The organism is Pedobacter sp. UBA5917, from assembly GCF_002432345.1.
Taxonomy (GTDB): Bacteria; Bacteroidota; Bacteroidia; order Sphingobacteriales; family Sphingobacteriaceae; genus Pedobacter.
This window is the reverse complement of record NZ_DJDT01000285.1, coordinates 1-51,899: the sequence shown is the minus strand read 5'-3', so window position 1 is coordinate 51,899 and position 51,899 is coordinate 1. Positions and strand designations below refer to the sequence as shown.

46 protein-coding genes and 1 tRNA gene are annotated in these 51,899 nt (G+C 40.4%); 11 read left to right on the top strand and 36 right to left on the bottom strand.

Annotation, left to right across the window (positions count from 1 at the left end; all coding sequences use genetic code 11):
* Window positions 1–90 precede the first annotated feature (90 nt).
* The 4 genes from B2V92_RS19890 to B2V92_RS19875 all read right to left on the bottom strand — a co-directional run bounded on the left by B2V92_RS19890 (window position 91) and on the right by B2V92_RS19875 (window position 4,352).
* The gene (locus tag B2V92_RS19890; RefSeq protein WP_293311509.1) at window positions 91–1,584 is read right to left on the bottom strand and encodes a M56 family metallopeptidase; all 1,494 of its coding nucleotides are present in this window, start codon (window positions 1,582–1,584) and stop codon (window positions 91–93) included.
* 5 nt (window positions 1,585–1,589) lie between these two features.
* Window positions 1,590–1,952, bottom strand: a complete 363-nt coding sequence (locus tag B2V92_RS19885) for a BlaI/MecI/CopY family transcriptional regulator (protein ID WP_025146770.1) — start codon at window positions 1,950–1,952, stop codon at window positions 1,590–1,592.
* A 444-nt stretch (window positions 1,953–2,396) separates the two neighbouring features.
* Complete coding sequence (locus B2V92_RS19880; RefSeq protein ID WP_293311506.1) at window positions 2,397–2,897, bottom strand: hypothetical protein; 501 nt, start codon at window positions 2,895–2,897, stop codon at window positions 2,397–2,399.
* A 72-nt stretch (window positions 2,898–2,969) separates the two neighbouring features.
* Window positions 2,970–4,352: a dicarboxylate/amino acid:cation symporter gene (locus B2V92_RS19875; protein WP_293311504.1), complete on the bottom strand. Its 1,383-nt coding sequence runs from the start codon at window positions 4,350–4,352 to the stop codon at window positions 2,970–2,972.
* Between the two features lie 303 nt (window positions 4,353–4,655).
* Here B2V92_RS19875 and B2V92_RS19870 point away from each other — a divergent pair, with 303 nt between their 5' ends.
* From B2V92_RS19870 to B2V92_RS19860, 3 genes are read left to right on the top strand one after another with little or no spacing between them, the layout of a single operon-like run.
* A complete protein-coding gene (locus B2V92_RS19870) occupies window positions 4,656–5,153 on the top strand; it encodes an RNA polymerase sigma factor (protein ID WP_029275756.1) in 498 nt (165 codons plus the stop codon).
* Complete coding sequence (locus tag B2V92_RS19865) at window positions 5,140–5,739, top strand: hypothetical protein (protein WP_293311497.1); 600 nt, start codon at window positions 5,140–5,142, stop codon at window positions 5,737–5,739. The genes B2V92_RS19870 and B2V92_RS19865 overlap by 14 nt, the downstream gene beginning before the upstream one ends.
* Window positions 5,740–5,775: 36 nt before the next feature.
* The gene (locus tag B2V92_RS19860) at window positions 5,776–6,342 is read left to right on the top strand and encodes a DUF922 domain-containing protein (protein ID WP_293311495.1); all 567 of its coding nucleotides are present in this window, start codon (window positions 5,776–5,778) and stop codon (window positions 6,340–6,342) included.
* On the opposite strand, the gene B2V92_RS19855 is transcribed toward B2V92_RS19860, so the two are convergent.
* The 9 genes from B2V92_RS19855 to B2V92_RS19815 all read right to left on the bottom strand — a co-directional run bounded on the left by B2V92_RS19855 (window position 6,331) and on the right by B2V92_RS19815 (window position 18,126).
* Window positions 6,331–6,702 (bottom strand): diacylglycerol kinase family protein, encoded by a 372-nt coding sequence (locus B2V92_RS19855; protein ID WP_293311493.1) that lies wholly within the window; start codon window positions 6,700–6,702, stop codon window positions 6,331–6,333. The two genes, B2V92_RS19860 and B2V92_RS19855, sit on opposite strands and share 12 nt — an antisense overlap.
* 246 nt (window positions 6,703–6,948) lie before the next feature.
* On the bottom strand, window positions 6,949–7,566 hold the full coding sequence (locus B2V92_RS19850; RefSeq protein WP_293311491.1) for a hypothetical protein: 618 nt from the start codon (window positions 7,564–7,566) through the stop codon (window positions 6,949–6,951).
* A gap of 62 nt (window positions 7,567–7,628) precedes the next feature.
* On the bottom strand, window positions 7,629–9,539 hold the full coding sequence (locus tag B2V92_RS19845) for a beta-N-acetylhexosaminidase (protein ID WP_293311489.1): 1,911 nt from the start codon (window positions 9,537–9,539) through the stop codon (window positions 7,629–7,631).
* 610 nt (window positions 9,540–10,149) lie between these two features.
* Window positions 10,150–11,076 (bottom strand): hydroxypyruvate isomerase family protein, encoded by a 927-nt coding sequence (locus B2V92_RS19840; RefSeq protein ID WP_293311487.1) that lies wholly within the window; start codon window positions 11,074–11,076, stop codon window positions 10,150–10,152.
* Window positions 11,077–11,094: 18 nt separating this feature from the next.
* Entirely contained in the window at window positions 11,095–12,090 is a 996-nt protein-coding gene (locus B2V92_RS19835; RefSeq protein ID WP_293311485.1) for an FAD:protein FMN transferase, read from the bottom strand.
* Between the two features lie 9 nt (window positions 12,091–12,099).
* On the bottom strand, window positions 12,100–13,419 hold the full coding sequence (locus B2V92_RS19830; RefSeq protein WP_293311483.1) for a Gfo/Idh/MocA family oxidoreductase: 1,320 nt from the start codon (window positions 13,417–13,419) through the stop codon (window positions 12,100–12,102).
* 32 nt (window positions 13,420–13,451) lie between these two features.
* On the bottom strand, window positions 13,452–14,411 hold the full coding sequence (locus tag B2V92_RS19825) for a formylglycine-generating enzyme family protein (protein ID WP_293311481.1): 960 nt from the start codon (window positions 14,409–14,411) through the stop codon (window positions 13,452–13,454).
* A 166-nt stretch (window positions 14,412–14,577) separates the two neighbouring features.
* Window positions 14,578–15,855, bottom strand: coding sequence for a DUF5103 domain-containing protein (locus B2V92_RS19820; RefSeq protein ID WP_293311479.1), 1,278 nt, complete (start codon window positions 15,853–15,855; stop codon window positions 14,578–14,580).
* 363 nt (window positions 15,856–16,218) lie between these two features.
* Entirely contained in the window at window positions 16,219–18,126 is a 1,908-nt protein-coding gene (locus tag B2V92_RS19815; protein ID WP_293311477.1) for an ABC-F family ATP-binding cassette domain-containing protein, read from the bottom strand.
* A gap of 151 nt (window positions 18,127–18,277) precedes the next feature.
* Between B2V92_RS19815 and nudK the strand changes: the two genes are divergently transcribed.
* From nudK to B2V92_RS19795, 4 genes are all read left to right on the top strand, one after another.
* Window positions 18,278–18,868: a GDP-mannose pyrophosphatase NudK gene (gene nudK, locus B2V92_RS19810; protein WP_293311475.1), complete on the top strand. Its 591-nt coding sequence runs from the start codon at window positions 18,278–18,280 to the stop codon at window positions 18,866–18,868.
* Between the two features lie 87 nt (window positions 18,869–18,955).
* Window positions 18,956–19,366 carry an Rrf2 family transcriptional regulator gene (locus B2V92_RS19805; protein WP_293311473.1) on the top strand — a complete coding sequence of 137 codons (411 nt, stop codon included), beginning with the start codon at window positions 18,956–18,958 and terminating at the stop codon, window positions 19,364–19,366.
* A gap of 75 nt (window positions 19,367–19,441) precedes the next feature.
* On the top strand, window positions 19,442–20,092 hold the full coding sequence (locus B2V92_RS19800; protein ID WP_293311471.1) for an NAD(P)-dependent oxidoreductase: 651 nt from the start codon (window positions 19,442–19,444) through the stop codon (window positions 20,090–20,092).
* Window positions 20,093–20,470: 378 nt separating this feature from the next.
* On the top strand, window positions 20,471–21,499 hold the full coding sequence (locus tag B2V92_RS19795) for a quinone-dependent dihydroorotate dehydrogenase (protein WP_293311469.1): 1,029 nt from the start codon (window positions 20,471–20,473) through the stop codon (window positions 21,497–21,499).
* 23 nt (window positions 21,500–21,522) lie between these two features.
* Here B2V92_RS19795 and B2V92_RS19790 read toward each other — a convergent pair whose 3' ends face one another.
* The 8 genes from B2V92_RS19790 to B2V92_RS19755 all read right to left on the bottom strand — a co-directional run bounded on the left by B2V92_RS19790 (window position 21,523) and on the right by B2V92_RS19755 (window position 27,439).
* Entirely contained in the window at window positions 21,523–21,885 is a 363-nt protein-coding gene (locus B2V92_RS19790) for a hypothetical protein (RefSeq protein ID WP_293311467.1), read from the bottom strand.
* A 173-nt stretch (window positions 21,886–22,058) separates the two neighbouring features.
* Window positions 22,059–23,375, bottom strand: coding sequence for a hypothetical protein (locus B2V92_RS19785; RefSeq protein WP_293311465.1), 1,317 nt, complete (start codon window positions 23,373–23,375; stop codon window positions 22,059–22,061).
* A 170-nt stretch (window positions 23,376–23,545) separates the two neighbouring features.
* The gene (locus B2V92_RS19780) at window positions 23,546–24,676 is read right to left on the bottom strand and encodes an MBL fold metallo-hydrolase (RefSeq protein ID WP_293311463.1); all 1,131 of its coding nucleotides are present in this window, start codon (window positions 24,674–24,676) and stop codon (window positions 23,546–23,548) included.
* A gap of 12 nt (window positions 24,677–24,688) precedes the next feature.
* A complete protein-coding gene (locus B2V92_RS19775) occupies window positions 24,689–25,336 on the bottom strand; it encodes an NAD-dependent epimerase/dehydratase family protein (RefSeq protein WP_293311461.1) in 648 nt (215 codons plus the stop codon).
* A gap of 99 nt (window positions 25,337–25,435) precedes the next feature.
* Entirely contained in the window at window positions 25,436–26,101 is a 666-nt protein-coding gene (locus B2V92_RS19770; protein WP_293311459.1) for a DNA alkylation repair protein, read from the bottom strand.
* Between the two features lie 253 nt (window positions 26,102–26,354).
* Entirely contained in the window at window positions 26,355–26,525 is a 171-nt protein-coding gene (locus B2V92_RS19765; RefSeq protein ID WP_029275070.1) for a hypothetical protein, read from the bottom strand.
* 34 nt (window positions 26,526–26,559) lie between these two features.
* Window positions 26,560–26,633: transfer RNA gene (locus B2V92_RS19760), tRNA-Cys, on the bottom strand.
* 59 nt (window positions 26,634–26,692) lie between these two features.
* Window positions 26,693–27,439 carry a TrmH family RNA methyltransferase gene (locus B2V92_RS19755; protein WP_293311449.1) on the bottom strand — a complete coding sequence of 249 codons (747 nt, stop codon included), beginning with the start codon at window positions 27,437–27,439 and terminating at the stop codon, window positions 26,693–26,695.
* Window positions 27,440–27,447: 8 nt separating this feature from the next.
* Here B2V92_RS19755 and B2V92_RS19750 point away from each other — a divergent pair, with 8 nt between their 5' ends.
* Entirely contained in the window at window positions 27,448–29,850 is a 2,403-nt protein-coding gene (locus B2V92_RS19750; protein ID WP_293311447.1) for a BamA/TamA family outer membrane protein, read from the top strand.
* Here the strand turns inward: B2V92_RS19750 and B2V92_RS19745 are convergent, their stop codons facing one another.
* From B2V92_RS19745 to B2V92_RS19720, 6 genes are all read right to left on the bottom strand, one after another.
* Window positions 29,851–30,417, bottom strand: coding sequence for a 2'-5' RNA ligase family protein (locus B2V92_RS19745; protein ID WP_293311445.1), 567 nt, complete (start codon window positions 30,415–30,417; stop codon window positions 29,851–29,853).
* Window positions 30,418–30,899: 482 nt separating this feature from the next.
* Window positions 30,900–31,430 carry a hypothetical protein gene (locus tag B2V92_RS19740; protein ID WP_293311443.1) on the bottom strand — a complete coding sequence of 177 codons (531 nt, stop codon included), beginning with the start codon at window positions 31,428–31,430 and terminating at the stop codon, window positions 30,900–30,902.
* A complete protein-coding gene (locus B2V92_RS19735; RefSeq protein ID WP_293311441.1) occupies window positions 31,427–33,691 on the bottom strand; it encodes a patatin-like phospholipase family protein in 2,265 nt (754 codons plus the stop codon). Before B2V92_RS19735 ends, B2V92_RS19740 begins: the two co-directional genes overlap by 4 nt.
* A gap of 83 nt (window positions 33,692–33,774) precedes the next feature.
* Entirely contained in the window at window positions 33,775–34,248 is a 474-nt protein-coding gene (locus B2V92_RS19730) for a TspO/MBR family protein (RefSeq protein ID WP_293311440.1), read from the bottom strand.
* Between the two features lie 42 nt (window positions 34,249–34,290).
* Window positions 34,291–35,640, bottom strand: coding sequence for a M28 family metallopeptidase (locus B2V92_RS19725; RefSeq protein WP_293311439.1), 1,350 nt, complete (start codon window positions 35,638–35,640; stop codon window positions 34,291–34,293).
* A 143-nt stretch (window positions 35,641–35,783) separates the two neighbouring features.
* Window positions 35,784–36,404 carry a hypothetical protein gene (locus tag B2V92_RS19720; protein WP_293311438.1) on the bottom strand — a complete coding sequence of 207 codons (621 nt, stop codon included), beginning with the start codon at window positions 36,402–36,404 and terminating at the stop codon, window positions 35,784–35,786.
* Window positions 36,405–36,654: 250 nt separating this feature from the next.
* On the opposite strand from B2V92_RS19720, the gene B2V92_RS19715 reads away from it, so the two are divergent.
* Together B2V92_RS19715 and B2V92_RS19710 are read left to right on the top strand one after the other, a co-directional pair.
* Window positions 36,655–37,350, top strand: a complete 696-nt coding sequence (locus tag B2V92_RS19715; RefSeq protein ID WP_293311437.1) for a LytR/AlgR family response regulator transcription factor — start codon at window positions 36,655–36,657, stop codon at window positions 37,348–37,350.
* A gap of 2 nt (window positions 37,351–37,352) precedes the next feature.
* A complete protein-coding gene (locus B2V92_RS19710) occupies window positions 37,353–38,123 on the top strand; it encodes a response regulator (RefSeq protein WP_293311436.1) in 771 nt (256 codons plus the stop codon).
* 41 nt (window positions 38,124–38,164) lie between these two features.
* On the opposite strand, the gene B2V92_RS19705 is transcribed toward B2V92_RS19710, so the two are convergent.
* Window positions 38,165–39,001: an alpha/beta fold hydrolase gene (locus B2V92_RS19705; RefSeq protein ID WP_293311435.1), complete on the bottom strand. Its 837-nt coding sequence runs from the start codon at window positions 38,999–39,001 to the stop codon at window positions 38,165–38,167.
* 691 nt (window positions 39,002–39,692) lie between these two features.
* On the opposite strand from B2V92_RS19705, the gene B2V92_RS19700 reads away from it, so the two are divergent.
* On the top strand, window positions 39,693–41,771 hold the full coding sequence (locus B2V92_RS19700) for a hypothetical protein (RefSeq protein WP_293311434.1): 2,079 nt from the start codon (window positions 39,693–39,695) through the stop codon (window positions 41,769–41,771).
* Between the two features lie 191 nt (window positions 41,772–41,962).
* Here B2V92_RS19700 and B2V92_RS19695 read toward each other — a convergent pair whose 3' ends face one another.
* From B2V92_RS19695 to B2V92_RS19660, 8 genes are all read right to left on the bottom strand, one after another.
* Window positions 41,963–42,472 carry a hypothetical protein gene (locus tag B2V92_RS19695; protein ID WP_293311433.1) on the bottom strand — a complete coding sequence of 170 codons (510 nt, stop codon included), beginning with the start codon at window positions 42,470–42,472 and terminating at the stop codon, window positions 41,963–41,965.
* Window positions 42,465–43,733 carry a condensation domain-containing protein gene (locus tag B2V92_RS19690; protein ID WP_293311432.1) on the bottom strand — a complete coding sequence of 423 codons (1,269 nt, stop codon included), beginning with the start codon at window positions 43,731–43,733 and terminating at the stop codon, window positions 42,465–42,467. Before B2V92_RS19690 ends, B2V92_RS19695 begins: the two co-directional genes overlap by 8 nt.
* On the bottom strand, window positions 43,730–45,019 hold the full coding sequence (locus B2V92_RS19685; RefSeq protein WP_293311431.1) for a condensation domain-containing protein: 1,290 nt from the start codon (window positions 45,017–45,019) through the stop codon (window positions 43,730–43,732). Before B2V92_RS19685 ends, B2V92_RS19690 begins: the two co-directional genes overlap by 4 nt.
* Before the next feature lie 325 nt (window positions 45,020–45,344).
* Window positions 45,345–46,559 (bottom strand): glycosyltransferase, encoded by a 1,215-nt coding sequence (locus B2V92_RS19680; protein ID WP_293311430.1) that lies wholly within the window; start codon window positions 46,557–46,559, stop codon window positions 45,345–45,347.
* Between the two features lie 10 nt (window positions 46,560–46,569).
* The gene (locus tag B2V92_RS19675) at window positions 46,570–47,769 is read right to left on the bottom strand and encodes a glycosyltransferase (protein ID WP_293311429.1); all 1,200 of its coding nucleotides are present in this window, start codon (window positions 47,767–47,769) and stop codon (window positions 46,570–46,572) included.
* A gap of 12 nt (window positions 47,770–47,781) precedes the next feature.
* Window positions 47,782–48,546 (bottom strand): alpha/beta fold hydrolase, encoded by a 765-nt coding sequence (locus tag B2V92_RS19670; protein WP_293311428.1) that lies wholly within the window; start codon window positions 48,544–48,546, stop codon window positions 47,782–47,784.
* On the bottom strand, window positions 48,534–48,833 hold the full coding sequence (locus tag B2V92_RS19665; protein ID WP_293311427.1) for an acyl carrier protein: 300 nt from the start codon (window positions 48,831–48,833) through the stop codon (window positions 48,534–48,536). The genes B2V92_RS19670 and B2V92_RS19665 overlap by 13 nt, the downstream gene beginning before the upstream one ends.
* Window positions 48,821–51,899: acyltransferase domain-containing protein (locus tag B2V92_RS19660; protein ID WP_293311426.1), on the bottom strand; the 3,079-nt coding region annotated here is incomplete at its 5' end. The genes B2V92_RS19660 and B2V92_RS19665, both read right to left, overlap by 13 nt.

Below are 51,899 nucleotides of genomic sequence, written 5' to 3'. Positions count from 1 at the left end.
GCGAGGAGGTACGACGAAGCAAATTATTGCGAGAAAGATTGCTTCGTCGGCTGAAAAAGCCTTCTCGCAATGACGACAACTATTAGAAAATTACGGCTTCGTACTAATCTGGATAGCCTGTGTATTCCGGTCAATTTTCATATCAGAAATTTTATTCGGGTTCAGTTTATCCAAATCTTCTTTCGTGATTTTATTTCCGTTTAAAAAGTAGGATGTATTTTCTTTAAGTACGATATCACTTACTCTTCGCTGATTTCCATTTTTCGCATCCGAAATAGTAGCTGTTGATTTCACCAAAAACATAAAACCTACACCTTTTTTCTTCGGAGTTGGCAGTTCCTGGAAATCACCATCATTATTGGTTGATACTTTTACATCAATATTCTTATGGTCTGATTTTACCGTATCAACAAAGCTAAAATGCTGTACAAAAGTTTTGCCTTTAAAATCGCCATCAGTTTTAAAGCTCATTATCCTCACTTTTTTCCCCGCGCCTTTTAATACTTCTTCTATCGATTTACGGGAAGAATCTACCCCGTCGCTTATACTTTTAATAATAAAAGTCATTTTGGTAACGGTATCCGGTGTTTTAAGGGTATCGATAAATATTTTTGCTTTTGTTTTGGGCTTTAGAACTGTTTTGGGCTTTACCTGTACCGCTACAATTTTTTCGGGCAGCACATCATTCACCATTTTGGTTAAAGGGGCCAAATGCGTTTTTATTTCCTTTTTATCGATGGTAAATGCAAGGGTAACACAAAGCAGTACAGGTAGTACAAATAAATATCGTGTTAGGTTTACTTTGGATGAACGTTTGGCATTCATCATCCTGATCCGTTTTTTAAGGTCGTTCAGGTTAAAATTATTTACAATGGCCACCGATGGCTGTAAAGTGCCCACATCGAGCAAACTGTATTGGTAAGCTTTTTTATCGATACCCTTTTTCAGGATCTTGGCGTCGGTAATAAACTCAATATTTTCGCGCACAGCTTTTTTCATCAGCCAAACGCCCGGGTTAAACCAATAAAAAATCACACAGATTTCGGCAAGGATAATATCCAGCGTATGCCACTCTTCTACATGCACTTTTTCGTGTTCGAGGATATTGTTCAGATCCTGTTTTTTATGTAATTGCGGATTGATATAAATGGTTTGCCAAAAACTAAAAGGACTTACCTTTTCATTTAAAATCCTCACTTTATAATCGGCCACACGATCGGGTGAAGAGTTTTTATGCATCCTGTACAGCGAAATAAACTGCACCAATAATCTTAAGGCCATTAGTAATACGCCTAAATAAAAAAGTACGGTGAGTACCTGCCAGAATAAAGGAACAGCATCCGGTTGTACCAAACTGCTTACGCGCTGGTTTAATCGGGGAACAAAAGCCGGAATAGCCTGTCCACCTGTAAAAAAATCGGTAAGGTTGATAAACGGGTATGCAGATGAAAATACGATCCCAAACAACAAAAACATCCTGTTGAGGGTATAAAACGTTAACCTGCGCAGCACCAGATAATAGGTTGCCGAAAACAGGATCAGCACCAGGTTAATCTTTAATAGGATGATAAAGAAATGTGGCATGGCATTTACTTTTCAGGGTTCTCAATCAAATTAATAATTTCCTTTAGCTCTTCGGCACTGATTTTTTTATCCTTTGCGAAAAAAGCGACCAGTTCTTTGTACGAACTTTGGAAATAATTATTTACGAAACCGCTCATAAAGCGCTTTTTATACTCTGTTTCTTTAACCTTGGCGCTATAGCGGTTGGCATTGGCAAAACGTTCGCTTACCAGATAACCTTTGCGCTCTAAATTTTTAACGGTTGATGCAAGTGTGGTATATGGTGGTTTCGGCTCAGGAAGTACATCCATAAAATCTTTTATAAAACCCTTGCCAATCTGCCAAACAGCCAGCATAGCCTCTTCTTCCTGTAATGTTAACTTTTCCATTATTACGAATATATCGTAAATATACGAAAAGATCCTAAAAACAAAAGCACTAACGAGTTATGATTTATCTGATAGTAAAAGGTTAATTGGTTAACTGTTTAAATCGGTTAACTGTCGCCAATGCAAAGTTCGTCATTGCGAACCGAAGCGTGGGATTATACGGGCGGTGTGAAGTAATCTTTGTAGTTCGTTGGCTCACTTGTTATTGGTTAATTTATCTGGTTAATTCTACAAATTGGTTAACTGATATAAAACTACCTGCTTCTACTCCGCTCAGGGTGATAATTCAATAAAAAGGTCGTCATCTCGACTGGAACGTAGTGAAATGGAGAGATCTATGATAGATTTCTCGACTGCGCTAAACTCCACTCGAAATGACGACCCTGGGTATTGTGTTTTTCTTTCTCTACTTCCGACTAAGGACTAAAGACTGAGGACTAAGAACTATTTCCCGCTTCTCCGCTCTGCCTGGTTCAACGTTTCTTCGATCACTTTTCTCATTTGTACGGCTGCATCCAGTAATTTAGGGTTACCATCGAAATCGCCATAAACGATTACGTGTTTAGATTTCTTTTTATAATTAAACTGGATATCGTAACGCGGTACAGCCATTGATTTTGGACTTTTCTTCCCAATGGTATCAGGAAAATTCCAAAGTCCGATTTCGTTGGCTTTAGCGTGCATGTACAGGATATCATCACTCTTTAGAAAAATCTTTTTCTTTATGGTAGAATCTGCTTTAGTTACATACTGATATTCGCCCGTGGCCGAGTTGTAACTGTTTTCTAAGGTATCTTTTACCCCCCATTTATATTGCATGGATACAAATTCGTTTTTCCTGAATGGAGCATTCTGGATAATCGGCTTGTAATAGATATAACAATAGATAATCATCGGAACAATGATGCTTAGGGCTAAGAATATTTTTTTTCCTCTACTTGACACTTTTATATTGAATTAATGAATTTTGAATTATTGAATGAACGAATGATTGAATGTTAAACAGGACTAAAGACTCTAGACTTCAGACTCCTTAAGTTCCCCTTCCCATTTACTTACCACTGCGGTAGCAATACTGTTTCCAACCACATTGGTTGCAGAACGGCCCATATCCAATAACGGATCGATACCGATCAACAAAGCCAAACCTGCTTCAGGAATATTGAAACTTGCAATGGTTCCGGCGATTACCACCAAAGAAGCCCTTGGTACACCCGCAATACCTTTACTGGTTAACATCAGGATTAAAAGCATCGAAATTTGTTGTTCAAAGCCCAAATGTATGCCATAAGCCTGTGCAATAAATAATGATGCAAAAGTCATGTACATCATCGAACCATCGAGGTTAAACGAATAACCTAATGGAAGCACAAAACTTACAATTTTATCTTTACAGCCAAAACGCTCTAACAGCATCATCGTTTTTGGATATGCAGCTTCGCTACTTGCGGTACTAAAGGCCAAAATTGCAGGTTCTTTCATATCATTTACCAAACGGAAAATGCGTTTTTTCAACACCAAAAAGCCTAAAAAGATCAATACCATCCATAAAATACCCAGACCAAGGTAAAACTCACCGATAAATATAGCATAGGTATGCAGTACATTGAGCCCCTGTTTAGCGATAATTGCTGTCATGGCTCCAAAAACGGCCAATGGAGCAAAATTCATCACATAACCGGTCATTTTTAAGATTACATGGGCAATGGCATCAAATGCCTTGATCACTACTTTACCTAAATCGCCGATTGCGGCTGTTGCCACACCAAAGAACAATGAAAATATTACAATCTGTAAAATTTCATTATTTGCCATTGATTCGGCAATACTTTTCGGAAAAACGTGCGCAATAAAATCTTTAACACTCATTGCAGTTTTCTGTATACCGGTATTCACCAACTGATCGGGCAGTGATAATTTCATGTGCCTTCCAGGTTCGAACAGGTTTACAAGGATCATTCCCAATACCAGCGACATTAACGACATGGCCAAAAACCAGCCCAGTGTTTTACCGCCGATACGGCCTACGGCTTTAATATCGCCAACTTTTGCTACACCAACCACCAAAGTGGTAAATACCAATGGGGCAACAATCATTTTAATCAGGCGCAGGAAAATATCGCTCAACAGCGTAAAATACTCCAGTTTTTTCTCCCTGATGTCTTCGTTTTCCTTTTTGATTTTGGCAGTAGCCTTTCTTTCTGCTTTTAGCTGTGTGTAAGCTATGCCAGTGGTATCGGTTGATTTGGCTATGCTTACCTCGATACTTTTAACTTTCGCATCTGCGTTGAGTATTTTCTGGTTATAAACATCGATTGAGTTTACATTTAGAATGTAGCCCAGTGCAATACCCGCAATCAGCGCTATGAAAATAAAAAGCGTGAGTTTGTTTTTCTTCATGAATATAAAAAGTTTGTGGTACTCTTAATTTGGTAAAACTACGATATTTACGGCTTGTAACAAATTTTGATCAGGGCTCGCATCAAAAAATACTTCAATATTGTTGGGTTAAACCATCCGGCAAAGCAAAAATAATTTAACCACAGATAAAAAGGATGCACACAGATGGGAAAATCCATGTTTATCTGTGCCCATCAACGGTTATTTTTTTTAACTTAATCATATAAAAATATATTATTTTTGGACCCTCGGTGTAACAAATCCGGGTACATCACCATCTAAAACGCAACTATAAATCCCTAAATGGAACAAAAAGACAAGTTATTTAAAGAGATTTTTGATTCAAATTCCAAAAAGATATTCCATTTATGTTATGGTTATACCGGCGATACCGATGCTGCAAATGATCTTTTACAGGAAACTTTTTTAAAGGTTTGGCAAAATCTGGACAAATTCAGGAACAAGTCTTTAATTTCTACATGGATTTATAGAATTGCGGTAAATACCTGTTTAACTTACCTGAGATCGGAAAAGAGACAGGCTAAAGATGAATTAACGGACAATATTATAGAAAATAAAATAGAGGAATTTTCAGAGAAAAATGAACAGGTTGCCCTACTTTATAAATGTATATCGAAGCTTGAAGAAAACGACCGTTTGATTATTACCATGGTGCTTGATGAGTTGCCATACCACGAAATTGCCGATATCTCAGGGATAAGCGAAGGCAATTTAAGGGTAAAAATTCACCGAATTAAACAAAAATTAACAGAATTATATAGCCAGTATGCAAGCGTTTGATCAATTACAGGAGTTGTGGCAAAACCACGAGGTAGACGTTAAGGTTTCTGCCGATGAAATGCTACAGCAGGCGAAGAAAGAAGTAAATGGCATCAAGCTAAAATCGGCTTTGAACATTTTAGGGATGCTGGCGTCTTTTATTGCCATTGCGGCCTTATGGATATTTTTCCACTTCGAATCATGGACTACCCATGTGGGCATCAGCATCACCATTATTGCCATTGGTGTATATACCCTGATCCTTTACCGCGATTACAGGTTGATTTCGAAAACCGACTTTACCGCGCACCCGCACGAATACCTGAACAACTTAAAAATCTATCAGTTAAACCGTTACAGATTATACAATTCGCTGTATTGGTTTTATATGATCGCACTTTCGCTTGGTATTATATTTTATTTTGTCGAAATCCTTTCCCACTTTAATACCATTCAAAAAGTTTTGGCAGTGGGCTTAACTGCCCTATGGATGTTATTCTGCTCTACGGTTTTAAGAAAGGCAGTAATGAGCAGGGAAAAAGAAAGGATTTCTTTACTGATCGAGAAATTTGAACGCATTAGCGGACAGATTTCTACCCCCGAGTAATTTTAGGCACGGTTTTTTCGTTGTAAAAATCAACACATGAAGAGACTGATTATACCTTTATTATTTTTGCTGGCATTGCCCTGTACTTTTGCCTTTAAACAAGACCTAAGCCAACCGGTACAACTGGATTGGGAAACACATTTTAAAGGCAAGGCAGATATGCGTTCGCCATTTTTTGCCTTAACAGCGATGACATGGAAGTACAGTTACGAAAGCACTGTTTACCGTAACCGCGTGGCCATTAAACTTAAAAATGAAGTTACCATCGACAAAACCAGATCCTGGGTAAAGTGGGACAAAATTAAGGATCCTGAAATAAGGGCCAGTTTGCTGCACCACGAGCAGGGACATGCCAACATCCAATATATTTTGCTTTTAGAGGCCGAAAGGGTATTAAAAAACCGAAATTATTCGGTAAGCAATTACAAAGCTCAAATTTCGGAGCTTGCCAACCAGATCAGCAGTTTTTTTGATACGATGCAGCGCAATTACGATGATGAAACCGAACATGGCAGCAATCATAAAATGCAGGCACGCTGGGATGAAATTATCCAGGATAAGATGGACGAATCAAGGGCTGCACTGGCCGAGCTACAGAAATAATTTTGGGATAAATACAATGGCTCCAACCGCTACCGCCAGAAAAGCAGCAACCAAAACCGCAGCCGCGGCAAGGTCTTTTACCACCTTAATTTTTGGATGATACTCTGGTGAAACTACATCGGCCAGTTTTTCGATCGCAGAATTAAGGATTTCGGCCACAAAAACCGCAGAAATTACGGATAAGATGGCAATCCACTCATAAGCCGAAATTTTGAGGTAGAAAGATAAACCAATGGCAACAATGGCTGCAAATAAATGAACCCTCCCGTTATGATCATTGATAAAAAAGAGTTTTAAGCCATTAAATGCATATTTAAAGCTCTTGATGCGATCGATAATTGAGAATTTCTGGTTATCCATTGTTTTAGTTAAACTATAAAGATCCTTCGACTACGCTCAGGATGACAACTCTAATAAAAAATCGTCATCTCGACTGAAACGCAGTGAAATGGAGAGATCTATCTCGAGACAGATCTCTCGACTACGTTGCACTCCGCTCGAAATGACGGCTATTGAAATGGAAGTGTTACTCCGCCATACGCTCTACGCTTAGCGCCATAAGCCTTTCAGCTTTAGGCTTTGGTCTTTCACCTTAAACCTTCCACTTTACTTCCCTTTCTTCTCTTCAGGTTTCACCTCACTCGCAGAAAAACTATTCCCGCTTAACCTATATTGCAGTGTTCTGTTAATCGTTTTAGTGCTATCAGCCGGATCTTTTATAGGGAAAGAACGGAAAAGATCGCCATTTTTGATAAAAAATTTGTCGTTGCCTGTATAACCTTTCTTCTGGCCTGCGCTTAAAGATGGAAAACCTATTTTATTAAAATCTCCACCCGCGTATTCGAAAACATTAAGGTCTGAAATATTCTTTTTACTTAACAATTGAATATACAGTTCCGGATTCCCATCGTTATCAAGATCCATATTCCAGGCATCGGTAATAATGCCTTTGCGGTCTACTGCGGCCGATCTGTAATTATTGCGGATAGAATCAGACATCAAAATCTGGTATCCGCCGATTGAGTCTACTCCTTTTCCCCAGCTTACAATTTCGAAATTTAATCCGGGTTTTATTTCTATATCCTTATAAAAACGGAAAGGGTTCTTTTCTACTTTGGCGGCTTCGGCTTTAATTTCTTTGGGTTTTTCTTCGGTGCATGCAAAACAGAACAGCACCCCTGTAATTAACAAAAGGTGCTGTAATGCGTATTTCTGTAGTTTCATTCTATTTGGGTTCATTTTGGTTGCCCCAAATTAATTATTTTAGTGTACCAAAGCAACAGTTTTTATTTCTTTGCGTCGGTTTTAACTTCTGGGGCCCCGTTGTTTAAAACAGTTTCGGTAACTACGCTTCTTCTACCGCTTGGTGCAATTACAATGGTTTTTAATATCCTTTTTTCGCCCTGTGGAACGGTGATTTTAACTGGCGAGGTATATAAAAACGCATTTTCTGACGGACGTGCCAAATCAATGGTATAATAAATTTTTGATCCGGTAACAGGTGCTTTTAAATCGATGGTAAAATCGCCACCGGTTAAAGGTTTATCGCTTTGCCCGATTGGTGTAGGTACCCAGAAATTAATACCCGCTTTATCTAAACGCGCCAAATGGTTTGGCAAGCGCTGCTCCGAAAAGTTCTTTAAATCTTTACGTTCAACCGGCGACCATGCAATTTCGGCCAGCGCCAATAAACGCGGAAAGGCATGATTTTCGGCTTTAGCAGTAGTTTTAATATACTCCGACCACATATTTGCCTGTACACCTTTAATGTATTTACGTTCGTCGGCAGTTAATACTTTCGGAATCGGATCGTAAGCGTATATTTTTTGATAAGGAGCAAATCCGCCAATGGTTACCGGCTCATCAGGAGAGTTAGATTGTTTATGGTCGATGTATAAACCCATTGATCCAGGGGTCATAATTACATCGTGTTTTTGTTGTGCGGCAGCAATACCACCATCTTCGCCCCTCCAACTCATTACAGTTGCATTTGGTGCCAGGCCACCTTCTAAAATCTCATCCCAGCCGATAATAGAGCGTCCTTTGCCATTTACATGTTTTTCGATCGTCTGGATAAAATAACTCTGTAATTCGTGCTCATCTTTCAGGCCTTTTTCTTTCATCAGATTCTGGCAAAAAGTAGATTCTTTCCAATAGGTTTTTGGTGCCTCATCGCCACCGATGTGGATGTATTTTGATGGAAAAATAGCAATTACCTCATCGAGGATATTGTTCAGCATGGTAAAGGTATTTTCTGATGGCACAAAAATATCATCAAAAACACCCCAGGTTTGCTGTACTTGCTTGCCTTTTCTGCTACCGGCCCATGGCGTTTTATCGCTTACAAACGTATCGCGATCAGGGAAACAGCTCAATTCAGGGTAAGCAGCAATTGCAGCAGAGGCGTGACCCGGTAATTCGATCTCCGGAATTACAGTAATGTATTTTTCAGCAGCGTATCTTACAATTTCTTTAGCCTCATCCTGAGTATAAAAACCTTTAACCGGTGTAAGGTAATTGCCATTGCCAGGGTAGTTACCAATGATACTACCGTTACGCGAAGAACCTATCTCAGTAAGTTTAGGGTATTTTTTAATCTCCAATCTCCATCCCTGATCATCTGTTAAGTGCCAGTGGAAGGTATTGATTTTATAATAAGCCAGCTGATCGATGTATTTTTTGATAAAAGATATCGGGAAGAAATGGCGGCAAACATCCAGCATGGTTCCGCGATAGCTAAAACGAGGATAATCGTTAATGTTAACTGCAGGGATGGTAATTTTATCGGCAACTTTATCCGGCATCATCTGCATGGCCGATTGTACTGCGTAAAAAAGCCCTGCTCCTTTTCCCGTTAAAACGATCTGTGTAGGGGTAACTTTAATGGTATAACCTTCGGCGGGTAATTTATCTGCTCCAACAGATGTTAATACGATTGCTTTTTGGTTAGGTTGTGGCGTTTTGGTTTCCCTTAAGGCAAAACCTGCCTTGGTTACGATAAAAGCGTTTAATAAATCAGTCATCTTTGCGCCGTCGATGCTCTGATTTATCAAAACCGTTGTTTTATCCAAAATGAAATTTCCGTTTGCCCTTGTAATGGCTACAGGTGCAGGTATGATCCCCAGATTGGGATCGCTCTGCGCAAATGCACTTGCACTGATTAATACTCCAATAAAAATCGATAATGCTTTGTTCATGTTTAATTTTTGGTTTAAAATAGGATATATCTGATTAATTGATCCAAGATAGAGATTATGGGCAGATCCCTAATCTCACATTCTTGTTACAATCCAAATCAACCGTTTGACTGGGTAGCACAATGCGGATAAATGTGTAAATTCTTTTTAGGTATTATTTAAGGTTGTTTTTAACCACAGATAAAAAGGATGAACACAGATGATTTTTTTTGGAAATCAGGTACAGTAGCATTTGGGTTAGTACAGTCCCGCTCCCGCTTCTGCCAATTTGAAGAAAATCGGCATCTCGCTTTGATCGGGTTTAGGTGGCACAACCTGTTCGATTATTTGGGGTTGCAAGGTGCAGAAGAAAATTGGGCATTTTGCAGTTAAACCCCAAATAGTAGCAGAAACCCGGATGTTTAAACCTGATTGAAATGAAAAGCCCGCAAGCGAGGTACGAGTGCGGACTTGTAATGAAAAGCAGGACGAACAATAAAAAGAGCTACTGTTATTGCTTTCCAAAAAAAGAGAGTAGAGAGGAAGTTTTGTGAATAGATCTCTCCGCTCCGCGATGCTCCGGTCGAGATGACGGCATTTATTTGAGCTTTAGAACGGAGTTTTTTATAAGCTACAAAAAATTATCTTCAGCTCTATAAGCCGAAATAACAGCCAGTTCGCCTTCCTTTCCGCTTTTTGAATTGCCATGTTCCATGCCCATAACCCCTTTGTAACCTTTGGCATGCAGGTGTTTAAACAAGTTTTTATAATTGATTTCTCCTGTTGTTGGTTCTTTTCGACCAGGGTTATCACCAATCTGGATATAGGCAATTTCATCCCAGCAGCGGTCGATGGTTTTAATCAGATCACCTTCTGTGCGCTGCATGTGGTAAATATCGTAAAGGATTTTGCACGATGGACTTTTAACAGCCTTGCAAACCGCGTAGGTTTCGTTCGTTTTCTGTAAGAAAAGTTCTGGTGTATCGCTCAAAGTTTCGAGCACCATAATTAATCCATGTGGTTCAAAAATCTCGGCACCGGCGCGCATCGCATCAATTACGTTTGCAAACTGATTACCATAGGGTAAGTTCCGTTCGTAAAAACCCGGAACCACGGTTAACCATTTGGCATTGCAGCGTTTTGCTGCTTCTACCGACTTTTTACAGGTTTCGATAAATTTATCTTTAAACTCCTTTTTGCCGGTGGTTAATGAGGTTTTCCAGTTATCGCCTCCATCTACCACGAAAACGCCCATGCGCATACCCAGTTTGGCCAATAAGTTTCCTATTTTTTCCTGTTCTTCAACCGATCGGCCGAGGTAACCGTTATCTTCGATAGATCGGAAACCTTTATCGTACATAAACTGGATCTGATCCAGAAAGCTTTTGCCGGCATGGTTTTCGAACATACCCTGGTGAGGTGCATAATCGAGGTTAAAAGTTTTATCGCTTAGCACCTTATTTTGTTTTTCGGCGGCAAAAGTATTGGTAAATCCTGCTCCTGTGGTAATGGCACCGGCAGTAAGCAGGCTATTTCTTATAAATTCACTTCTTTTCATAGGTTCGGTTTTAACGGATTAATGTTTAATCAGTTTTTTAAATCCGGTGGTTAAGGTGTCGGCTACCTTGCCATCTTTTTGGTGGTACACAAAATAAGCCTCCAGGTTTTTCCTGCTTTCTACAAAGGCAATAGCATCTTTAAGGTGCATCGCCATCAGGGCATTATCGTATCCATCGGCTGTAATCGCATCATTTGCATAAACCGTAACGCTGATCATTTCATTGTCTAAGGGGTATCCGGTTTTAGGGTCGATGAGGTGCGAAATCTTCTTCTTTCCGCTCTGGTGGAATTTTCTGTAATTGCCTGAGGTAGTAATGGCGCCCGAATTGATCGCGGCAATGTGCCTGATTACCGGAGTTCCGTCTTTATCCGGACCTTCGATACCGATTTTCATTGCTTCTCCATTGGGTTTCGGACCAGAAATCCTGATTTCGCCACCCAGTTCGGCTACATATTGTTTGATTCCTTTTTGCTCGAGATAAGCAGCAATCAGATCAACACTGTAACCTTGTGCAATTCCGTTTAAATCAATATGTACACAGGGTTTTGATTTGGTGAGCAAGCCATCCTTTAATTTAAGGTATTTCATGCCCACACAATTGAGGATCGATTTAATAATAGCGGGATCGGGTTCTGATTTAGCCTCTTTAGGGCCAAAGCCCCAGGCTTGCACCAGGGGAGCTACAGTAATATCGAAAATACCTTTTGTATCTGCATTGATCTCAAAACTTCTTTTCAGAACATCATTGATCATGCGATCGGTTCTGATTTCCTTTTCGGCCGTATTGAATTGATTTATCAATGTGCCTTTTTTGTAAAGCGACATCGATAAATCAATTTCGTTTAATAAACTGTCTATGCCCTGTTTGGTGGCCAAACTATCGGTGGCATAGTACATTATAGCGTAATCGGTTCCCTGTGCGTAACCATTGATTTTATATTGCCTCATTTCTTTTTTGAAAGAAAAGGCCAAAATCAGGGGTAAAAGGAAAAGCAAAAATCTATAACGCATCAGCTAAAATTAAAGCACTTTTGCCTGCCCTGGCATAGCAACAGGGTATAAACCTTTCTCATCGGGCATTAACCTTGGGTTGGCATCCCATGCAAAACGCTCAGGTAATAAACTGTTATTGGCAGCTAATGCCTCATCCCACTTAATGGTTTGACCAGAGTAGGTGGCATAACGGCCAATAATGGCAGAAAATGTACTGGTTGCTGCATAATCTACGTTACTGAATTTATATTCACCTTTCGAAACCGCATCGAATAATTCGTCGTGTTCGGTTTGGTATGGATTGGCATTTCCTTTGGTATTGTGGTTATAAAGTTCTTTGCCCTTATAATCTTTCATAATGGCCTGATTGCTTCCCGAAAGGTAAATTTTACCTTTTGTTCCCTGGAAAGTTTCGTCAACACGATTGCTGATTCCTTCGAAATGCCTGCACTGGCTACTGATTACAGCACCATCGGCATAGGTTAATTCGATAGAGTGGTTATCATAAATTTCGCCATAATCTTTTCCTGTTCTCCAGGCACGGCTTCCCGTTCCCTGTACCGAAACTGGATGTGCATTTTTTATCCAGTTGGCAATATCGATATTGTGTACGTGCTGCTCTACAATGTGATCGCCACATAACCAGTTGAAATAATACCAGTTACGCATCTGGTACTCCATTTCGGTCTGGTTTGCCGTACGTGGACGAACCCAAACGCCACCACTGTTCCAGTAAACCTGGCCCGACATGATATCGCCAATGGCGCCATCGTTAATGCGTTTCATCGATTCGCGGTAATTGGTCTGATAACGGCGTTGTAAACCAACTACCACATTTAATTTTTTCTTTTTGGCTTCTTCAGCAGCTGCAAGTACCTTTCTGATTCCCGGAGCATCAACAGCAACCGGTTTTTCCATAAAGATTTGTTTATTCTGTTTTACCGCTTCCTCGAAATGGATAGGACGGAAGCCTGGAGGCGTGGTTAATAATACTACATCGGCCAATGGAATGGCTTTTAAATAGGCATCGAAACCTACAAACTGACGTTCTTTAGGAACATCTATTTTGGCTCCAAATTTTGAGCTTAAAGATTGATAGCTGCTATCCAAACGATCCTGGAAAGCATCGGCCATAGCCACTAACTTAATATTGAATTTGGTGCTCAATGCCTGAAATGCAGCTCCCGTACCACGGTCGCCACAGCCAATGAGGGCTATTTTGATGGTATCAGAACCTGATGCATAAGCTCCGGCCAATGGGATGCTGCTCAGCATGGCCCCGCCGGCAAGCATGGCAGTTGCTTTTAAAAAATCGCGACGATCTTGTTGATTAATTGGTTTTCTCATGTGTTTAGTTTTTATCTTGGTTAGGATATTTTTTAAAAATCTTTTATAGGCTGTTTGTTGTAATAAGCATCTATTTCTTCTTTTGAAGGTGTTTTTGCTGGACGTACCAAACGCATACCCACAAAAGGCGCTTCTGGGAACCACCAGTTACTTTTTGGGATCTGGGGATCCAGTTGTTTCCATGATGGATCGGAAGCCAATCTTACTGTCGAAGTCAGGTTATCTGCTATTTCATCATAAGAACCGCCGCGGACAGCATTTGGGTACAATTTTTCGGGTTTGGCAACAGGGTTTTCGGTGGTTTTATCTTTGCTGTAAAAATCGGCAATATACTGGTCGTAGGTCCATTCGCTAACATTTCCATGCATATCGAACAAACCCCATGCGTTAGGTTTTTTCTGTCCTACCTGGTGCGTTTTGTTGTTGCTATTGTCCTTATACCAGGCATAATCGCCCAGTTTAGCAGGATCGTTACCAAAAGAGTATTTAGTTTCGGTTCCGGCTTTACAGGCGTACTCCCATTCGGCTTCTGTTGGCAAACGGTAAAAAACACCGGTACGCACATAAAGCCATTTGCAGAATTGAATGGCATTGTATTGGGTCATGGCTACTGCAGGCTGGTGCTCTTTACCCATCCCAAAGGTCATATCGAGATAAGGTTTTGTAGGGCGGGTTACGGCATCAACTTCAGCTGGAATAGCACCCTCACTGGCTTTTTTTTCGTAGTCGCGGTAAAGAAAAGGTTCAAAAATATCCCAGGTTACCTCGTGTATCCCGATCCAGAAAGCATCTATTTTTACTTCGTGTACAGGTTGTTCATCGGGTTTACCTGTTTTGCTTCCCATTTTAAATTTGCCTGCCGGAATGGCCTGCATATCGAATTTTAATTTGGTTCCGTTAATGGTTTGTGTATACGGACCGGTTTGGTTCTGTGCAAAAATCTGCACACATGGACTGATGATTAATGCAGCGGCAATTAATTTCTTAAACATAATTATTGGTTAGAAACAATGTTTTCTAGCTGTTATCTGGTTAATTCTGAAATACTAAAGTAGAACAACCATTTTTAAAACAGTGAGAATCATTGTAACAATAAAGGTAAGAAATGTAACATTAAAAGTCAAGTTGACAATTAATAATGCCTGCAGGGAATAGGGCTTATCTTCTATCGCTAACTTTATTGCTCAGGTTGGCAAAACCGATCAGCGTATCCCAGCGGGCACCAGGGCGGCGGTAATAAACGAAAACCTGATAGCTGTTTTCCGTCTGGAAAAATGCACCTTCAAAAAATCTGGTTTCCATTGTTTTGGTGTCTTTATTAAACCAGGCATATTCGTAATCGTAAAGACCCTGTTTAAGCATCATGTTAGCATAAAACTGCTTCCTGTTGGCGTCGTACAGGAGTTTATTGTCGTTACCCATGGTGTAATTGTTAAAACGACCAATTACGTAGGCATCGCCATTGGCACTGGGGGCAGCGGCATTTAAGGTAAACAATACCCCCATATATTCTGATTCTGTTTTATCATCACGGCCATCGGTATTGCGGATAAAGAAATTGCCATTTTCATCGTACTGGTTGGCAAAAGCCCCAACCGTTCTCGGCGCGTCCTGAAAAAGCATCACGTTTACCGATTCGTTATCACGGTATATATCTTTAACATTATCGGCCTTGTACCTTAAGCTACGGGTGTCGAATTTTCTAAACTCATTGTCTCCCCAAAAATCGTTGGTGTTAAGGTCGTTGTAAACCAGTTGGTTTGGCCTTACAAAAGATGGTTTTGTGTTCAGTATGCTGGTATTGGCATTAAAATTCTGCATCACGATCGCTTTAAGATCCTGATAAGGGTTTGAGATCGGGAAAGTATGGTTAATGGTGAAATTGATCTTTTGCTTGTAATTCCGGTTTTCTACCTGCATGGAGTTGGTTACTTCTGCCGCTACCGCCACCTGGCTATCGAGCACGTAAAAACGCTGCGAAATAACCGGTTTGTTTTTATCTCCATCCAGATATACTTTTAACACATAATTACCGCCGATTTTGGGCTGGATCTGTGTATTTGGCAGGCTGAGTTCGTAATGGGTATATTTCCGGGTCGTGTTGGATGAATAACGGTAGTTGAGGATACGGTCGTCGTTAAAACTTCCTAAATAATCGATACTCGAAATTTGAGAAGGTTGCCATTCGGCATTGCAATGCTCAATGGTATACCAGTAGTTTTGGGTACCTGAAAGCAGATCGTCGAAAGAAAAAGTAATGGTTTCTGACGAGTTGAGCATAATTACCGGTATACTTTGTTCTTTATTACTGTTATAGCATAGTACTGTTTTAATATTCGGAAGATAAGTCCTGTTCTCGTTGGTAAAGGTTCGGTCGTTTTGCGCGAAAGCTATACTGGAGATGAAAAATAAAACCGGAATTAATATTTTCTGCATGGTTAAAAGTAAAGTTTTATTGGGAAGTGGCAAAATTCTAGATTACCGTCATTTCGAGCGGAGTCGAGAAATCTGTCTCGAGATAGATCTCTCTGTTCCGCTGCGCTTCAATCGAGATGACGGAGCGAAGAGTGTGAATCCGAAACACTTACTTTGACAATCTTTTTGGCTTTATGCATATTAAGATTGTCAAAGTTTAAGCCACCGAAGCAAAATCTATCTCAATTGATCTCTCCGCTCGAGATGACGGGGCGAAGAGTGTGAATCCGTGGCAAAAAAAACTTAGTGCAAAAAACTCATACAAAAAAGCCGTTCCGATTTTACATCGGAACGGCTAAATATTTAATTAAACCTGTGGTTAAACTAACCTTCAAGCTCCATAATCTCGGCGGCTAAACTTTCCCACTTTTCCTGGCTTTTATCTAAATCAGCTTTGGTTGCCACATAACGTTTGTTGGCTTCGGCAAGTTTATCTGCTTTGCTGTAAACATTTTCGTCGGCCAGTTCTGCTTCGATGCTTTTAACATTTTGCTCCAGTTCTGTAATCAGTTTTTCTGTTTTCTGCAGTTCGTCGTTCAGTTTTTTTAACTGACTGGCTGTATTCGGGGTATTGGGTTTTGGCTCTACTTTTGGTTTTTCGGGCATTTTAACCGGAATCGGTTTAGAAACCGGAATTACCCTTTTGCTGTTCCACTCCTCATACTCAGCGTAGGTACCAGGGTATTGTTTAATTTTTTCGCCTTCGATAAACCAAATTTTATTGGCCACGTTATCAAGGAAATACCTATCGTGTGATACTGCAATAAAAGTACCTTCAAACTGCTCTAAAGCCTGGATCAGGATGTTAACCGATTGAATATCCAAGTGGTTGGTAGGCTCATCCAGGATCAAAAAGTTCGAATCTGTTGTTAACGATTTCGCTAATGCCACACGCGATTTTTCCCCTCCCGATAACACTTTGATCTTTTTGAAAACATCATCGCCGGTAAACAGGAAACAGCCTAAAATACTACGCAATTCGGTATCGGTATGTTTTGGTGCAAATGCCTGTAATTCTTCTAAAATCGCATTTTCAAGGTGTAGCGATTCCAATTGGTGCTGAGCAAAGAAGGTTGTAGTTACATTATGACCGGTTTCGCAAAGACCTTCGAATTTTTCGGTACCGGCAATCATCCTCAATAAGGTAGATTTACCTTTACCGTTTGCTCCGATCAGGGCAATTTTATCACCTTTTTCGATCACTGCTTCTGCATCTTCCAAAATATGCACGTTTGGATAATGTTTGGTGGCATGTTCGATACGTACCACGTGACGGCCTGATGGCTTGGTAAATTTAAAGCTGAAGTTTACCGTTGGGTTATCATCGTCAACATCGTCAATACGTTCCATTTTATCTAAAGCTTTCATCCGCGACTGCGCCATTTTTGCTTTAGAAGCCTTTGCTTTAAAACGTTCAATTAAACGTTCTTCCTGTTTGATTTTGGCTTGCTGATTTTTAAATTCGCCTTTTTGGATTTCGCCACGTAGAGCTTTTTCTTCTACATAGAAGCTATAGTTACCCGCATAAACGGTTAATTTACCTTTACGAGATTCGACCGTACGGTTTACAATCTTATCCAGGAAATACCTATCGTGCGATACAATTACAATAGCGCCCTCAAAACCCATTAAATAATTTTCCAGCCATTTAATAGAAGGTAAATCCATGTGGTTGGTAGGCTCATCGAGTAAAAGGATATCCGGATCCTGCAAAAGGATTTTGGCCAGCATTACACGCATACGCCAACCTCCCGAGAAGGTATTTAGCGGACGCAGCTGATCTGCTGTACTGAAACCTAAACCGGCCAGGATTTCGTTGGCCCTATATTCGATGTTATAACCGTCTAAAGCTTCAAATTCCTGCTGTTTATCGCTCAGTTTGAATAAAACCTCTTCGCTATAATCTGTTTCGATTTTTTTAAGCAATTCCTCAATTTCATCGTGCAACTGGTTTTGGCGCTCAAAAGCCTCCATGGCCACATGCAAAATGCTATGGTGCGAATCGTAAGAAAGTAAATCCTGGTTTAAGTAGCCAATTTTAAGGTCTTTCGACATCGAAACGGTACCCGAACTCGGGGCATACTCGCCTACAATTATTTTTAAAAGTGTTGATTTTCCTGTTCCGTTGGCACCGATCAAACCTGCCCTGTCACCTGGTTTAATGTGCCAGTTGGCGTCATCGTACAAGGCCCTTGAGCCGATCAGGAATGTTAAATTATTTATTGAAATCATTTCGGCTGCAAAAGTACGAATTTTAAAGGCTTTTTTCAGATCGAAACTTAAATAGGAAATGTTAGCTGTTTTTAACTTACCGGTTTTTTAAATTGTTGTTCAACCGCACTCAATAAAATTGATAGGTTTGTACGTGAAAACATGATCCTATATGAATAACAGTAATGTAAAGATAACTGCCAAAGAAATTCTTTCTGATAATTGGTACACGCTGAATAAAGTAACGTTTGAATATAAACGAAAAGACGGAAGCTGGGAAACCCAAAGCCGCGAAGCTTATGACAGGGGCAATGGAGCCACTATTTTGCTCTATAATAGGGAAACACAAAGTGTGATCTTAACCCGACAGTTTCGTCTACCTACCTATTTAAATGGAAGTGAAGATGGCATGCTGATCGAAACCTGCGCCGGCCTGCTGGATAAAGATAACCCTGAAACAGCAATTAAACGCGAAACGGAAGAAGAAACAGGTTATAAAATTACAGATGTAAAAAAGGTTTTCGAAGCGTATATGTCGCCGGGTTCTGTAACCGAAATTGTATATTTTTTCGTGGCCGAATATTCAAAAGACATGAAAATAAGCGAGGGTGGCGGTCATCACGAGGAACAGGAAAACATCGAAGTGCTCGAAATTCCTTTTACTGACGCATTAAACATGCTTGCTGCCGGAAAAATCAAGGATGGAAAAACCATTATGCTTTTGCAGCACGCGCAACTTACCGGATTACTCTTAAAACAGTAAATTGTCAGAGAAAAGTTAAATGACTTTAAGTTTCATGGAAATGAAGAAATTATTCTACTTTTGTACTGTAATAAAAATAATTACAGAATGAGCAACAGCCGGTTTCCTATTTCCTTACACATCTTAACCTTGTTAAACGAGGCGAAAGGTGGTGTGGTGAGCTCGGAATATCTGGCGGGAAGTATTAATATCAATCCTGTTTTGGTGCGCAAGGAAATTATGAATTTGCGTAAAAATGGTTTTGTTGGGAGTAAAGAAGGCAAAGGAGGAGGTTCGTTTCTGGCTAAAAATGCGAAGGATATTAACCTGGGCGAAGTGTATAAGTCGGTTAGGAGTAGTAATGTATTGGGGCAGAGTAAAAATGAACCTAATCCGAAATGTCCGATAGGCAGGCAGATTAACCAACATTTAGATTCGTTGTATAGTGATGCCGAAAATGCCCTGATCGCAAATTTATCTAAACAAACACTGGCTGATTTTGCCTCAAAGTTTGAATAAATTTTTTTTGGGTATAACTGTAATAAAAAATATTACAATATTAAAAATAGATTAATAAATTAAAAATTAAATCACATGAAAGTAGCATTAATTGGAGCATCGGGCTTTGTAGGTAAAGCCATTTTAAATGAACTGGTAAGTCGTGGGAACGAAGTAACCGCCATTGCACGCGATACCGACAAAATTGAAAACAGCAGCGATAACGTAACTAAAGTAGCTGCCGACGTTTTGGATACTGAAAAATTAGCAGAAGCTTTAAAAGGTGCTGATGCCGTAGTAAGTGCATTTAATGCCGGTTGGACCAATCCAAATTTATACAATGACACCGTGCAGGGCGCAGAAGCCATCCAAAAAGCGGTAAAAGCAGCAGGCGTAAAACGTTATATTTTTATTGGTGGTGCGGGTACTTTACAGATTGATGGACACCAGATTGTTGACGGACCTAATTTCCCTGCAGAATATAAACCAGGTGCAACTGCAGTAAGGGATTATTTTAACACATTAAAACAGGAAACAGAATTAGATTGGTTGTTTTTTAGTCCTGCGATTGAAATGCACCACGGTATTACCACCGGTCGTACCGGAAAATATCGCTTAGGAAAAACAAGTCCGGTTTTTAACGAAGAAGGCCGTTCTATTTTATCGGTAGAGGATCTAGCGATTGTAATTGTTGATGAACTGGAAAATAACGCACATCACCAGGAGCAGTTTACCGCAGCATACTAAAGGATGGATGATGGGAGATGGAAAATGGATGATGGGGAAATTGGTTAGTTATTGGTTAGTTAGTTGATGGTTTGATGGTTCATAGTTGATAGCCGAAATGCTTATTGCGTGTGGTTCACTGATGATTGAAAATTGATTATTGGTGATTATCTTTTATGACTATCAAACTATCAACCATGATCTATCAACCTTAATTCTGGGACACGCACGATCAAACCATCAACCATGATCCATCAACCAAATGTTGGATATTAAACTTGTATTTATCCACCCAGACCAATGAACTAATGGCTAATGGAATAATGAACTTGGAAGATTCATCATCCATTTTACATTTTCCATCTTCCATAATTACCTATAAGTTCTTATCTTCGTGGCATGTATAGCCTTATTAAACCAATATTCTTCAAGTTTGACCCTGAAAACGTACATTATTTCGTCGTAAAGCGGTTAAAATGGTTTAATGATAAGTTTCCTTTGGGTAAAACCATTATCAGAAGCAGCTTTGATGTTCATATTAAAGGATTGGAACGCGAAGTTTTCGGTATAAAATTCAGAAACCCGGTTGGTTTGGCCGCAGGCTTTGATAAAAACGGCGAATATGTAGAGCCACTAAGCAATTTGGGCTTTGGATTTATCGAAGTAGGTACGGTAACGCCAATGCCCCAGCCGGGAAACGACAAACCACGTATGTTCCGTTTGCCCAATGATGAAGCCCTGATCAACAGGATGGGTTTTAACAATAAAGGGGTAGATGTAATGGCCGAACGTTTGCGCCTGCTAAAAGATAAACATCCCGATATTGTTGTAGGTGGAAACATCGGGAAAAACAAGGCTACACCAAATGAAGAAGCGGTAAGCGATTATATTAAATGTTTCGACCGCCTGTTTGATGTGGTAGATTATTTTGTGGTGAATGTAAGTTCGCCCAATACCCCGGGCTTACGCGAACTGCAGGAAAAAGAACCGCTTAAAAAAATCCTCAATACCTTACAGCAACGCAATCGTAAAAATGATATTTCGCGTCCGATTTTATTAAAAATTGCTCCCGATTTAACCGATGCGCAACTGGATGATATCATCGAAATTGTAGCGGAAACGAATATTGCGGGCATTATCGCCACCAATACCACCATTAGCAGAGAAAATTTAGCTACTGAGCAAAATTTAAAAGCCGAAACCGGTGGATTGAGCGGAAAACCTGTTAAAGAACGTTCAACCGAGGTGATCCGTTATCTTTCAGAAAAATCGAACAAAGCATTTCCTATTATCGGTGTCGGTGGGATTCATTCGGCAAAAGATGCGCAGGAAAAAATGGATGCAGGCGCTTCATTGGTGCAGTTGTATACCGGTTTTATCTACGAAGGCCCAGGATTGATCAAAAGCATTTGTAAAGCTTTGGTTTAGTTTGATGGAATGCATTTTCGAAATTATCTAAAATTGTTAGCCTTCAATATCGAATCTCTAAAAGTACTTTTAGCACTAAATAAATAAATTTTCTCTCCTTTGAATCTTTCTTTCATCAATTCTCCATTTTGAATAGAAATAGAGGGTATGGTGTCATTTTGATAATGTTCTTTCTCAAATATTAGTATGCTCGAACTATTTTTAGTTTTAATAAGTTCAAAATATCCTCTTTTATTTGTTGTACTCTGTTTTTTATTGTGCCCATCATATATTTTAACACCGTCTAAAGGTATTTTCTTATCATAATCATAAACATACCCATAGTAGTACGAGGGTGTGCAAGAATTAATTAGTAGAAAGATAAGTAAATATGCAACATTCTTCATTTAATTTTTAATTTACTAAGCCACATAAGCCCTAATACATCTTTTTCGGCGGCTATTTTTCTCGCTAAATAATTTGGTTGTTGAGTTTCTCCTCCTAAAACATTGTCTGAAAAATAGGGCATTATATCAATTTCGCCAGTTAAGGGAATTTCGGGAGCATCATTATACTTGTATTAAAATATAGAATTAACACTCCCTTTGTGCCCATAAGAATAAATTGTTCCTCCGTATTTTTTCAGTATTTCATGGCCTATCTCATGTGCGGAGGTATCTTTGAATACTTGATCCTCAGATGTTTCAGGACTATAGCCCCAACCATTAGAATAATTTATGTAACCAACATTATAGCAAATAGCTTGTCTTGAGATAATATTTCCAACAGCTGTCATAGGGTCTTTTATTGAACCTGGGTTTCCTGAACGCATCCAATCACCATTTGTGTTATAAATGAGATTTACTTCACCTATGGAGTTTTCTTCTGAGTTTTTAGCATTCATAAAAAATGCGAAAAGCTTGCCATTTATTTTGATGTCATGGGCAATGAAGTGGTTTTTGTTTCTGCCCCAATGATAATTTATACCCGCTATTGCAAGTTTTTCTAACTCTTCAAAAGTTTTTGTTCTTGTTTTTAAAATGGGTTGATCGGATTTTATTTCAGATTCAGGGATTTTATCCCAATCACAAATTTGACTTTTATTATGTAGTTGATTAAAATCCCTTGTGTTTTTCCAGCAGTCCAATCCCTCAGCACCACCATCTTTTAGGTTGACCCTTAATATCGTGTCGATCCTGTTGTTTTTTCGGTTTATTTTAACATCCACCCAATCTACCTGTTCGTAATGCGTAGAAAAATTTACTTTTAAACTTTTTCGTTTTCCGGCTTTGATGGCAGTTATTTTGGCAGTGAGTTTTTTATTGTTGAAACGCGTACTATCGTATACTTCATTATTGTCGAAACCATCCCAATATAACACGTACGATCCTATTTTTGTATAATCGGCAGGCGAAAGGCTAAATTGTTCAAGAATTGTTTTAAAATCCGGGGTTTTACTCGGATATGCTGGTAATAACTCTTTAGCTTCATTTTTAATTTGGGGTACTTTCGATGCTGTAACCACAACAGGAGCCAGGTTGTTCAGTTGATAAATTACATTTTCATCTGCATCTTTAATCTGAAATTCCAGTGCATCTATATCATGTACAGTCAAAGCATAATCAAATGCGAAATACGGATTCTCATATCCATTATTAAAATTCAAAATGCCCAAAGGAACTACAGTAGTCTCATTTTTATTTAGCGAGAAGGTAATGTCGAAATCTTCAGCTTCACTAGTTACAATTGGTTTGTATTGATTATATTGGATATTGTTTTTGCTCTGCTGTATGATTTCCTTCGTTGTATTAAATGCTATATCTCCGTTGGAGGCTATCCATTTGCTACTTTCTGCAGTTTCGGTAATGTTTTTTGCAATGTATCTGATCGTTCCCATTTTAAAGCGGTTTTGTTTTCGCTGATCTTAAAAAACTTTTTGGCGCCATTAAGCTGGGACGTACTTTGGTGCCGATAATGTTAAGCTGATCTATTTTTATCAGCATTTATTTCTGGTAGACAAATATGTTTTAGTAGTAACGTTTTTGCTATACTTATTGTAAATGCGGGTCAATTAACTCCAAGCCACCATTGCTTAAACAGTTGCTTTCGGTTATTAAGATACACAATTTCTCCGATCATTGGCGAAACTAATGGAATATTATTGGCTTTGGCAAGTGCTGAAATTTTGATTAAAGGTTCATCCCATGGGTGTTTTCCCAATGTAAATTTAGAATTGTGAACTGGCATAATCCTTTTAGTCTTTAAATCCTTCGCAGCCTGCAGCACATCTTCGGGTAGGTTATGTACCGAGCGCCAGGCTTTATCGTATTGTCCGGATTCGATAATGGCGAGATCAATTGGGCCAAATTTTTTGCCTGTAACGGCATAATGGTTATCGTAACCTCCATCTCCACTATAATAAATTTTCATGGATGGCGATTGGATGACGTATGACATCCAAAGCGTTTTTGCACTGCGTAAACCACGGCCTGATTCGTGGTGGGTGGGAGCGGTATAGATGGTATAATTAGTGCCAATGTTAACCTGTTCATCCCAATCTTTTTCGATCAGCTTTTCAGCCGGATAACCCCAATATTCGAAATGTGCGCCTACACCCAATCCACAGATTACATGTTTCACTTTATCTTTAAGTGCAACAATGGTTTGGTAATCCAAATGATCGTAATGGTCGTGCGAAATAATCAGGTAATCAACAGGCGGAATATCGGCTGCGGTATAAATGTTGCTACCCCTGTAAGCTTTGGGGCCCCATGGTAGCGGGGATGCCCGCTCGCTGAAAACAGGGTCGATCAAAATTCTTTTGCCGTCCAATTGGATATAACTTGAAGAATGACCGAACCAAACCAGTACATTTGAATCTAAGGGAATGTTGAATAGATTGGTTTTTACAGATGGAATAGAATCTACAGGACTGGTGCGTGGATGGTGTTTAAATATAGTGGAGTAAATCTCACCGGCAATGGTGTAGCCCTCAGAAATAGTTGGTTTTTCAATCTCGTTATGGAATTTTCCATCTTTATAATGGGGCGATTTTTCTATCCTGGCGAGTCTGTCACCTTCAGGCGAAGCCCCAAATTGCGGTTGCCTCATATAGAAAAAGGTAATGATGGCTAAAACCGCTATAATAGCCAGTAAAGAAAGTAAGGTGTTTCTTAATATTTTTAAAAATCGGCGCATCTTTTGTTTTGTTTAATCTGCAGCCAGTACTTTGATGTCGGCAATTTCTAAAACCTGCTTCGGATAACCTTTCAGTACGGCATTGATCATGGCTTGACCAACCTGTTTTAGCGTTAAAGCCAGTTTGGGCAACAGGATGGGGAAAATCCATATCACAGGTTTAAAGATGGCCTTTACATTTTTTTGTTGTTTAAAAGGTTTCATAAAACCCGGGCGGAAATTGTACTGCGCTTTAAAGGGAAGTCTCATTAAGGCGTTTTCGGTTTTCCCTTTTACACGCGCCCACATTATTTTCCCTTTTTCGGAGCTATCGGTGTGTCCGCCAGAAACAAAATTGAAAACCATACCTGAGTTCCATTTTACCAGCTGGTTGGCAAATGCCATGGTGGTTTCGTAAGTGATATGATTGTATTTTTCTTCGTTCATGCCTACAGAGCTGATCCCTGCGCAATAGAAACAGGCATCGTAACCTGATAACTGGCTTTCAAAACCTTCAAGCTTTGTAAAATCACCCACAATCAGTTCTTTCAGCTTAGGATGTTCGAGATCGTAATACCTGCGGTTAACAACCAATACTTCCTTTACGGCTTGATTTTCTAAACATTCGAACAAAACGCCTTCGCCAACCATTCCGGTGGCTCCTGTGATAATTACCTTCATATTATCCCTTAATTTTAGACAAAGATCAGCATTTAAATAATTGTAAGCTTTGTTGAACGGTCCAATTTTGCTTTGCTGAAAGGTTCATGAAGCGTTGGTTTATTTCTGTCTTTTTACCATTTCATTGATCCAGATTGGTGCAAATGGTGAAGTACAACCTTTAGAAACCGGATAATCGCGGTAAATACCCAGTTTTTCGCCTATTGCCAAAGCCCTTTCCCTGTATGCAGGATGATTAATACCGATCTGTGCCAGTGCGGTGTTCATTGTCCATTGGGTTTCAGGGGCGACTTTTGGCATTTCGCTTTCAATGCGATCCAGGATTGAAGGGATGTTTAAACCTTCCGGATCTCTGGCTATGCGGCCGCTGGTTAAGCTCCAGCCTGCACGGGCCAGCATTTTATCGTTGGCATTCATCCACTTTTCGCGAAATTGTTCTTTATCAGTATATTCTTTAACCACGTAGTTGTAAAACCAATCGGCTGCCCAGGCAAAATCTTCTGAAGAAACCATCTGTTCGATTTCTGCAGCAGATAATTCTTTGGGATTTAGAATCAGGATAGCCAGCATCCTGGCATCGATATTTCCGGTTTCCCATAACGCTAATGCCAGCTGATGATCTGTTTTGATCTTTTTGGCCAGGGTTCTGATATCGCCCATTTTAACACCAAATAGATTTTCGCGGGCGCCATTTTTGAGGTGCTGTTTCCGCACTTTTTCATCTGCAAGCGATTGGAGGGTAGAAAGGGTTTCGGTAAGGTTCATATTTCTCCGTAAAAATCTGATAGGTTAAAGTTAAGATTTTTAAAGGAAGGAAGGAAGTTTCCAAGCGTCCGTCTTGCTGAATTTATTTCAGCATCTTTTAGACCCTGAAATAAATTCAGGGTGACGGCTTTTTATTTAATAGTGTGGCCAAACATCATTACACGAAGTGTTTATAAATCGATTTAAAATACTAACGCATAAAAAAAGCATCCTTTGATCAGAAGGATGCTTTAAAAATTTTTAGTTCTAAAAACTATTTTGCCAAAGCAGCTAAAACAGCATTGTTTTTAGCTAATTGATCGTTTTTAGGTTGTGCAGAACGGCTACCTAACTCGATGTTAGTTGCTCTTTTTAAAAATGCTACCTCTTGGTGAGCTGTATTTTTATTTCTTCTGTCTTTTCTTTTTAATCTGGTAACTGCCATGGTAATAACCTTTTTATTATTTTATTTGTACAAATGGAGGTCGAGAGCGGATTCGAACCGCTGTAGAAGGTTTTGCAGACCTCTGCCTAGCCACTCGGCCACTCGACCTTTAAATTCAAGGCTGCAAAAATAGCAATTATTAGTTAGCCCGCAAATAATATCTCAATTTAATTTCGAACTCGCACTAATTCAGCGCAAAAGATTGCAGCGCTCACGGCAACATTTAAGGATTCGGCCTCACCGATCCTTGGAATGGTTACCGGTTTATTTATTTTTTTGATCACTTCGGGCGAAATTCCCTTGCCTTCGTTGCCTAAAATCACCAATCCTTCATTCCCCCATTGTGTTTTATAAATCGATCCGCCATCTAATAAAGCGCCAAAAACAGGTAGTGTATTATCAGCTAAAAAAGCAGGTAGATCCGCCTCAAAAATATTTACCCTGGCCAGCGAACCCATTGTAGCCTGTACGGTTTTTGGATTGAATACTTCTACACTATCGAGCGAGCAGATAATGTTTTTAAAACCGAACCAGTCTGCCGTACGGATAATGGTACCCATATTGCCCGGATCCTGTACGCCATCCAAAACCAAAGTGAACTGATTTTTGAGCTCTTTTTGATCCAATTGTCTGTTTTTTGGGATGTGGACCAAGGCTAAAAAGCCCTGTGGTGTTTGCAGCGTACTAATCTTGTCTAATTCAGCGTTCTTTACTTCAAATAAGTTTATATTTGCAGGCAATTTGGGTAACAAATTGTATTGTTCGCTGTTGTAAAATATGGTATGGATGTGGTAATTTGACCGGATAAACTCTTTTATGGATTTTATGCCTTCAACAATAAATAAACCATGCTCTTTACGGTACTTTTTTTGATGTAACGACTTTATAAAACTAATCTGTGATTTTGAAAGCATACCAATACTTGATAAATATTAAACTGAAAAGCACTGCAATATTACTATTTATTATTGTTTTAATTCAGGCCTGTTCATCAACAAAATACATTGCCGACTACCAATCGATCGTTAAAAAGGTAACGATTGACAGCGTTGACAAGAAATTTGAGGAGCAGGCTTATAATTATGTCCAGAAAGATCTCCGGCCTGCTTCTAAGCTCAGTATCCAGGTGCCTTTGTACAACCTCTTCAATACAAAAAATGGAAGATACAAAACGAATGATATCAAACCTTTTGGTACACCGCCTGCTATTTTGGACAGTACACTGGTAGAAATTTCGAGGACCCAGATCCAGAAGTTTTTAAAAAGCAAGGGGTACCGCCAGGCAGAGGTTACTTCTGCCATCAAAGTAGCGAATAAAAAAGCAGAGGTAATTTTTAGTGCAAAACCCGGACCGGCCTATTTTATTGATAAACTGACTGATTCGATCCCGAATGTGAATATCAGGAACCTTTACCAAGCGAATAAGGCTGGAGTTAGCCACTTGCACAAAGGGATGCAATATGATGAAGATTCGCTAACCTACGAAAGGGAACAGATTTACCGTATTATGAAAGAAAACGGTTATTTCTATTTTTTAAGGCCTTATGTAAGTTTTGATGTTTACGGTGCAGAAGCGACTTCTAAAACCAATAAGATGGAGTTGAACCTGAATGTTAACGATCCGAATGAGGGGCCGCACAAACAGTTTAATATCGGTTATACGCACATGATTATTGCGCCAAACCCTGATGGTTTTCCTGATTCGGTACGCTATAAATTAAGTAAGGATACTTTAAACGGTGTAATATTTACCGATTTCTCTAAGCGTTACCGTAGAAATCCGATTGTTCGTTACGATTTTTTAAAGCAGGGAGAACTTTACGATATCCGGAATGAGAACCTTACCTACGACCGTTTATATGAGTTAAATGTTTTTAAAAACGTAAAAATTGATTATTTCAGGAGAGATAGTACCTCGAATAAGGTAAATGCTGTAATCCAGCTTATTCCACAAAAAGTAATGAGTAACCGTATTGAAGGTGAGGTGCCTTTTAACGGTGGTACAGTTGGTTTTAACCTGAGTAATACCTATACCAATAACAATATTTTTAGGGGAGCGGAACGGTTTGAGCTGCAGGTAAAAGGTGGTTTACAATCGAGGATCGGTAATGGGGCGAAACCATTCAGTGATATTTACCAGCGCGATTTTTCGATCAGTGCCAGTATTACGGTACCCAGGTTAATGATCCCTTTTTATAACCCTAACCTGGGCGGGAACGGAATGCCGCATACTACTTTTTCGAGCAGTTATATTTATGCCCTGCAAAAGGATGTTTCGGTGCGGCGGATCTTTATCAATTCGATTACTTACGACTGGGTTGAAACGAAATCTAAACTGCACTCTTTTACGCCTTTGAACTTTGAATACCGTTTTGGCTATCTGGATCCTAATGTAGATGCACAAACCGTATTGAATAACCTTTATTACTCTACATTATTAGGCCGGAAGGATTTAACCTTAGGGATGAAATATACTTATACCTTAAATGCAAATAAGCTGAATGAATACCGTTCGTTTGTTTATTTAAGGGCTGGAATGGACATTGCCGGAAATTTATTGCAGGGAATATCTAAACTAACGGGCTCCAAAAAAGATACCGTGAACAATGCTGCAAAAATATTGGGTTTGCCATTTAACCAATACATGCGCCCGGAGGTTGATTTAAGGTGGTACAAACATTTAGGTGGCGAAAGGCAGTTTATTGCACGTTTAAATGCTGGTGTAGCCTACGCTTACGGAAATTCGGAATTAACGGGCATCCCTTTCGAAAAGCAATTTTTTGCAGGTGGATCGAGCGGGGTTAGGGCATGGCAGGCCAGAACCATTGGTCCGGGGAACTACGATAGGGGACTTTTAAGAAGCGATACTTTACGGAAAGCATTTTTTGGTCTCGATCAGCTTGGAACCATGCGGATTGAAACAAACTTTGAATACCGCTTTACCGTGGCGAAAAAGTTTTTTGGTGCAACCTTAAAAGGAGCTGCCTTTGTTGATATTGGTAATGTATGGAATTTACGTAAAGGCGAATCAATCCTCGTTGGAACTCCGTCTCTCGACGAACAAACCGTATTTAAATTGAGCAGATTTGCACAACAGCTTGCGGTGGGTACCGGTTTAGGATTGAGGTACGATGTACAATACTTTGTGTTTAGGTTCGATGTTGGTTTGAAGCTTAAAGACCCCCAGTTTACGGGTTCAGATCAATGGGTGATCAGTAAGTTTTTATCAGGGGCAAGAGAATTTAAAGATAATTACAATGCCACACACGGCCCTGATACCTACCGTTTCCTGCAATATAACTTTGGTATAGGCATGCCGTTCTAATTAACCGAAAAGGCTTAATTCTTTGGGTTTCGTATCGGGATTTTTGAAAGAAAATTCTTTAAAAGGCTGCCATCTTTTATCCTGGTGCTTGTAAACGGAAAAAGAGGAGACCGCAAATTCGCGTTTAAATTTCCGGTCTTTAAACGCTTCGGTAATCTGTTTGAAAACAGGTTTTATATCCCTGAATGCCAGGGTAAGGTGTGGATTGAATTTCTCTTTTTTCTCGATCAATTTTAGTGGCTGTAACTGCTTTGATATCTGTTTTTCAAGATTCATAACACCCTCATTTTTTTCTACATCGAGGAAAAACGTATGTTCGGGGAACGCGCTGAAATTTCTTAACACCTGTGTAAAAGGCGTGTGGAAAGAGGCTTCCTGCAAGGCTTTGAAAAACCTGTTTTCCGCTTCCAGTGATGATAATTTAACCGGTGGATATAAAGTAATGTGCGCAGGTCTTTTTAAGGATTCGTGCACGTTAAATTGCGCTGAAATGTAGGTTCTGATTTCATCAATATCCTCTACAATAGATACAGGAGGAACTAAACAGACTAAAAAAAGATTTTCCATGAAACAAATTTACTAAAATTATTAGTAAATAAAAATAGATAATCGTTGAAAACGATTGGTTATTTCTCACTCGTTAGAAATGAGCGAAAGCGCCTACTACCGTGGTCCGTGTCTCCACGGACCACTTATTGTGTCGAGTGTTAGCCACGGATGCACGGATTAACACTTAAAACTTATCGAAGGAAAATATTAAACAAATGAGTTGTTTTGTGGCACAGATTTCTCCACTGCGGTCGAAATGACGGAAATAGGTAAAATAAACCCGACCGGCAGCGTTATCCCGATCGCGCAATAACTTGTTTTATCGATTTTTTTATCGGGATTAAGCAAAGGGCGGGACTGGCGGAACCGAAGCCCCACGGATACTGCTTTTCAAAAAAAATAGCTATTAAAGTGTTGATTAAGTTAGTAATCCAGTGTCAGATGGGAACATCTGACACCACAAAGATTCCTTTTTTTTATAGCATGATGGAGCTGCGGCATCAGACCAGGTTTTTCAGTCCATCAAAAATACTTTCGAAAAAGGTAGAAAGATTTAAGCCGTTGCTGTGGTTAAAATACACAAATACCAAAAATACGATCACCACGAATATAATAAGCTTACGGAAGGCAAAGGCAATAATGATGAGTACGATGGGGATAATGAACAGCCATAAGCTATTGATGGCGTAGGGGCTTAAATCGGTATCTTTTTTATACACGTAAACCAATTTGCTGTGCGTGCCGCTATCGTTCTGGTGTTTGATGTACACAAATGTAGATTTATCGATAGGTAGGGGCAGAACGGCGATGCCATCGTTAAACTTCAGGATCTGCGTAAAACCGCTTACGCTAAAGGTATAGGTGCCGTTGATTTTTTCATCGGGGGTATTTAACGAATCGGCGGCAATAATGGCCAGTTTATTGTTTTTAAGCAGGTTTTCTTTAACCAAAAAATTGTTGATCGCTGCATTTTGTGCAAAGCTGAAAAAACTGGTTAAACAAAGCGATAATAAAAATATGATCCGTTTCATTCGATAGAACGTTTGTTGTAAATTAAATAACCGATATGCAATAATACACCATTTCTTTTAATGGCATCGTTATATAAATTATAGCTTAAGCTTACCGGACCCAGCGGAGAATGATAAACGAGGCCTGCCGTACCCGCATAGCGTAATTTGGTGATGGCTTTTGCGTAATCTATACCCTGGAAACTGTTCAGCTCAAACTCCTTGTGCGGTAAAAATAAGTAACCTTCCAATCTAAAATCGAGATTTTTTTTAACATTATAAATGTTTTTTATCCCGCCGGCTGCATAAGTGGTAGCCCTGAACTTATCGAGGAATAACGATCGGCTATCCTGCAGCGGATAAAATGCCGGTGCAGTTAACAAAGTAGCATAATAATTGCCAAATAGGGGCTGGTTAGAGATCACCCCTTCGATAATGTAGCCGAGTGTGTACTTTTTGATGTGTAAAAAATAATTTTCCTGTGTGAGTTTTATACTGCCCCAATGGTGCAAACGGCTAAATTCGGGACTGTTAACAAAACCAGGGGTATTGCGGAAGATGTTTCCGGGGTCGTAATTTTCGCGACCGGTGGTGTAATTAAAGCTTAATGAAAAGCTTTGTCCGTTTGTGGCATACTGTTTCCGGTTAAGCGAGTTTTTCTCAAAATTTAACGAACCCCTAAATCCATTAAAAACGGTTTCATCGAGCACATCCCCAACGTTAAAGGTATTATTGGGACTATAGTGGTCGCTATTGTTGATGAATGTTGAGTGGAGAACGATTTTAGTGTTGTAATTTAAAGGCATTCCCACCATCAGATCGATTTTCCGGTCGGATTGCTCGATGTAGATAGGGCGGGGGTTTTCGATAAAAATCTGGCTGGTGTTGTAATAGTTCCAGTGGTTATAAGTGAGCTCTGCGGCGAGAAATAAAGGCAGTTTGGTGGGGTAATCAACACGTCCGTTCACCTGTACCGATTCGTAAAAACGGCCGGAATAAAAACTGGTACCAAAGGTGTACGATTTACGGTTAAGGTAATTGTATTGTGCGCCCAAAAACACATTGCTGATGGGCCTGGTAGAAATATTACCGCCCAACTCGAGTTTAAAACTCTTTTTCGGCTGGGCCACTACCTCAAAGGTATAACTATCGGTTGCGGCCTGGTAGGAAATTTTGGGATAAACCGTTTCAAACGTCTGATCGGCAACCAGTTTGTAGTAACCGCGCCTAATGTCTTTCAGGTCGAAAGTGGCCTTGTCGCTTTTAAAAAGCCTTTCTACGTATTTCTTTTGCTGTGCATTAACGCCAGATACGGTAACATTGCTGAATTTTAGCTCGGGTTTCTGTGCATTGAATTTTTCCCTTCTTTTGGCCAGGTCTGCATCGCTCACCCTTCTGCTGATCAGCGCTTTGATCCTAGGCATATCGGCCATGGTGGCATCGTAACCTTTTTTGATCAGATCGGCAACAGGGGCGAAGTTGGTTACACTATAATTGGTTAGATCGGGCTGGATATATACTCCGTTTTTACCGATCATGGTCGAATCTGATTTGGAGAGGAACATGTATACCAAAAAACGGTTCATCAGGCGGTCGTCGATGTTTTTTGGGTATTCGTTATAGGTTTTTGATGAGACATTGGCACCGATCATGTAATCAGGCTTAAACTCCCTTTCCATCACGTCTGCAGGGAAATTATTGTACAAGCCACCGTCGAAAACATATTTGCCATCAAGTTTTATCGGCCTGTAGATAATCGGAACCGTCATGGTTGCCCTTACAGCCTCGGCCAAACTTCCTTTACTTACAGTGATACTTTTTTGCGAAAGTACATCGGCTACCATACAGCGATAAGGCACAAAAAGGTTGTCGAAGTTATCTTTTGATACGGCTGATGCCTGTGAAAAGAGCTCCAGAAAGGCAAAATTTAACGGAATATCGTTAATAAGGTTGGAGCGAAAGCTAAAGTGGAAACCCGTATCGATAGCCACCTTTGCGGTAAGCATAGATGCATTTGGTGCATTTTTCTGAAAGTAAAAGGTATAATCGCTGGTGTAACGGCCATTTACCCAATTCTGGAAATCGTTGCTTAATGCTATTTCTTCAATCTGTTTGGGGCTATAGCCCGCGGCGTACATGGCGCCAACAATACCGCCCATTGATGTGCCTGTAATGTAATCAATAGGAATGTGGTTTTCTTCGAGTGCTTTTAAGGTACCGATGTGTGATAACCCTTTTGCACCGCCACCGCTAAAAACCAAACCAACCTTTTGCGCCTGCAATTGGTTACAGCACAGAACGAAAAGGATCAGCAAAAATCTATTAAAAGTTACCACGCCTAAAAATAGGTGTTTTTCTTTTAAAATCAGTTCAATATGAAAATGTTATAGGTTAAAAGTGTAGCAAAACTTACCCATAAGAAATAGGGGATAAAAATCAGCCCGGCCCATTTATTGATTTTGTAAAAGGTAAAGCCATTGATTACGACGAATATCAACAGTAAAATAATTTCGGCGAGGGCAAAACCTACCTCACGGAGGTAAAAGAAAATGAACGACCAGGCTAAATTGAGGATCAACTGGATCAGATAAATGGCAACCGTACGCGGAAAGTGGGCAATTTTATCGCGCTTGGTCCAAACCAGGTAAGCTGCAATACCGATGAGCACGTAAAGCGTTGTCCAAACAGGGGCAAAAAGGTAATTGGGCGGATTAAAGGAGGGCTTATTGAGTGTTGGATACCAGGTTTTAACAGATTGGGCAGTGGCCCATCCGCCCAGGGCTCCAACACCCAGTGTAATGGCTATATTAATGATAAAAGCTACCGGTTTAAATTTCATGCTGCAAATTTGGGTTTAAACAACGGTAAAACCTAAAAAGTTTTACCTGCCGATACCCGGAACAACGGCTAAACTTTCAGTATCATCATTACCAACACTTTGTACGGCAAATAAATAATTGTCTTTGCTGTAAGGCAATCTTAATTCGGTGGCTGTGGTAAAAAATTTCTTTTCCCAAACCGGGCTACTGGTTTCGCGCATTAGCACATAATAGCCTTTTACAGTGCCATTAACAGGTGCTTTCCAATATAAATAGGTAGAGTTGCTCAGGTTTTTTACATCTACTTTTACTTCGGTAGGTGCGGATGGTGCTTTTGCCAGATTAGCCAGAACAGCAATGTTTACACCTGTATTTTTACGGAGGTATTCGAAATCCATAAATTCCTGAAGATCGCCGTATCTAACACCTTTTTCTGTTCTGAGGTCCTGGTGCTGGTGATCGAAATTTTCGTTCATTTCGGTGATGCGCACGGCTGTAAAACCGTTTTCTACAAATGGGGTATGATCGCCACCACGTAAAAACCTGTCGTTCCTGTAAATCAGTTTTACTTCGAGCTGGTCTACATAACGCTCGCCGGTTTCTTTAACATAACGCGCCAGCTGACGGCTTTTTCCATCATTCTCGAGCCCAAACTGACGGATGTTCTTTGCATTTTTATCCAGCTCATAACCTGGTAAACCTTCACTAAAAACGCGTAACCTGGTATTATCAATAATCTGTGTTTCGCTGCTGTTGTTGCTGCCAATCATGTCGTTGTTCAGCATGGCATCTACATTCCAGCCTTCTTTTTTTGCTTTTGCAGCCATAAAACCCGATCCCAGTAAAGATTGTTCTTCGCCGCTTACTGCTACGAAAATAATGGTGGCCGAAAATTTATATTGGCTCATAATCCTTGCCGCTTCAATTACGCCTGCAACGCCGCTGCCATCATCGTTAGCGCCGGGAGCATCACTTGTTCTGTTCATTACATCGGTAACGCGGCTATCAAGGTGGCCACTTACTACATACACACGTTTATCGCTGGCATCGGTCCCTTTTAATACAGCTACGGCATTGCCCAGTAAAGTTGGCTGATCTACCCTTTTCCCATCGGGCTTAAAGGTTGTTGTATCCAAATATGCGGTAAGCCTGCCATCGCTCTGCTTGGCAAACTGGTTAAATTTACCCACTACCCAATTTCTGGCGGCACCAATTCCCCTGGTTTTGCTTTTAATATCGCTTAACGTACTCCTGGTACCGAAGGCAACCATTTTAGAGATATACGATTTTAAAGAATCCTGGTTAACCGATTTTACCATTTTATCGATGTCCTGGTTACGGATAACCATGGTTTGTGCTTTTATGGATAAACTTATAGCGGTAAAAAGTATAATGGAGTAGATTTTTTTCATCTTTATCGTCAAAATTTAATTAGATAGCTAATATATTGAATGAAACATTAAAAAATGGCGTACAAAACGGTTTCTATGTAACATTTTGGGCATAAAAAAGCCCTTTGAAATTCATCAAAGGGCCATGTTGTTTGGTTTTAATGTTATTTTGCTACTGCGGAAGCAATTACTTCTGTTTTGCTCCAGTTGCCGAAAGCTTTTTTAGCTGATGATTTTGCCGCACTTAGTTCCACATCACCTGCAATGGTTAAAAAGGTTTTTTCCGGAGAAATCTGGTTATAAAAATTCTGTACATCGGCTAAAGTTAAAGCGTTGATAGATGCTTCATTTACCGATTGATCATAATCATAATCATGCGCTTTTAAACTGGCCATCAATTTTGTCTTTGCAGTATTGAAGCTTTTTTGATCGATGGTTGCTTTTTGGATCAACGAGGCCATCTGTGTTAAATCTTTATCAAGATCTGCACTTGCCGTAGCCAATTTACCACTGTTATCATTAAAACTGATGTTTTGGTTTTTACCAACGTTTTCGTTCAGCACGGCATTCAATAATTCAACCACACCGTCTTTTTTACCTTCAAATGCTTTTGCATCCAAAGTGAAACTCGAATAAGCTTTAGGCGATCTGTCATTCTCTGAAATAATGATGTTCATGCCGTTTTTTAGTTTGTAGCCAACAGGCTCTTTAAATGTTTGTGCTTTAGCGGTAAAAGCAGCCAGGATGATAAGGGATGAAAGTGCAGTTGTTTTAATGGTGTTCATTTTATTTTTTTTAAGTAGGGTTTAAAATCTGTTTTCTGATTGATGATCAAATGTACGGGCTGATTAGCTTTTGAGCCTATAACAAGGCGGTAGAAAGGCAGAAATCATAGACGAACGGGCGTATATACGTGACGAACTAGGGATCGGATTTCTGCAAATATATATTTTATTCATTTTGTTCATTATTTATTCCTGAAAAATATTTATCAACCTAATGCTTAGTTTTATTTGTGCCGCTAATCTGATAACAATGAATTGCCTGATCGTTGATGACCATGAAATTGCCAGGGATACATTAATCCGCTTATTGAAAATTGATACTTCCCTGAAATTGGTTGCAGCCTGCGAGAATGCGGCAGAGGTTTATAAAAATCTGGCCGCGCACAAAGTAGACCTGATATTTCTGGATATCGAGATGCCTGGCGTATCAGGGATCGATCTGGTAAAGGGGTTGGGCGAGAAGAAACCTTTGATTGTATTTGTTACTTCCAAAAAGGATTATGCCGTTGAAGCTTTTGATTTAAATGTTGTCGATTTTATTACCAAACCCATAACCCCCGATCGTTTTTTTAAAGCCATAACCAAAGCCCACGAAATATATAACTTAAGTAACCTGTTTGTGGGCAATACACAGGATGAATATGTTTTTATCAGGGATGCGGGCGCAATAAAACGTATTAAAATGGAGGATATTAATTTCCTTGAAGCCCAGGGCGATTATGTAAAGATTTATATGGATGAAAAATCGCATGCGGTACACTCCTCTTTAAAATCGATAGAAGATAAACTCCCCGGGAAATTTTTTGTACGTGTGCACCGTTCGTTTATTGTTAATATAGGGAAAATAGATACGGTGGAGGGCAATACTTTAATTTTGCATAAACGTTTTGTACCGGTATCTGATGCCTATAAAGCAACCCTGAATAAAAGAATGCAGATATTGTAATTATGGGAGGTAAAGATAGCAGCGATGCAGTAAACCTGATTGATGTATTGATTATCAATGATGTGGCTTTAGATCAGGAATTACTTTCGGCCTATCTTAACGAGTATGATGTAAGTTTTTGCGTTGCGGCATCTAAAGATGGGGCATTTAAAAAACTTGGCGATTTTACTTTCAAGCTTATTCTGATTGATGCAGCGTTTACCTTGTCGCAGGGTTATAATATGGTGGAAAAGATCAGGGCCGATCTTCAATTAACCATACCAATAGTAGCCATTACTACCGAAAATGTGGATTTAACGAAAACGGAATGTTTTAGTACAGGGATTAACGGTTATTTTACCAAACCGATCTCTAAAATAGAACTGGTTGGTGTTTTAACACAGTTTCTGCCGGGCGAAGCTTTATCAACCAATGGCGTTGGGTCTTTCGTTCCCCAAACCATCGATTTAAGTTATTTGAAGGAAATAAGCATGGGCGATGTAGGCTATGAACTGGAGATGGCCGAAAAATTTGTGGAGATGATTTCCGACGAAATGATACAGCTTATGGATTGCCTGGAAAGGGGAAATGTAGAATTGCTAAAACGCCTGGTGCATAAAATGCGGTCGACTATTTACCTGATGGGTTTAGGTCCGAAACTTATTACAACAATTGAGGCCATTGAGTACGAAAACCTATCAGCTAAGCAATTAAAGTTTCAGGTTGATGTGATCATAACCGTATGCGAAAAAGCCAAAGAAGAGGTACTGGTATTTTTGGATAACGCCAGATAACTGACCTTTTCTTTGGCTGGTATTTTTAGCTTGCTTAAGCGTTATGAAGCGTAAAGGTGATCGGAAGTAGACAATGATGCTTTGCCGCTGATAAAATCTTTTATTTCTTTGATGGTTTCTTCCGGAGCACTGATGTGTGGAAAATGTCCGGTGGCTTTCATTACCACCAAAAAGTTTTCTGGTGTATTTTTATGGATAAATTCGCCTGCTGATAAAGGTGCCATCATATCGTTCGAGCTCTGCAAAGTTAAACTTGGTACTTCGAGTTCTTTTAATTTATCGCGGTAATCGGCCTTAAAGGTTGCCATTGCAAAAGCCAGGGCTACACTCGGATCGGTAGCTTCGAAACATTCCTGTAAAAATTCAGAAAGTTCGGGTCTTGATGGTGTATCCATCACTACAGGTGCCAATTGTTTACTCCAGCCTACATAATCGTCGGCTATAAGCTCGAAAATGTTCTCCAGATCGCCAACATTAAAACCGCCGATGTATTCGCCATCGTTCAGGTATCTTGGTGAAGGACCGATAAAAACCAATTTTTTAAATACTTCGGGTATCTGTAATGCGGCAATCATGCCAATCATGCTGCTTACCGAGTGGCCAACAAAAATGATATCATGCAGATCGAGCGCTTCAATAATATCGATCACATCGCAGGCATAGCCTTCCAGTGTAGCATATTTACGTTTATCATATTGGCTAAGGTCCGAATCGCCGGAGCCTACATAATCGAACAATACAACTTTATATTCCTTTAGAAATGCATCGGTCATGTATTTCCACGAACTTTGCGCACAGCCAAAGCCATGTGCAAACATAATTACCTGGCTACCCTCGCCAAGTATTTTCACATTATTTCTGATGAGTATAGGATGCAAGATCTTCTATTTTAAATTCTAATTTAAGTTAAACAATGTAACTGTTTTTTTATAAAAAAATAAAAAATGAACAAAAAGTGGTGTGATTTTCTGTGAACAGGTTTTTTTTAGTCCTTAGTCTGGAGTCAATAGTCTTTAGTAGAGCTAATCTAGATGTTGACCATTAAGAAGTTAAGGACATTAAGGTTGGTGAAGTACCCGGTTGTTTTGACAAGCGTATGGCGTAAGGCGGTTTGACTATCAGCCATGAACCATTAAACCAATAAACAGTTTTCAGTTGGCAGTTTTCAGTTCCCGATGAACGAATACTAATATGCAATTTTTTTACCACCAAGGCACGAAGGCACAAAGTTGGCAGTTTTTCAGTCCCAGGGTTATAGACAATTAACCGATTAACCCTCTGAGCGTAGTCGAAGGGTATACAATTAACCATCAGGATAAGCGCCAGGCGTAATGGAGTAAGCGATCGAACTATCAACCATGAACCATCAAACCACTAAACAGTTTTCAGTTGGCAGTTTTCGGTTCCCAATGAACTACTCAATTTTTTACCACCAAGGCACGAAAGCACAAAGTTGGCAGTTTCAATTTAGGGTTTATATACAGTTAACCGATTAACCAATTTATACAATTAACCACTACTGTGAAAAATATAATCATTATCTTGCCTTAGTAAAACGTTTAACCAAATATGAAGAATTACACTGTTATGTTGCTTATTGTCTGCTTTTCAGCTTTTTATGCTAAAGGTCAGGTGGATTTAAAATCATTTAAAAATAATGGGGCAACCGTCTCTTCCAACAAAAAAGAGCTGGTGTTAAACTGGCCGGTGGGCAATGGTAGTATCGGGAAAATGGTTTTGAACCTCGACCAAACAAAGCCTCTATTCAGCAGTTTGCAATTGGGTAAAAAAGGTGCTTTAAAAGAAATTGCTGCCAACCTCGATCCTGCATTTGTTTTACGGGTAGGTAAGCGTACTTTAAGCGCCGAAAGTGGCGGCTGGGATGTGTTTTTCGATCGGGTACCTACCAGGCCATATACTACAAATGCGGTAAAATTTGAAAAAGGAGACGCCAGTGTTTCGAGTTATGGCTCGCAAACGGTGGTGAAGATAAACGGTATTGAAAGCGAAAATTTTAAAGGCGCCTTAGAAATAACCCTTTATAATGGCAGTCCGTTATTTAATATTGCAGCTGTGGTATCTACCCAAAAAGATTCTACGGCAATTTTATATGATGCCGGATTGGTGAATAAAAAAGAAATATGGAACAATGTTGTTTGGAGCGATGTAAAAGGAAATCTTCAGACAGAGAAAGGCATTAAAACCGATGCGGCCAAAAATCTGGAAGTAAAATACCGGACCGTTATCGGTGAAAATGCGGGAGGAAGTCTCGCTGTTTTTCCTGCACCTCACCAATATTTTTACCCTTTGGATGAGGCCTTTAACCTTAAATTTACCTGGAAAGGCAGCAACTATTTAAACCTGATCCCTGATTTTGGCATCGGTATCCGCCAGGATCCTTTGGGAGATAAACGTTATGTGCCATGGTTTAACGCACCGCCAAATACACAGCAAAGACTTAACTTTTTCTGTTTGTTGAGTGCGGGTAAAGCAGGAGCAGCCTTAACCGAAGTTAAAAAGTTTACCCACAACGATTCATATGTAGCATTGCCCGGCTATAAAACGATGGCCAGTCATTTTCATAATGAGTTTATCTCAGACGTGGTGTTAAGTGGAAAACCTGTTCCCGAAAAGCCCGAATTTGTTGAAGTGCTTAAAAAAACAGGTTTAAATATTGTAAAACTTGCCGAGTTTCATGGTCCGGGGCACCCAAAAGGACCAGATACTACCCGTTTAAAAGAATTGGATGCTTTGTTTAAACAAACCAAACGGTTATCGGACCCCAACTTTTTATTGCTACCAGGAGAAGAAGCCAATAATTTTTATGGCGGGCACTGGCTGGCCTTTTTCCCGAAACCTGTTTATTGGGTAATGTCGCGGAAAGGCGATCTTCCTTTCGAAAGCAACGATCCGAAGTATGGCAAAGTATACCGTGTAAATGATAAGGCAGAAATGCTTAAATTACTGGAGCAGGAGCATGGTTTGGCCTGGACGGCACATGCGCGTACGAAAGCTTCAACAGGTTATCCGGATAAATATAGGGAAGAAGATTTTTTTAAATCGGAAACCTTTATGGGAGCAGCATGGAAGGCCATTCCGGCCGATCTTTCGTTGCCTACGCTCAGCAAAAGGGTGTTAAACCTGATGGATGATATGGCGAACTGGGGTTTGAAGAAACATGTAATTTCGGAAGCCGATATTTTTACCATTACCGAACAGAATGAAATGTATGCACATTTAAATGTGAATTATTTACAACTGGATAAAGTACCCAATTATGCCGATGGCTGGCAGCCTGTGCTGGATGTGATACAGAAAGGGAAGTTTTTTGTTTCAACAGGCGAAGTGCTGATCCCAAAGTTTAATGTTAACGGTAAAGCTGCAGGAGAAACGTTAAATGTTGATCAAACAGGTAAAGCAACAGTGAACATGCAGCTGAACTGGACTTTTCCGTTAAGTTTTGCAGAAATTGTATCGGGCGATGGGAAAAAAGTGTACCGTAAGCGCATTAATTTAAATACAACACAGGCATTTGGAAAAAAAGATTTCAGCTGGCCTGTTGATTTAAAAGGCCGTAAATGGGTAAGGGTAGAAGCCTGGGATATTGCAAGTAATGGTGCTTTTACGCAGATGGTGTGGTTGGAGTAGCAGCCTGCTTTTAAGCTTGGCTGTCATCCTGAGGGTAGCGAAGGATCTTTTTATTTATCCATATCGTCATTTCGAGCGGAGTGCACCGCAGTCGAGAAATCTAACTAGAGAATATTTCAAGATAGATCTCTCCGCTCCACTGCGTTCCGGTCGAGATGACGATACAATATAAGAAGAGAAAATACAGTGCATTACACCGCATCCATCTTAAACTTTCTTATGGCTAAATAGAAAAATGTAACCGAATACAATCCCGCCAGCAAACCGGCACAAATCGCAGATGGTGTAATGCCAAAATCGTGACCAGGCGGATAGGAAAAATGCAAGGTAAGCATTAGGGTAAATACAATTGTGATGCAATACAAGCCATTCAGGCCTGCTTTTTTTAGGATAAAAGGATATCCTGTTATTTTCTCATCCACGTTATAATTAATCGCCTCCGAATGTTGAAGAAGTTTGATTTTTTTTAAAATATCAAGTGTAATCATAAATGGAAGAAATAATGACATAGGCAATAAGAACCTGGCCAGATTTTGCTCTCCACTGAACAGGTGCACCGAATTTTGCGTTTTAAATGCAAAATAAGGCACTATGGTATTCAATAATGTATTCGGAATGAGATGTAAAAGCAGGTTTTTACGAACAAACTTCCGCCAGTTCGATACTTTGGTTTGCTCATCGTATTCCACGTAATCAGACATTGGCCAATTCGTTTAAGTTTTCTTTAATCATTTCCATCGCCCTGTCTTTGATCTGCCGGGCATCAAATTCCTTTAAAAAGGATTCGTTAGACATGAAAGAGAAATCAAGCTGACCGTTAAAAGTGCTGCACACCAAAGTATTGGCATTTTTCCAGGGAAAGGCTACCGTTGGACTGTAAATGGTTTCAATAGAGAAATTCTGGTAATCCTTTGGTATGTTTAGAAGTCCCATATTGCTTAAAGTAACATCGTGAGTGCCTTTTGTGGTTCTTAAAAAACCGATCATTTTATTTACCGATGAATGGAAATACTCGCTCATGCCCAACAGGTCGTAAACTTTCATTTCGGAAACTTTTGCGTCCAAATCGCTTTTTAATCTCTGTGCCTTCGTCCAAAAACTGTTTTCAGTCTGATCGAGTTTAAGCTCTGCAATTGGTGCAAAGGCGAACATGGTATCCTGTTTAATGGCTTCCACAAAGCGCCTGATATCAACCGGACAGATTACCTTACCATGGGCTTTTTCTCCCTGTACCTGTTTAAAAGCTTCCATAAATGCCACGCAGATGGCTGCATGTACGGTGGTGTTTTCCGCTTTGCATTTCAATAATAAATTTTTGGTGTTTTCGGTACTGATTTTCCAGTGAATGGCATAATTACTCCGATCCAGATTGTGATCTGAAGTGGATTTGAAAAAGAAAAATAAACGGCCAAGGGCTGCAAAAATCTTCCCTTTAAAATGACCGAGTTTACTGATGGAAAAATCTCCGGGCAATAGGTCTTTCACGGTAAGAAATGACGGATAGGGCGTTAGCTCCTGTTTAGGATTATCGATCAATGTCATTACCTCGCGCAACAGGTTTAAAATGGTGGTTCCATCGCAGATGCAGTGTGGAAGCACAAGTAAGAGTTCGGATGCTGTTTCGCCTTTTAACCAAACCACCCGGGCCAATGGTTCGTTTTGGGTATCAAAAAGCTTGTACCATTCTATTTTTGATTCTATTAGCCAATCTTCGTCAGTAAAACGTTCAGCAACCCTAACCGGTATTTTACCGATATTTTCGTTCAGTACAAAATAAGGTGTTTTACCAGAAGCATCGATATTCATCTGCAACAGCGGGTGTTTCTGCTGGATTTTCTGTAATGCACTATGCAGGTTTTCTTCATTGATAGTGCCTGCTATTTTAGCTGTAAAAACACAATTTAAAGGTGTTTTAGCATCCACATGCATAATCCGTTCTCCTAAAATTAATCTTCTTTTCATGCGGTTGCGCTTAAAATTTCGAGTGGTTGCTCTATGTGGCTTTTAAGGATAGATATGACCTTTTCTTTAATGGCTTCGGCCTCTGCATAAGGTACATAACCTTCGCTGGCCACAAAAGTAAAGTCCATCTGGTTGCGGTAGGTAGAGGCAATCATGGTGGTGGTATTGCCCAAAGGACCCAATACCGAAGGACTGAATATACTTTCTACTTCAAAATTTTGATATTGATGTGGGATATCGATTTTGCCAAGGTTAGAAAACATACAATCGTTGCTCGATTTGCCATATTTTAAAAAATTAGTGAAATTTTTAAGAGCCGGGTGGCAGGCTTCCATCATCATCATCAGGCTATATGGATTGAGTTTTGCCGATTTATCGTTTACATCTTTTTGTAGGGCTTTCACATTTTCCAAAAAGTCTTTTTCGGGCAACAGGGAAAGCACGATCATTAAACCAAAGGCAAAAATGTGGTCTTTTTTAATAATCGGGTTAAAGTTCCTGATGTCGACCGGGAGCGATATTTTATTGAATGATTTTTCTTTCCTTACTTCTTTAAATGCGGTTAAAACAGCAGCACTTAACAAGGTGTTTACAGTAAACTGATTGGTTTTGCAGAAAGTGATAATCTCCCTGGTAAATTCCTGATCGAATCTCCAGCGGAGCATAAAGTCCCTTTTACGCTCAACCGCTACCTTTTTAACGGGGATCATCCATAGGGCCAGCGTTACAAATTTACCGATTAAGCCGTTTTTGGCGCGGTTGCGGTAACTGTTAAGCACTTTTTCGGGTATTACATCTTTTACGCCCATAATCGGGATCTCCCTGCCGATTTCGGTATCCGGATCATCTAATAGCTGAAGCAGCTCGGTTAAAATAGAAAGGGCCGCAGTGCCATCGCAGAGACAATGGTGGTAAGCCATCAGGATCTCGGAAACGCCTTCTCCTTTTAGCCAGGTAATGCGGCACAATGGTGCGGTTGTGGCATCAAAAACCGTTTTCCATTCGTTTACCGATTCCTGCTCCCATTGCTCATCGCTTAAACGTTCCACCACACGGATCGGAATTTTAAAGGCTTCGGTAAGGTTGGTTATAAACCAGGGCTTTTGGTCCTGGTCAAAATTGATCGATGCCGTTAACCAGGGATGTTTTTTCTGGATTTTGAACAGGGCAAACCTTAAATCGTCTTCCTTTATTTCTCCCTTTATTTTGAATGGTATTACGATGTTAAACGGGCTTTTGCCGTCTCCGTATAACATCCTTTCGCCAAATAGCAGTTTTCTTTTCATTTAGGTTAGTATTGTTTTCATAAAAAGTCGTCATTTACGCTTGCGCTCGTTTCCAAACGAGTGCATAAATAGTTACACGATTTTATCGTTGTAAACGATATCCTATTTAACGCTCGTTAGCGGAATCTTTTTCTAGATAGATCTCTCCGTTCCGCTGCGCTTCAGTCGAGATGACGGCCGAGGAGATGGTTCTTCCCAGAGTTGTCAACTTTTTTAATCGTTTCGTCATGCTGAATTTATTTCAGCATCTTTCTTGCAAGATAGACCCTGAAACAAGTTCAGGGTGACGGTCGCAGGGGATGGTTACTCCCAGAGTTGTCAACTTCTAGGCAAGCGGGCCATCAAAGTTGACAACTCTATTAACTTCTGCAAAATCCTCCAGCAATTGCACCGCTTTATCATTGCCACCGGCTTCGATAAATGTTTCTCTTATTTTTTGTGCGGCCTGGCGATATTTCGGGTTTTCCAAAAGCTCGAAAACCGTATTTCTTAAGTCGCTAATGCGTAAACGTTTGTAACGGATGCTCACGCCACAGCCTGCACCCTCAATTAATTTTGCGGTATGGAAATGATCGTAGGCAATTGGTGTAATCAACATCGGTAAACCATTGGTGAAGGTGTCGTTTACGGTATTAAAACCTCCGTGACAGATTACTGCATCCATGTGGGGCATCAACTCCGACTGTGGTACAAAACCATTTACAATAAAGTTATCAGGCCATTTTTCGAAAATATCAGGATTGGTTGCGGCCACAATGGTTACAGGTTCGTTTTCGAAAGCGGTAATCAGTTTCTGGAAGAATTCCTTCCGGATATCAACCAGCAGCGTTCCTAAAGAAACAAATACTTTTGGTGTGGTGGCCTGGCTTAAACGTTCCCAATCGAATGGTGCTAAATTCGGCCGGCCTTTTACAGGGCCAACAAAATGCATGTGCGGTGGTTTTTCTTCGAAACCGGCAAAAGCCTGTGAAGTGAAAACCATGTTCAACTCGTGGGAGTGGATATGGATATCATCGCTGTAAATACCCACTTCCCTTTGTAAACCTTTGATCAGGTTTTGTTGCCATTCGAATATTTTGGGAGCGCTGTTAGCGGTATCGCCCATTACATCAGGTGGCACCGGGGTAGTGGTAACCGATGGAATGCCTTTTAAATGTGCGCTTAATGCACCGGCAAAGGTAATGCAGTCGTTAATGATAACGTCTGGTTTCCATTTATCAACAAAGTTGTTCAGGCCTTTCATCATCATTTTGGCAAAAGGCACATAAGTTTCTTCGAGGGCCAGTTTCATCACCTCCGGACTAGAACAGGCAGGGCCATCATCCTGACGTTTTAAAATGCGTTGTATCTCATCAGCATACTCTACCAGGTCTTCTTTCGGGTAAATAAATTCACCACCCTCAGGCAAATGCACCTGCGCAAGCGGGGTAATGCCAAGCCATTTTACTTCATGGCCGCGGGCCAGTAAACTTGCACCAATGCTTAAAGTCGGGCTGATATGGCCAAAAAAAGGCGGGACAACGAAAAGGAATTTTGACATAATGTATAATTTAACTGATGAATACGTTTGAGGTTTTGTTGCTTAAAGTTTCCAGTAAATCGGCTGCACTTTCTGTTCCACCGGCCTGGATAAATGATTGTTTGATCTGCTCTGCAGCAATTTTATAACTATCGTTCTGCAGTACTTTATTTACGGCTTCTTTAAGGTGGCTGGCTTTAAAACGGTTAAAGTTTAAACGTTCTCCGGCACCAACCCTGAAAACACGTCCGGCTACGTGGCTCTGATCGTAAGCAATAGGGATCACTACCATGGGCAGTCCTGTCATTAAAGTTTCGCAAACAGTATTGTGTCCGCCATGGCAAACCACGGCATCAAGGTGTGGTAAAAGTTCCAGTTGTGGTACCTGGCGCTGTACGGTAAAATTAGCCGGCCACTCATCAAATAAAGCAGGATCGGAAACCACTACCACATGCAGGTCTTCATTTTCAAAAGCTTCGATTACCTTGGCAAAAAAAGCTTTTTTATGTTCGTGATCGAAGGTGGTACCAATGCTCACCAATATTTTGGGCTGGCCGGTATGAAATGCTTCCCAACGGAAAGGAATTGCAGTTTTGCGGCGGTTAAAAACGGGGCCTACAAATTTAAAATGCTCCGGTAAATCCATCTCTCCGAAAAAATCGCGTGAGGTAAATACCAGCGTGGCAAGATCAGAACAGGCAATAGAACCACTTGCGGTAATGCCGAATTCTTTTTGCAGCTCTACAATTTGGTTTACTTCCCACTCGTGCACTTTTGGCAACTCGTCCATTACTTTTATCGCTGCCGGAGCAGTAACCGAAGTAACGTAAGGATAGTTTTTATTGGTTGCGGCAATGGCACCGGCAAACATCTGATGGTCGGTAATGACCACATCGGGTTTAAACTGATCGAGCAGATCGGCAATGCCTTCGTAACTGTGCCTGTTTAGCGGGATCAGTACTTCTTCATACAGAAATTTGATGCTATCGATGCCGTAAACAATCTTTTTGGTAATGATATCGAGGTATTTTTCTGAATCCTTTTTCTGCTGGTCGTTCTGGTCGTAACTGATCAGGAGCAGCTCGCCGCCCTCAGGAAGTTTATCGCCAAGCGATTGATCTAAAGTAATCCATGCTACACGGTGGCCTCTATCCAATAAAGCCGCACCCATACTTAAAGTTGGGTTAATGTGGCCGGTTAGGGGAGGAACTACAAATACGAATTTTGCCATCTGTGTTTAATTTTATTTTTCCTGGAAGAAGTTTAATAATGCTTCTGCAATAACTAATGGTTGCTGGATCGGGATATTATGATCGCCCGGAACGGCAATTAATTCTGCATTTTCGATTAGTCCATCAAGGTGTTTTCCTGCATTTAAACAATTGGAATCGGTACCATATAATAGTAGCGTCGATTTTTGTATAGTTTCGATTGCAGGACTGCCGAAAAAGTCTTTTTCGAGCTCCATATCGGTTTTGATCGAAGTTTGATAAAAAAGGTACTCGTACATGCGGTGGTTGCGTTCCATCTGCCTTTTACCCATTTTCACTTTGGTGGTATCGGTAAAGTTTTCGACGTAATGCTCCAGAAACTCACGACTGTACTCATCAATAATGCCCCTTGTTTTATCATCATTCGGATCGGGTGCCTCAATTACAGCCAGTTTGTTTATACGCTCCGGAAAAAGGATGACCATTTTTAAGGCAATCAATCCGCCAAAACTATAACCGCCCAGATGCACTTTCTGCAGGTTTAATTCCTCCATCAATGCAAGCAGATCGTTGGTCATGCTTTCGAGATCGTAACCGAGCAATGTTTTTTCGCTCATACCATGGCTTTTCAGATCATAAAGTACCACATGGTATTTTGTGGCCAACAGCGGTGCAATATTAAAATAATAGACAGAAAGGTTACTGAACATCCCGTGAACGAGCACGATGGTTTCAGCAGCCCCTTTGTTGAGCTCCTGAATGTGAACCGATTTGCCGTTTACCGTTACGATTGGCATTCTTCGATATAAGAGATGATCATACCCAGGTTTAAATTGATCAGCTGATCTAAATCCATTGATGATAACCAGCCTGTAAAATCGATCTGCTCGCCAAAGTGTGCCTTGATTTTTTCGGAAAAGGATACGATTTCGATGCTGTCCATTTCGAGGTCTTTGGTGAAAGAACTTTCGGGGGTGATATCCATTTCTTCAACAAATTCTTCGCCGATTACTTCAGTGATAAATTTTTTCATGAGGTCGAAAATTTCTTCGCCGCTCAGTTTCGTAGTTGCTATAGTGTCCATCCGATGATATAGTTTTTATGTTTGATTGTTTTAATTGTAATGTTATTAATGCGTAATTCTTCGCCGTTTACTGCTGTTACGGTATAGGCTTTGGGGTTGCCCTGTAAACCTTTGCCCAGGTATTTTCCGTAAGCTTCCTTAGCTACCCAGAAACGGGTTGCCCATTCAATTTTATCGCGGTTTTGGAGCAGGGCCATTTCGTGCTCGTTAAAAACAAGATCAAAAAAGCCTGCGCTGCGTTCTTCTATGTGTTCGATATCGATGCCAACGGGTTCGTTAAATCGGGCTATGCCAACAGCATCTGTGCCTTTATGCGCAATAGAAATGTTGATATTATCGGTTAAACCACCTTTAACATAAGGTTTGCGGTGTTCGTCTGAATAAATTTCGAAGGTAATAGGGTAGCAGGCCTGGTTTTTCTGCGTGTTCAGTAAATTTCTTACCGCATCTTTTGCAGCCACCCTGCTGATCATCCAGGTTCTTCTTTTATTGGGCAAAAGGTTGTTGTGATGTTTCTTTTCGGTTTGATTGAAATACCTTTTCAGGATAAAATCCCACGATACCACACGCGTGTAAGCGTTACCGAAAAGAAAAACACCGGGTGCAACTTCTTCTGATAAACGGTTATGCAATGGCGACATGGATACATTCCAAAGCGGTTCGTCGATTTCGAGCCTGCGGTTCTGCCAGCCTGAAATAATCAGCCAGGTAATGCCATCCCTTTTCATCACGATATCTGCAGTGGCAAATTCATCGTTGATTTCGGTAAGCACGCAGGTACATTCGAAAGTACCTTTCTGATCGGCCATATCGCCGAAAAATTCTATTTCCTGGATTTTAACAGGAAAAGCAATTCTATCTTTTTCTAAAGTAAGCTGCAACCACAAACCGAATAACTGACCGGCGTTATCCAATAAAGAGCCTTTTCCACCTGCAGCTTCGATAATGCCGGTAATTCCTTTTTCGCCAACGGCAATCAGTTTTTTGATGCCCTGGTAATCTGGTCCGTGGAACATGTGTGCATCGTAAATCTGTGCTGAAGTACGGTCAATATCCAGTAACTTTCCGATGTCGAAAGTGCGGTTTGGAGCAGGATTTAACTGCGGCGCAAGTTGCACTTCTGCATTGGCGAAACGCTCGAGGTTAAGGTAAACCTTTTGTTCGTCTTTCCACTCGCCGGTTACGGTTTCCTGAAAAGGTTTAACTACATTCATCCATTGGAAAACACGCATATTCATAATTTTATGCACTTTTTCTTCAGGCGATTGCGCATTCGCTATTTCGGCAAATACTTCAAAAATCATGGTCATCGGGATCACCGGATCCATATCTTCTACCGTTGGCCAGCCTTTTGGCTGCCTCAACAGCGAGTGATCGATGAGATAAGGACAGTTATCCAAACTCACATCCAGCGTTTTGCTAAAGGCTTGCCTGATTGGCTTAACCGGTGCGGCCGGTGCCCAATTGCTTGGCTGATCAACCTGGAACGCTGCATTTTCGAAAAGTTCGATCATTTCGCTCTGCATATTGATCATTTCCATTACATTTTCGTTAAAAGCCTGTAATACGGGGTGTTTGGCTTCTACAAAAGTTTTGGGCTGTACAGGTTGAGGTTGCTTAATGGTTAAACCTTTAAGCGTTTGCAGGTTATGGATAATCGGTGAACCGAGTTCGAGTTTGATACCTTTGTTTTTTTGCGGTGGCGTTGATTTAATGTTGCCTAGATAATTGAGTCCGATTTCTTTTCCTTCAACAAAAAGTGCGGCCAAAACCCTTTGCAACTGCGTAATACCCGAACGGATAGGCACATTGGCACTAATGGTACTAAAATCTTTTCCCCTTAGAGTATCATCGATAAAGCCCACCAAACCACCAGAACCTACCTGGATAAATACACGTGCGCCCTCGGCATACAATTTTTCGGTAAGCTCGCGGAAACGCACCGGTTTGATCAGGTGTTCGGCACTTAACTGGCGGATGGCTTCGAAACCTTCGGGATAAGTTTCTAAGGTAGTAGCCGACCAAAGCGGCGTTGTGGTTTTCCTGAACTGCATATCCTGCATGCCCTCGAGGATCAGCCCCAGTTTATCGGCCACAAATGGTGAGTGGAAACCCGATTGGAAAGGCAGAATCTGATGGAAAACCTGTTTCGCTTTTAATACCGGCACCAGCTCATCAAGCGCATTTTTACTGCCACAGAGGATTACCTGTTGCGGGCAGTTATCGTTAGAGAGGTATAAATCAGGAATACTTTCGATAATGGGTTGAAGAGTAGCTAAACCAGCACCAACGGCAATAAAGCGCGAATCTTTGAGTTCAAAAGTTTCGGGGTTAAGTACATTCAGTAAGTTCATTACCGAACTTTCTTCTGCCAGTTCCGAAGATCTTGCTGCAAGCCATTCGCCAAGGCTGTGGCCTGCGTTCATATCAGATTTAACACCTAATTGCTTTAAAGCCTGGTCTAAAACACTGCTTTTGTTCAGTATATTGAGTGCCTCACTTAAAAGGCCATCCTGTTTTTCGTTTTTATCGATACTGATGTTGAAATAATCGGCTACCGATTTAATTTCACCACCGGCAAGCCCGTCTAAACCAGGGAAAACGAAGGCTATTTTGCCATCGTTGGCCAATAAAGGTGAATTGGTGTACCAGATATCCTGTTTATTTCTCCAGGGAGAATTTTTAGCTACAATTTTTAGCGCTTTTTTGATCCTTTCTTCACTTGGATTGAATAATACCAAACGGAAATTGCCCTGCCCTACGCTATAATCGCCATTTTCGAGCGATTGGATCAGACTCTCATGACTAGGCCGTGCTAGCACCAAAACCTCGTCTTTTTTAGGACTATCGTAAGCGGTTAATACCACGTGGGCATTAATTCCACCAAAACCAAAGGCATTTACGGCCGCTAGTTTCGGTAAGCCTGATTGGTTCCAGTCTGCAGCTTTTTGCACCGCAGAAAAACGGGTTTCTGCGAGTTGTGCAACAGGCTCATCGCAATGCAAAGTAGGAGGGATGATGCCGTGATATAAGGCCAAACTCGATTTAATCAAGCCGGCAATTCCT

What these genes read in the sequence shown, in the direction of transcription:
- B2V92_RS19870 (WP_029275756.1), top strand. Translation starts at nt 4,656, where the DNA reads ATGGAACAAAAAGACAAGTTATTTAAAGAGATTTTTGATTCAAATTCC.
- B2V92_RS19835 (WP_293311485.1), bottom strand. Translation starts at nt 12,090, where the DNA reads ATGCGTTATAGATTTTTGCTTTTCCTTTTACCCCTGATTTTGGCCTTT.
- B2V92_RS19850 (WP_293311491.1), bottom strand. Translation starts at nt 7,566, where the DNA reads ATGAAACTACAGAAATACGCATTACAGCACCTTTTGTTAATTACAGGG.
- B2V92_RS19785 (WP_293311465.1), bottom strand. Translation starts at nt 23,375, where the DNA reads ATGGGAACGATCAGATACATTGCAAAAAACATTACCGAAACTGCAGAA.
- B2V92_RS19820 (WP_293311479.1), bottom strand. Translation starts at nt 15,855, where the DNA reads ATGCAGAAAATATTAATTCCGGTTTTATTTTTCATCTCCAGTATAGCT.
- B2V92_RS19695 (WP_293311433.1), bottom strand. Translation starts at nt 42,472, where the DNA reads ATGTCTGATTACGTGGAATACGATGAGCAAACCAAAGTATCGAACTGG.
- B2V92_RS19675 (WP_293311429.1), bottom strand. Translation starts at nt 47,769, where the DNA reads ATGGCAAAATTCGTATTTGTAGTTCCTCCCCTAACCGGCCACATTAAC.
- B2V92_RS19670 (WP_293311428.1), bottom strand. Translation starts at nt 48,546, where the DNA reads ATGCCAATCGTAACGGTAAACGGCAAATCGGTTCACATTCAGGAGCTC.
- B2V92_RS19840 (WP_293311487.1), bottom strand. Translation starts at nt 11,076, where the DNA reads ATGAAAAGAAGTGAATTTATAAGAAATAGCCTGCTTACTGCCGGTGCC.
- B2V92_RS19685 (WP_293311431.1), bottom strand. Translation starts at nt 45,019, where the DNA reads ATGAAAAGAAAACTGCTATTTGGCGAAAGGATGTTATACGGAGACGGC.
- B2V92_RS19815 (WP_293311477.1), bottom strand. Translation starts at nt 18,126, where the DNA reads ATGATTTCAATAAATAATTTAACATTCCTGATCGGCTCAAGGGCCTTG.
- B2V92_RS19740 (WP_293311443.1), bottom strand. Translation starts at nt 31,430, where the DNA reads ATGAAACGGATCATATTTTTATTATCGCTTTGTTTAACCAGTTTTTTC.
- B2V92_RS19690 (WP_293311432.1), bottom strand. Translation starts at nt 43,733, where the DNA reads ATGAAAAGAAGATTAATTTTAGGAGAACGGATTATGCATGTGGATGCT.
- B2V92_RS19875 (WP_293311504.1), bottom strand. Translation starts at nt 4,352, where the DNA reads ATGAAGAAAAACAAACTCACGCTTTTTATTTTCATAGCGCTGATTGCG.
- B2V92_RS19830 (WP_293311483.1), bottom strand. Translation starts at nt 13,419, where the DNA reads ATGAGAAAACCAATTAATCAACAAGATCGTCGCGATTTTTTAAAAGCA.
- B2V92_RS19780 (WP_293311463.1), bottom strand. Translation starts at nt 24,676, where the DNA reads ATGCGCCGATTTTTAAAAATATTAAGAAACACCTTACTTTCTTTACTG.
- B2V92_RS19680 (WP_293311430.1), bottom strand. Translation starts at nt 46,559, where the DNA reads ATGTCAAAATTCCTTTTCGTTGTCCCGCCTTTTTTTGGCCATATCAGC.
- B2V92_RS19745 (WP_293311445.1), bottom strand. Translation starts at nt 30,417, where the DNA reads ATGGAAAATCTTTTTTTAGTCTGTTTAGTTCCTCCTGTATCTATTGTA.
- B2V92_RS19890 (WP_293311509.1), bottom strand. Translation starts at nt 1,584, where the DNA reads ATGCCACATTTCTTTATCATCCTATTAAAGATTAACCTGGTGCTGATC.
- B2V92_RS19855 (WP_293311493.1), bottom strand. Translation starts at nt 6,702, where the DNA reads ATGGATAACCAGAAATTCTCAATTATCGATCGCATCAAGAGCTTTAAA.
- B2V92_RS19790 (WP_293311467.1), bottom strand. Translation starts at nt 21,885, where the DNA reads ATGAAGAATGTTGCATATTTACTTATCTTTCTACTAATTAATTCTTGC.
- B2V92_RS19755 (WP_293311449.1), bottom strand. Translation starts at nt 27,439, where the DNA reads ATGCTTTCAAAATCACAGATTAGTTTTATAAAGTCGTTACATCAAAAA.
- B2V92_RS19800 (WP_293311471.1), top strand. Translation starts at nt 19,442, where the DNA reads ATGAAAGTAGCATTAATTGGAGCATCGGGCTTTGTAGGTAAAGCCATT.
- B2V92_RS19860 (WP_293311495.1), top strand. Translation starts at nt 5,776, where the DNA reads ATGAAGAGACTGATTATACCTTTATTATTTTTGCTGGCATTGCCCTGT.
- B2V92_RS19725 (WP_293311439.1), bottom strand. Translation starts at nt 35,640, where the DNA reads ATGAAAAAAATCTACTCCATTATACTTTTTACCGCTATAAGTTTATCC.
- B2V92_RS19720 (WP_293311438.1), bottom strand. Translation starts at nt 36,404, where the DNA reads ATGAACACCATTAAAACAACTGCACTTTCATCCCTTATCATCCTGGCT.
- B2V92_RS19770 (WP_293311459.1), bottom strand. Translation starts at nt 26,101, where the DNA reads ATGAACCTTACCGAAACCCTTTCTACCCTCCAATCGCTTGCAGATGAA.
- B2V92_RS19730 (WP_293311440.1), bottom strand. Translation starts at nt 34,248, where the DNA reads ATGAAATTTAAACCGGTAGCTTTTATCATTAATATAGCCATTACACTG.
- B2V92_RS19665 (WP_293311427.1), bottom strand. Translation starts at nt 48,833, where the DNA reads ATGGACACTATAGCAACTACGAAACTGAGCGGCGAAGAAATTTTCGAC.
- nudK (WP_293311475.1), top strand. Translation starts at nt 18,278, where the DNA reads ATGAATAACAGTAATGTAAAGATAACTGCCAAAGAAATTCTTTCTGAT.
- B2V92_RS19795 (WP_293311469.1), top strand. Translation starts at nt 20,471, where the DNA reads ATGTATAGCCTTATTAAACCAATATTCTTCAAGTTTGACCCTGAAAAC.
- B2V92_RS19885 (WP_025146770.1), bottom strand. Translation starts at nt 1,952, where the DNA reads ATGGAAAAGTTAACATTACAGGAAGAAGAGGCTATGCTGGCTGTTTGG.
- B2V92_RS19845 (WP_293311489.1), bottom strand. Translation starts at nt 9,539, where the DNA reads ATGAACAAAGCATTATCGATTTTTATTGGAGTATTAATCAGTGCAAGT.
- B2V92_RS19805 (WP_293311473.1), top strand. Translation starts at nt 18,956, where the DNA reads ATGAGCAACAGCCGGTTTCCTATTTCCTTACACATCTTAACCTTGTTA.
- B2V92_RS19700 (WP_293311434.1), top strand. Translation starts at nt 39,693, where the DNA reads ATGAAGAATTACACTGTTATGTTGCTTATTGTCTGCTTTTCAGCTTTT.
- B2V92_RS19715 (WP_293311437.1), top strand. Translation starts at nt 36,655, where the DNA reads ATGAATTGCCTGATCGTTGATGACCATGAAATTGCCAGGGATACATTA.
- B2V92_RS19825 (WP_293311481.1), bottom strand. Translation starts at nt 14,411, where the DNA reads ATGTTTAAGAAATTAATTGCCGCTGCATTAATCATCAGTCCATGTGTG.
- B2V92_RS19865 (WP_293311497.1), top strand. Translation starts at nt 5,140, where the DNA reads ATGCAAGCGTTTGATCAATTACAGGAGTTGTGGCAAAACCACGAGGTA.
- B2V92_RS19775 (WP_293311461.1), bottom strand. Translation starts at nt 25,336, where the DNA reads ATGAAGGTAATTATCACAGGAGCCACCGGAATGGTTGGCGAAGGCGTT.
- B2V92_RS19765 (WP_029275070.1), bottom strand. Translation starts at nt 26,525, where the DNA reads ATGGCAGTTACCAGATTAAAAAGAAAAGACAGAAGAAATAAAAATACA.
- B2V92_RS19710 (WP_293311436.1), top strand. Translation starts at nt 37,353, where the DNA reads ATGGGAGGTAAAGATAGCAGCGATGCAGTAAACCTGATTGATGTATTG.